Here is a 57671-nt window from a genome sequence, read left to right as displayed (position 1 = left end):
TGCCGTTAATTACCGACTCCAGATGCTCTTTAACCGCCCGGTTCTCTTCCAGCGTCTGACCCAGCCGGTTCGTGTGCTGCAGCAGGTGGGAGGTCATCGCGTTGATCCGGTGGGCCAGCTGTCCGAGCTCATCCCGGCTCTCTACATTTAATGGAGGCTCGAATTTGCCCTTGGCCACATCATTCACCTTAGCCAGTATATCCTGAATCGGCCGCGTGACGAAGCCGGCCATAATATAACTGGCCAGGAAAAAGATAATAAGCAACAGCACGGACGTGGTGATATTATTGAACAGCTGCTCTTTAATTACGGATGAGATCAGCGAGTAATCCATAACCACAGTAATTACATAATCGTCGGCTCCCGGCTGTTTGATTGGAATGAAGCTCTTGAGCACTCTTTTGCCCAGAACCTCTGTATCCAGCGTTACCGGCTCACCCCCGTTGATCGCTTCCCGTATTGCCGCCTTATCCTGTGCAACGTTGCCGTACGTATACGTACCGTAATGAATAGGGCGGTTGCGCAGCTTCACATTAATCGGGTCACTGCCATCGGGCAGCATGCTGGGCGATCCGAACGTTTTGGGATTAAAGCCTGTAATCTCCAGGATGCCGGGGTTCACGGCTTTGGAGTCCTGAATAATTTCGTCAGGTCCCATAATCTTGACGTAATCGCTTACGGCAGTACTGCGGATATAAGGATCTATGATATAGTTGCTGGTGCCATCATAATAGTAACCCCATTTATCAATGTACTCGGGATTTGAGGTTGAATATTCGAAAGGGCCGGACCAGAAATTATCCATCGTCTGCCCCTGGTCAACGGATACCCGCTGGCCTGCAAACAACTCCAAAAAAGCCACATACCAGTACCCCATGCCTTTGGTCGAGAGTCCGATCTCTGTGGGATCTGATGACTTGGCTACAACAATATCATTATCAGTCTTGACCAGAAGCGAGATATTAGACACGCCCAGCTTGATGGCCAAGGCCTGCAGCTCCCTATTGTCCACATTCTTGATATCCGGGTCAAGCTCAAGCGAAGCCAGAATAGAGGTCATCCTCAGGTTCTGGGCAATTTTATGCTGCACATAGTTGGAACTATAACTGCTCTGCTCAACCGAAACAGCGATCTGCATGGCAGTTATCTTCATATTACTCAGACTTTCATTACGCAGATTATTCCGGACGGCATATAGGTTAAGTGTAAGATTCAGCGTCAGGATTAAGAGTACCGAGCCGAAAATAATAGCCGATAATTTCGTTTTTATAGACAAGCGTATTGTTCACCTCTTACCGCTGGTAAATCCTAGCGGAGCATTCATAATTATCATACCTTTTGCCTCTCCATTTGAAAAGACATTTCAAACAGGGATAACCTGGGGAACATATTGAATTATTCAGACACTTTCTCTACAATAAGTAGGAAACCATCCACAGGTTATGCACATATAAACATTTTGCTAAATCGCGATGTGTACAATTTTGTGCATAAGTCGGGCTTTATCCACAGAGTTGTCCACAATTTGTTAAGAACGAATATTTGTTCGTTGTACAAGGGGCTATTTTAGAAGGGAAGATGAACTTGAATACACGACTTGAAGAGTTGCCGCCAGACGAGCGGGCAATTCATGAATATTGGATGAACGAGGCAATAGGCGAAGCCCGCAAAGCAGAAGCACTGGGTGAAGTGCCGATCGGGGCAGTGGTTGTCCGTGAAGGTAAAATTATCGGGCGCGGCTACAATCTGCGTGAGACCACGCTCGATTCCACTGCCCATGCGGAGATGGTTGCCATCCGTGAAGCGAGTACGGCCCTTAATTCCTGGCGTCTGCTCGACTGCCAGCTCTACGTGACCCTGGAGCCCTGTCCCATGTGTGCAGGAGCCATGGTGCAGGCCAGAGTCCCGCTCACCGTGTATGGTACTCCTGATCCCAAAGCCGGCTGTGCAGGGACTCTGATGAACCTGCTGGAGGAATCGCGTTTTAACCACCGTACAGAGGTCATCCAGGGTGTGCTGCAGGAAGAATGCGCAGAGCTGCTGACCTCGTTCTTCCGCCGGCTGCGGCAAAGACCCGCCAAGCTCTAATGAAACGAATCAGCTATACCATTCTATTGTGACCAGGAGGACGATCCATGTCTATTAAGCTGTACAATACGCCGCAGGGAATCTATATCTCTTTGCTGAAGCTCACGGATGCCGAAGCGCTGCTTAACCTCCGTCACCGCAACCGCAAGGAGCATCAGCAGTTCGAACCCCTCCGCGACAATGACTACTTCACCCTGGAGACCCAGCGGCAGCTGATTAACCAGCGCATCCTGGATGCCCGGCAGGATAGTGCTTATATGTTCGGCATCTATCTGCTCAGCGGCGAGCTGATTGGCCAGATTACCATTTCTAACGTGGTACGGGGTGTCGGACAATTTGCCGATATCGGATATTTTATTGATTATGATATGCAGGGTAAAGGGTATACCAGCGCAGCGGTGCATCTGATCCTGGGCTATGCCTTCCGCTCCCTCGGCCTTCACAGGCTGCAGGCGGCTATCCTGCCTCATAATGACGGCTCCCGCAGAGTCCTGGAGAAGAACGGCTTTCAGGCTGAAGGGCTTGCCCGCCGCTTCATCAAAATCAACGGAGAATGGCAGGACCACCGCACTTACGCCATTCTGGCTGAAGATTTTCTTCCACAGGAGCAATAGCCTGATCTGCCGGAGCCGCCGGCAAGCAGCACAAAAATCCCGTATGAGCGGAGGTTCGCTTATACGGGATTTCTGTGTTGCTGCATTATTTATTAATAAGTGCCTGTGGCTCCGAACTGCTGCTGCAGCTCTTCCAGTGTAATCACATCTTCGCCTTGCGGAATTCCGATCTGGAAGGTTTGTTTCTCATTGATCTTGCTGTATTGATTGCTAGCGGTCATAGACAGCGCAACATTCTCACCTTGTTCAGGATCATTCACTTTGATATCCATAAGCATATCCTGATACACCGGGAAGTTATCGTCATTGATCGCCGTGTTAAGATGGAACTGGTTAATCGTCAGATGCGTGTTCAGCTCAGCCAGATCCTTATCGAATTCAGCGCGTGCTTCACTGGACTGCAGCTCTTCCTTCGCTTTAGCCAAGTCGGCAGCATCGATCTTCAGCAATTCCTTGTATTCATCCTTGCCGAGAATATCGATGATCTTAGGCAGCGCATTGTTCACCAGGATGGTGAGCGCCTCTTTGACATTATCATTCGTTACCTGGAACTGGACAACCTGTTTGGCTTCAACCCCTTCAGGCAGGCCGGCTTCCTTAGGTTTGATTTCGTTAAAATACTTCTCTTCGTCATACTCACCCAGTAATGTGTTCATCACTTCATTAGACAGCTTCTGCACTTTCTGCGTGTCCATAGCCGAAGGGTTGAATTCAGCCCCCTCCTGCTCGGCCAGTTCCTTCAGATCCACTTCAACAAATTTACCTACGATTGTCTCGGGAAGCGGCAGGAACGGAATGGACGGCACTTTGACATACAGCTTCTCTGCTGTCATTACCATCGGCACCGTGAAGGACATCGCCATATCCCCCTTCAGATTCAGAACCATTGTAAGCTCTGTCTGCATCGGCTCTGCCTGGTAGACTCCATCAACTGTAAGCTCAGCATTCTTAAGCATGCTGAGAATTTGACCCGTTGTAGCATCAGCTTCGCTTGTACCTGTGTCGATCGTCAGGTCATTAACGGTAAGCTTCGTCTTCATTTCATACGATGTCATCGCCGCAACTTTATTTGCAGCAGCGGACAGTGCCTCTTTCGGTGCCTCTTTCTTTGCACACCCCGGCAGAATTACTGCGGCGGTGAGCAGCAATGCGGCAGCGGATAACCCCCATTTTTTATTCATTATTGTTCTCCTCTCCCATGTGAAAAATTCTTTCCCCTCCCTAATGATAAACCATTTGGCAAATATGAGAAACATTTCTCTCCATTTTCATCTCAGGCTAGGGTTAGCCCTGAGGATTATTATGGTCAACATGGTTTGCCTGTTTTACCTTTTTTGAACCGGACAACGGCTCAGGACCTGATGAATGATGTTCCTTGCGCGGCCCCTGATTATCCTGCTGTACACCGGGTACCGGCATGCTTTTTGGTTTGCTCATCTTGTTCGCCTCCTATGGATTGGTTAAGCCCTGAAGCGCCTGCGCGCACTCATGAATCTGCCTTGTATACTGCTGCGCCAAAAGCTGTACAGCATCCCTACGCTCATCCGCAACGCGCCCGTCCTGCTCCGCGTCGAGCAGGTTCACAGCAACCTCACGGCTATCCACATAAGTGCAGCGGAAATCGAGGGAATACCCTTGACGCCCGGCTGCATTGAAATGAATGAGCAGACTGTTCTGGTCCGCGGCATCCCCCTGCACGCTAAAGCTGTCCCCATCCTCCATCAGTGCAGGCAGACGCTCCTGCCAGGCAGACACCAGACTCTGCTGATCTACTTGTAATTGTCGGTCCATCTTTATGATCATCCTCCTTCTCTAATACATTGCCGAGAAAGAGAGCTTTTTATTCTCTTTGGATCATGTTCCATCCAAAAGAATCCCCTGAGTACAACAAAAAACCGTCCCCCATAAGGAGAACGGCTTCTATCTGCAAATCTTTGAGTGTAAAGGAATGGCGGAGAGGATGGGATTCGAACCCATGTGGGCTTGCACCCTAACGGTTTTCAAGACCGCCCCGTTATGACCGCTTCGGTACCTCTCCAATGCATCAAAATTTCACATGCATTAGGAATTATATCACACCAACCAAATAATATGCAACTATAATTATTGAACAGTTTGTGCGCTTATGGATTTGACATTACGCATATACGGCTGCAGGCATTCCGGAATCAGAACACTGCCGTCTTCCTGCTGGTAATTCTCCAGAATAGCCGCTACCGTACGGCCTACGGCCAGCGCAGAACCATTCAGCGTATGCACGAATTCCGGCTTGGACTTGGGCTCTTTGCGGAAGCGGATATTGGCCCGGCGGGCCTGGAAATCCTCGGTGTTGGAGCAGGAGGAAATTTCGCGGTACATTCCGCTCTCCGGCAGCCACACCTCCAGGTCATACGTCTTCGCCGATGTGAAGCCCATATCTGCCGTACACAGCAGCAGGACGCGGTAAGGCAGTCCCAGGAGCTGTAGGACGCGTTCAGCATCGGCTGTCATCTTCTCCAGCTCCTCATAGGAGGTCTCCGGACTGGCAAGCTTCACAAGCTCCACCTTATTGAACTGATGCTGGCGGATCAGACCGCGGGTATCACGTCCCGCAGAACCGGCCTCCGAACGGAAGCAAGAGCTGTAGGCTACATGGTACTTCGGCAGATCACCAGCCGTCAGAATCTCTTCTCGGTAGTAGTTCGTTACAGGCACTTCTGCTGTAGGGATCAGATAATATTCTGTATCACGCAGCTTGAACAGATCCTCTTCGAACTTCGGCAGCTGTCCTGTTCCATACAGGCTGTCCTTGTTGACAATGTACGGCGGCAGCATCTCTTCATAGTTATGCTCTCCGCTGTGCAGATCCATCATGAAGTTGATTAGAGCGCGCTCCAGTCTTGCTCCCAGCCCTTTGTAGAAGGCGAACCGGGAACCCGTAACCTTGGCTGCCGCTTCAAAATCAATGATATCCAGCTGCTGCGCCAGCTCCCAGTGTGATTTCGGAGTGAATCCGAACTCTCTAGGCTCCGACCAGCGGCGTACTTCAACATTGTCCTCCTCGGACTTGCCAACCGGCACCGATTCATGCGGAATGTTCGGAATGCTCATGGTCAATTCATCAATCTTAACTTCGAGCTCGCGTACTTCATCGTCCAGCTCTTTGATCCGGTCGGAAACCGTACGCATTTCTGCGATCAAATCATCGGCCGGTTCTCCATTTTTCTTCTTCTTCGCTACATCTCCAGATACGGTGTTCCGGCGGTTCTTAAGTCCCTCTGTTTCCTGAAGCAGCTCACGGCGGCGCAGATCAAGCTGCGGGAAGCCGGCAATCAAATCGAGCGACTTTCCTCTTTTGGTAAGGGCCTCTTCTACTCTGGCATAATCACTACGCAACACTTTAACATCTAACACAAAGTTTCCCTCCTGAAAACAGCCCAAACTCTTTCAAAATGCTGATTTGTTTACAGCTTTGAAAGAGTCAGGATGTTTTATATGCAGTTCTATTGATTGGCTGCGATACTGTCCTCTACCATGTCGGCAAAATATTGATGCAGCCTGTAATCATCAGTCAGTTCCGGGTGAAAAGAGGATACCAGCAGGTTGCCCTGACGTGCAGTTACAATCTCATCCTTATAGATGGTAAGCACATCGACATCCGGACCCACCTCGTTAATGAGCGGAGCACGGATAAATACCGCACGTACCGGCTCAGCAATCCCTTTAACCTCCAGATCACATTCAAAGCTTTCCCGCTGGCGGCCAAAGGCATTCCGGGCAACGGTAATATCCATCAGCTCCAGATGACCGGGTTCACCTCCGGCAATGTGCTTGGCCAGGACAATCATGCCGGCGCAGGTACCAAAAATCGGCTTACCTTGACCCGCAAACTCACGTATAGCTTCTATAAAGCCATATTTGCGCATCAGTTTGCCGATGGTCGTGCTCTCGCCGCCGGGAATAATCAGTCCCTCTACCTCTTCCAGCTGCTCTACACGCTTGATAGGCAGACCCTGCGCACCTGTCTTCTCAATACTGACAATATGCTCTGTTACAGCGCCCTGCAGCGCCAACACTCCTATTCTCATCCGGAAGCCTTCTCTCTATTAACGGCCGCGTTCCGACATACGTTCAGCCGGAGTCAAAGTGGCAATATCAATCCCCTTCATCGGGGCGCCAAGGTTCTTCGACACTTCAGCAATCAGCTTGTAGTCTGTAAAGTGGGTGGTCGCTTCTACAATGGCACGGGCGAATTTCTCAGGGTTGTCCGACTTGAAGATACCCGAGCCGACAAACACGCCGTCAGCACCAAGATGCATCATGAGCGCGGCATCGGCAGGCGTAGCTACACCGCCGGCAGCGAAGTTAACGACAGGTAATTTGCCAAGCTGATGAACTTCCAGCAGCAGCTCATAAGAAACGCCAAGTATCTTAGCTTCATTATAAAGCTCATCAAGCGAGAGGTTCGTCACTTTGCGGATTTGACTGTTTATGTAGCGCATGTGGCGGACAGCTTCAACGATGTTGCCTGTCCCCGGCTCACCCTTGGTACGGATCATCGAAGCTCCTTCGTTAATCCGGCGCAGGGCTTCCCCAAGATCCTTGGCTCCGCATACAAAAGGAACGGTGAATTCGTGTTTATTGATATGAAACACTTCATCTGCCGGCGTGAGCACTTCGCTCTCATCCAGATAGTCAACACCGAGGGATTCAAGAACCTTGGCTTCTACATAATGGCCAATACGGGCTTTAGCCATAACAGGAATGCTCACTACCTTGATAACTTCTTCTACAATAGTAGGATCGGCCATACGTGCTACACCACCCGCTGCGCGGATATCGGAAGGTACACGTTCCAGAGCCATAACGGCTACTGCGCCCGCTGCCTCGGCAATTTTTGCCTGCTCTGCATTCATGACGTCCATAATGACGCCACCCTTTTGCATTTCTGCCATGCCTCTTTTAACTCGCGATGTTCCTGTTTCCATGTCTAAGCCTCCCGAATGATCTAACCTAATCTAACTTGTAATTTTACCGCAAGGCGGTGATATATACAACCTATTTACTGGGATTTTGTCGTAATGCTGGCATTAGACTGCCGTGCGGTTAGAACAAGTTCTTAATTCCTGTAAACAGGTCGCCAAAAAATTCTCCGATTGCTCTCATCAGCAGTTTGAACCAGCCAGCCTTCTCTGCTTCCTCAGCAGTAATCAGGTTAACCGTCTTCTCCTGAGCCTGAGACATTCCTTCGATCTGGTAGGTATAAGTGACCTTACCTACTTTGCTGGCTCCGGCAATCGGCGCGATCAAAGTTGCCGGATCGTTCGTCACCACTGTAGTTTTGATCTGTGGAGAAACCGTACCCTTTGGTACCATGAACGTAACTCCCGCATCCGTCACAACAGGTACATCTTTATTCTTCCCTTTGAGTACAGGCACCGTTTCAGTACCGGCGATGACAGCCTTAGGCGCTACAACCTGCTTAATCTCAAAATTGTTGAAGCCGAAATCAAGCACCTTCTTCGTTTCCGTGAAACGGTGTGCTTCTGAGTTGGCCCCCATGACTACGCTGATCAGACGCATGCCATCACGAACGGCCGTACCTGTGAAACAGTTGCCGGCATTGGTGGTATGTCCAGTCTTCAATCCGTCGAGACCCGGATAGGCATAGGCTTTGAAATTAGCAATATCCTTGTTGGCTTCCAGCATCCAGTTATAATTAATCATCGGTTTCGCGTCACGTTCACGGAACTTGTAGGACTGAATTGTCGTGAACTCAGTGAAATCCGGATGGTCGGTAACAATAAACTTAGCGAGCAGGGCAGCATCCATAGCGGACATTAACGTTTCGCCTTCAGCCTCCGGACGGAATTTCTCCGGCATATCAGCCCGGTCAAGCCCTGTGGAGTTAATGAAATGGGCAGTCTTCATCCCCATCTTCTTAGCGGTTTCGTTCATTAGGGTTACGAATTCCTGCTCAGAACCCGACACCAGTTCAGCCAAAGCTACCGTGGCATCATTGGCTGAACCAACGGCCATGGCTATGTAAAGTTCTTTGACGGTATGTTCATCGCCCTCGGCTAAGAAAATACGCGACCCGATCTGCTTCGACGCATTCTCCTGCACAACAACTTTCTCATCCCAGGATATCTGTCCGTTCTTCACCGCATCAGACACGAGATATTCTGTCATCATCTTCGTCATACTTGCCGGCGGCAATGGCTCGTCCGCATTCAAAGACAACAGGATCTCTCCTGTGGTCGGCTCTATTAATACTGCAGATTTCAGATTAAGTCCCAGTGACTCCACGCTTGGAATCTTGGTTACTGCCGTTTTGGCAGGTGTTGCCGCTGTCGATGGAGCCGCTGTCTCTGTTGCAGCCGGTGTGCTTACCGCCTCTGCCATGGCAGACGCTGCCGGGAATGCTAGCATATTTAAAAGCAGACCTACTGTCGCTGTCTTCATCACAAGTTGCTTACTACTTAGTTTCCGCTTGTACTTCAATGATTAACTCTCCTTTAATCCTCAGATCAGTGCTTGTTCTATTCTAACACAGGGGTATCTGCAAAAAAAGACAGGCAGGACGAATTTAGTCCTGCCTGTCCGCAAAAATATGCGATTCTTCCCGGTTTACAGGGAATAGTTCGGCGCTTCTTTGGTAATCTGTACATCATGCGGGTGACTTTCACGAAGTCCCGCACCTGTGATACGGATAAATGAGGTGTCGTTACGCAGTTCCTCTAATGTCTTCGTACCGCAGTAACCCATACCTGAACGCAATCCGCCGATCAGTTGATGAACGGTATCGGACAACGGCCCTTTAAATGCAACCCGGCCTTCAATTCCTTCAGGAACGAGCTTCTTATCATCATCCTGGAAGTAACGGTCTTTACTGCCCTGCTTCATGGCGCTCATGCTGCCCATTCCGCGGTATACCTTGTATTTACGACCCTGATAAATTTCCGATTCCCCAGGGCTCTCTTCCGTACCGGCGAACAAACTGCCCATCATCACTGCAGCGGCTCCGGCAGCAATTGCCTTGGTGATCTCTCCGGAGTACTTAATTCCCCCGTCAGCTATAACTGGAATCCCGTATTCGCGGGCAACCGTTGCACAATCATAGATTGCTGTAACCTGCGGAACGCCGATACCTGCAATTACGCGGGTTGTACAAATCGATCCGGGTCCAATACCGACCTTGACTACGGATGCTCCGGCTTCAATTAATTCACGGGTAGCTTCACCTGTAGCTACATTACCAGCCACAATAGTAAGATCAGGATACAATTCGCGCAGCTGGCGGACCGCGTCGATAATATTAATATGGTGTCCGTGTGCCGAATCCACTGTGATAAGGTCAACACCGGCTTTTACCAATGCCTCTGTGCGTTCTAATGTATCCTTAGAAATACCGATCGCAGCTCCAACAAGCAGACGGCCTTGAGCATCCTTGGCCCCGTTAGGGAACTGGATAGCTTTCTCTATATCTTTAATAGTAATGAGACCTTTAAGAATATTGTGCTCATCCACCAGCGGCAGCTTCTCAATCTTGTGACGTTGAAGGATGCCTTTCGCTTCCTGAAGGGTTGTACCTACAGCAGCGGTAACCAGATTCTCATGAGTCATAACTTCTTTGATCTGAATATTGAAATCGTGGATAAAACGCAAATCACGGTTAGTCAGAATACCAACAAGCTTACCGCCTTCATCTACGATAGGTACACCTGAAATGCGGTATTTCCCCATCAGAACTTCAGCATCGGATACCCAGTGGTCTGGCGTAAGTGAGAATGGATTGGTAATAACGCCGCTCTCGGAGCGCTTCACACGGTCCACCTCTTCCGCCTGCTGCTCCACGGACATATTCTTATGAATGATGCCGATCCCGCCCTCACGGGCAATAGCAATCGCCATAGCTGCTTCCGTGACTGTATCCATACCTGCACTCATCAAAGGGATGTTCAGCTTCACATTCTTGCTAAGTACAGTGGTTAAATCCACTTCCTTAGGCAGTACCTCGGATTTACGCGGAACCAGCAGCACATCATCAAAAGTGAATCCTTCTTTACCAAACTTATCTTCCCACACCTGGGTCATTCCTCCTCGAAATATTCTTTTCTCCACCTGTCTGCCAACTTATGAATAAAAAAACTCCTGCTTCAAGTCCATACCCGATAGACAGCGGTAGAGGCTTGGGAGTTATACATAATAGTGTCTTCAGTTAAGGTTTGAGATGCTTGTCCAAAAATATATTAGAGCTATCTTAGCAAAGGGCTTTTGGCCTGTCAAGAATATTACATCTTCTGATAAGGTATTAAGAAATCTTGCTCCGGGTAAGCGAATTCTTGGACTAAAGTCCGTGTGCAGTGGACAGATTATATAATCATCCATAATTTAACACCCTAACGTCTATGCATTGTCCATGTATAAAAGTATACAAAAAAGCCATTGTCGATTGCTCAACAATGGCTTCATGTGCTTGGCAACGTCCTACTCTCCCAGGACCCTTCGGTCCAAGTACCATCGGCGCTGGAGGGCTTAACGGTCGTGTTCGGGATGGGTACGCGTGGAACCCCTCCGCTATCGCCACCAAACATGCGTCTGTGAAACAGACGCTGCCGCTTGAAATTCGGTTCATCACGGATGTGTGAATGAACTTCATTGCGTACAGGCTTGATCGCCTGAAAACTGAATCCGAAACGAATCTGCGTTGTTCGAAAGTTGGATAAGCCCTCGACCGATTAGTATTGGTCAGCTCCATGCATTGCTGCACTTCCACCTCCAACCTATCTACCTCGTCGTCTTCAAGGGGTCTTACTAATTGGGAAATCTCATCTTGAGGGGGGCTTCACGCTTAGATGCTTTCAGCGCTTATCCCGTCCGTACGTAGCTACTCAGCCATGCTCCTGGCGGAACAACTGATGCACCAGCGGTACGTCCATCCCGGTCCTCTCGTACTAAGGACAGCTCCTCTCAAATTTCCTGCGCCCACGACAGATAGGGACCGAACTGTCTCACGACGTTCTGAACCCAGCTCGCGTACCGCTTTAATGGGCGAACAGCCCAACCCTTGGGACCTACTTCAGCCCCAGGATGCGATGAGCCGACATCGAGGTGCCAAACCTCCCCGTCGATGTGGACTCTTGGGGGAGATAAGCCTGTTATCCCCAGGGTAGCTTTTATCCGTTGAGCGATGGCCCTTCCATGCGGTACCACCGGATCACTAAGTCCGACTTTCGTCCCTGCTCGACTTGTAGGTCTCGCAGTCAAGCTCCCTTATGCCTTTGCACTCTTCGAATGATTTCCAACCATTCTGAGGGAACCTTTGAACGCCTCCGTTACTCTTTAGGAGGCGACCGCCCCAGTCAAACTGCCCGCCTGACACGGTCCCCGTACCCGGTAAGGGCACTAGGTTAGAACCTAGATACGATCAGGGTGGTATCCCAACGGCGCCTCCGCAGAAGCTTGCGCTCCTGCCTCAACGGCTCCCACCTATCCTGTACAGATCGTACCCAAATTCAATATCAAGCTGCAGTAAAGCTCCATGGGGTCTTTCCGTCTTGTCGCGGGTAACCTGCATCTTCACAGGTATTAAAATTTCACCGGATCTCTCGTTGAGACAGCGCCCAAGTCGTTACGCCATTCGTGCGGGTCAGAATTTACCTGACAAGGAATTTCGCTACCTTAGGACCGTTATAGTTACGGCCGCCGTTTACTGGGGCTTCGGTTCACAGCTTCGGATTGCTCCTAACCACTCCCCTTAACCTTCCAGCACCGGGCAGGCGTCAGCCCGTATACTTCGCCTTGCGGCTTCGCACAGACCTGTGTTTTTGCTAAACAGTCGCTTGGGCCTTTTCACTGCGGCCCCCTCGGGCTATTCACCCTACCGAGGCACCTCTTCTCCCGAAGTTACGAGGTCATTTTGCCGAGTTCCTTAACGAGAGTTCTTCCGCGCGCCTTAGAATTCTCTTCTCGCCTACCTGTGTCGGTTTGCGGTACGGGCACCTTCTCCTGGCTAGAGGCTTTTCTTGGCAGTGTGAGATCATGACCTTCGCTACTACAATTTTCGCTCCCCATCACAGCCCAGCCTTAATGATGTGCGGATTTGCCTACACATCAGCCTCACTGCTTAGACGGACACATCCATCAGTCCGCGTCACTACCCTCCTGCGTCACCCCATCGCTCATAGCGGATTACGGTGGTACAGTAATTTCAAACTGTTGTCCTTCGACTACGCCTTTCGGCCTCGCCTTAGGTCCCGACTTACCCTGAGCGGACGAGCCTTCCTCAGGAAACCTTGGGCTTTCGGCGGATCAGATTCTCACTGATCTTTTCGTTACTCATACCGGCATTCTCACTTGTATGCTGTCCAGCGCTCCTTACGGTACACCTTCAACCTACATACAACGCTCCCCTACCCCAGATACAAAGTATCTAGCCATAGCTTCGGTGGTGTGTTTAGCCCCGTTACATTTTCGGCGCAGAGTCACTCGACCAGTGAGCTATTACGCACTCTTTCAATGGTGGCTGCTTCTAAGCCAACATCCTGGTTGTCTGTGCAACTCCACATCCTTTCCCACTTAACACACACTTGGGGACCTTAGCTGATGGTCTGGGCTGTTTCCCTTTTGACAATGGATCTTAGCACTCACTGTCTGACTCCCGGCAAGAAGTTAATGGCATTCGGAGTTTGACTGAGCTTGGTAACCCTTGCGGGCCCCGCACCCAATCAGTGCTCTACCTCCACCACTCCATTCACCGAGGCTAGCCCTAAAGCTATTTCGGGGAGAACCAGCTATCTCCGAGTTCGATTGGAATTTCTCCGCTACCCCCACCTCATCCCCGCATTTTTCAACATGCGTGGGTTCGGGCCTCCAGTGCGTGTTACCGCACCTTCACCCTGGACAGGGGTAGATCACACGGTTTCGGGTCTACGTCCACATACTCAATCGCCCTATTCAGACTCGCTTTCGCTGCGGCTCCGGCTTCTCACCTTAACCTTGCATGTTAAACGTAACTCGCCGGTTCATTCTACAAAAGGCACGCCATCACCCAGTAATAGGGCTCTGACTTTTTGTAAGCACACGGTTTCAGGTTCTATTTCACTCCCCTTCCGGGGTGCTTTTCACCTTTCCCTCACGGTACTGTTTCACTATCGGTCGCCAGGTAGTATTTAGCCTTAGCAGATGGTCCTGCTGGATTCATACGGGGTTTCACGTGCCCCGCACTACTCGGGATCCGTCTCGGAGAGAACACAGTTTAGGCTACAGGGCTTTTACCTCTATCGCGGGCCTTTCCAGACCTCTTCGCCTACCATATTCCTTTGTAACTCCATGTGAGACGTCCCACAACCCCAAGGGGCAAGCCCCTTGGTTTAGGCTGTTCCGCGTTCGCTCGCCGCTACTGACGGAATCACTATTGTTTTCTCTTCCTCAGGGTACTTAGATGTTTCAGTTCCCCTGGTCTGCCTCTACATTTCCTATGTATTCAGAAATGAGTAACTGCGAATTACCACAGCTGGGTTTCCCCATTCGGACACCCCCGGATCAAAGCTTGCTTACAGCTCCCCGAGGCAGTTTCGTTGTTCGCCACGTCCTTCGTCGGCTCCTGGCGCCTAGGCATCCTCCGTGTGCTCTTATTAGCTTAACCACAATTTTCTCCGCAGGAGAAATATTGAACATTGAATTGCTTCAAAGCCCGTTATTTCCTGACGAATGAATTGTATCAACTAATAACTATTTCAACTTGCTTACACAAGTTTCAGCTAAAAGATGTTCTAAAACGCAAATTCGTTTCGGTATCCAGTTTTCAAGGATCAAGTTCTTGCATATAATCTTGTAAAGAAGTATTGGTGGAGCCAAGCGGGATCGAACCGCTGACCTCCTGCTTGCAAGGCAGGCGCTCTCCCAGCTGAGCTATGGCCCCATATAGGTATTCAATTCTAAAATGTTATATGGTGGGCCTTGGTGGACTCGAACCACCGACCTCACCCTTATCAGAGGTGCGCTCTAACCAACTGAGCTAAAAGCCCATATAACAGATAACATTGTGAATCAACCAATAAATTGATTGTTCGCTTGGCGGCGTCCTACTCTCCCAGGACCCTTCGGTCCAAGTACCATCGGCGCTGGAGGGCTTAACGGTCGTGTTCGGGATGGGTACGTGTGGAACCCCTCCGCTATCGCCACCAAACGCATACGAAAGAGACTTGCTCTTTCAAAACTGAACACGAGTGAGTGTCCGAACCCGAAGGTTCTATTGTGGAAGCTTTAGCTTCCGATTTGAATGTCACCGTTGCAGGTGACGATTCTCCATAGAAAGGAGGTGATCCAGCCGCACCTTCCGATACGGCTACCTTGTTACGACTTCACCCCAATCATCTACCCCACCTTCGGCGGCTGGCTCCCTTGCGGGTTACCCCACCGACTTCGGGTGTTGTAAACTCTCGTGGTGTGACGGGCGGTGTGTACAAGACCCGGGAACGTATTCACCGCGGCATGCTGATCCGCGATTACTAGCAATTCCGACTTCATGCAGGCGAGTTGCAGCCTGCAATCCGAACTGAGACCGGCTTTGCTGGGATTGGCTCCACCTCGCGGTTTCGCTTCCCGTTGTACCGGCCATTGTAGTACGTGTGTAGCCCAGGTCATAAGGGGCATGATGATTTGACGTCATCCCCACCTTCCTCCGGTTTGTCACCGGCAGTCACTCTAGAGTGCCCAGCTTCACCTGCTGGCAACTAAAGTCAAGGGTTGCGCTCGTTGCGGGACTTAACCCAACATCTCACGACACGAGCTGACGACAACCATGCACCACCTGTCTCCGATGCTCCGAAGAGGGGCACTATCTCTAATGCTTTCATCGGGATGTCAAGACCTGGTAAGGTTCTTCGCGTTGCTTCGAATTAAACCACATACTCCACTGCTTGTGCGGGTCCCCGTCAATTCCTTTGAGTTTCAGTCTTGCGACCGTACTCCCCAGGCGGAGTGCTTACTGTGTTAACTTCGGCACCAAGGGTATCGAAACCCCTAACACCTAGCACTCATCGTTTACGGCGTGGACTACCAGGGTATCTAATCCTGTTTGCTCCCCACGCTTTCGCGCCTCAGCGTCAGTTACAGCCCAGAAAGTCGCCTTCGCCACTGGTGTTCCTCCACATATCTACGCATTTCACCGCTACACGTGGAATTCCACTTTCCTCTTCTGTACTCAAGTCACCCAGTTTCCAGTGCGACCCCAGGTTGAGCCCAAGGTTTAAACACCAGACTTAAATGACCGCCTGCGCGCGCTTTACGCCCAATAATTCCGGACAACGCTTGCCCCCTACGTATTACCGCGGCTGCTGGCACGTAGTTAGCCGGGGCTTTCTTCTCAGGTACCGTCACTCCGGTAGCAGTTACTCTACCGGACGTTCTTCCCTGGCAACAGAGCTTTACGATCCGAAAACCTTCATCACTCACGCGGCATTGCTCCGTCAGGCTTTCGCCCATTGCGGAAGATTCCCTACTGCTGCCTCCCGTAGGAGTCTGGGCCGTGTCTCAGTCCCAGTGTGGCCGTTCACCCTCTCAGGTCGGCTACGCATCGTCGCCTTGGTGAGCCGTTACCCCACCAACTAGCTAATGCGCCGCAGGCCCATCCCCAAGTGGCAGATTGCTCCGCCTTTCATTCTCTCTTCAGGAGAGGAAAGAAATTATCCGGTATTAGCTACCGTTTCCGGTAGTTATCCCAGTCTTGAGGGCAGGTTGCCTACGTGTTACTCACCCGTCCGCCGCTAAGTAAGAATGGAAGCAAGCTTCCATTCTTACTCCGCTCGACTTGCATGTATTAGGCATGCCGCCAGCGTTCGTCCTGAGCCAGGATCAAACTCTCCAAATTGTATTTAGAAAGAGCGATTGCTCATTTTGAAACATCTGACGAGAATTTTCATTCTCTTTTTCGGAAGTCACTTTCGTGATTTCCCACTCACTCGTTGTTCAGTTTTCAAAGATCAAGCTCGTCGTTAGCGCCGCTCACCGCGTCACCAGCAACTCTTATAATATATCACATCCAGCCGATCAATGCAAGCTCTTTTTTTCAACTTCTTTTCGAGCTCGGCGTTGATGTTTCGCGGCCAGAAATAGAATATATCATGTATAGATTCTGATTGCAAGCATTATTTTCAAATAACCGCTAACCATTGTTCCAAGGAAACCGCTTGTGCAGCTCCCTTGGATATTATGGTTACAGATCAGATAATTATTCATTCTTTGTTGCGCATATGAGGGAACAGCAGTACATCGCGGATAGACGCGGCATTCGTAAGCAGCATGATAAGACGGTCTACGCCGATTCCCAGTCCGCCTGTAGGCGGCATGCCGTATTCCAGTGCACGGATGAAATCATCATCCATCTCATGCGCTTCGTCATTCCCCTGCTCTTTCTCGTGAATCTGCGCCTCGAAGCGCTGACGCTGGTCAATCGGGTCGTTCAGCTCACTGAACGCATTCGCATGCTCACGGGCTACAATAAACAGCTCGAAGCGGTCGGTAAAGCGCGGATCCTGATCATTCTTTTTGGCCAGCGGTGATATTTCTACTGGATGTCCCATTACGAACGTCGGCTGAATCAGCGTTTCCTCTACAAACTGCTCGAAGAATGCGTTAAGAATATGTCCGAAGGTCATATGCTTCTCAACCGGCACACGATGCTCCTTAGCCAGAGCCTGTGCTTCTTCATTCGTCATATGGACCCCGAAGTCTACGCCGGTTACTTCTTTGACAGCGTCCACCATGGTCACACGGCGCCAGCCTGGAGACAGGTCTACCTCTTGCCCCTGGTAGTTAATCACCTGGTTGCCAAGAACCTCCTGGGCGATATGAGCAATCATATTCTCTGTAAGCTGCATGATATCCTTATAGTCCGCATATGCTTCGTACAGCTCAATCATCGTGAATTCCGGATTATGGCGTGTGGAGATCCCTTCGTTACGGTATACACGGCCGATTTCATATACTTTTTCCAAACCGCCTACGATCAGACGTTTCAGGTGAAGCTCGATTGCGATACGCATATACAGCTGCATGTCCAGCGTGTTGTGGTGTGTAATAAACGGACGGGCGGCGGCTCCACCGGCAATGGTATGCAGTGTTGGAGTCTCCACTTCCAGATAGCCCAGCGAGTCCAGATAACGGCGCATCGACTGAATAATCCGTGAACGCGCAATAAATGTCTGCTGTACTTCCGGATTAATAATCAGGTCAACATAACGCTGGCGGTAACGAAGCTCTACATCCTTCAGTCCATGATATTTCTCTGGAAGCGGAAGCAGGGATTTGGACAGCACCTCAAGGTTGTGCACTTTAATAGAGGTTTCGCCGGTCTTGGTCTTGAACAGGGTACCGCGGATTCCGATAATATCGCCCAGGTCCAGAATGGTAAAAGCTGCGTACTGGGATTCAGAAATGCTGTCCTGGCGGACATAAATCTGAATTTTGCCGCTGAGGTCCTGGATGTGCGAGAAGCTCGCTTTACCCATTACCCGCTTAGCCATAATACGTCCTGCCACACTAACCTCAAGCGCAAGCTCGTCCAGTTCCTCATGGGTTAGTCCGTCATACTTGGCCAGAAGATCGCCAGCTGCTGCTGTACGCTCATATTTCTTGCCGAACGGGTCGATTCCCAGCGCGCGGAGCTCGTCCAGCTTACCCCGGCGGATCTGCAGCAACTCACTTAGTTCACTCTCTGTAGTTTCCACGTTGTTGATTTCTTCCGACATGTTCTTCATCCTCTCTTACTCACGGTATACAAAAGAAGAAACGGCTCCGCCCTCATACCAAGGGGACAGTCCGTTCCAGTACAAAATATAAGCTGTATGTGTTCACCCATATTTTTCGGTCGTTATACGTTGCGCGAAGCCTGTAAATTCTTTTCTTTTGAAAAAAGCTCCCCTAAGGAAGCTTTCGGATCCATCTTACTTCATTTTGATATCAAGAATTTTATATTGAATGACGCCTGCAGGGACACTTACATCCACAATGGTACCAATCTTCTTACCGATGATGGCTCTGCCTACCGGGCTCTCATTGGAGATTTTATTATTCAGCGGATCGGATTCGGCGGTTCCGACGATTGTATACTCCATAACGTCTCCGTACTCCATATCCTCAACGTTCACTGTTACTCCGATGCTTACCACATCTGTCACGATCTCATCACTATTAATGATACGCGCGTTGCGCAGCATCTTCTCCAAAGTCAGAACACGTCCTTCGATAAAGGCCTGCTCGTTCTTTGCGTCTTCATATTCCGAGTTTTCACTGATATCTCCGTAGCCGATGGCCACTTTAATACGTTCCGCTACCTCGCGGCGTTTTACGGATTTGAGGGTCTCCAGTTCTTCTTCCAGACGCTTAAGTCCGTCCGGTGTAAGGATGACTTCTTTATCGCTCATCTCAACCGATTCTCCTGTCGTATACATTTATTGAAAACACCATACTATATGCGAATCCGGAGGGAACAGAACCCTCCTTCTCCATTGCTCCTGCTGTAACGGCGATTTTATACTGTGAAATTATATTGGAACCGCTACAAAATGTCAATGACGCCCCATATAATGTTTAGCGATATTCAATAATGCAGGCAGGGACGGGCCTGACAACGCGGCAAATCAGGGAATTAAACGGCCGAAAGAGCGTTATCCGCGCCTTCCTGCGCTTCTTCATCCTTAAGCTGAACGACAAAATCACTCAAAATCCGCACCATCTCGTCACGTTTCGTTTCTTCCATAATAACGTCCTTCACCCGGGCGGCTGACTTAAGCCCCTTCAAATACCAGGCCAGATGCTTGCGCATTTCGCGGACCGCCACCGCTTCACCCTTAAGGGCGATCAGACGGTCCATGTGAAGAATGGCCACCTTGATCTTCTCTTCAGCGTCCGGTTCAGGCATCAGCTCTCCTGTACTCAGGTATTGAATGGTCCGGTACAGCATCCAAGGGTTGCCCAGCGCCCCCCGCCCGATCATTACGCCGTCGCATCCGGTCTGATCCAGCATCGCCCGCGCATCTTCAGGTGTATTCACGTCACCATTGCCGATGACCGGAATGGATACAGCTTCTTTGGCCATCCGGATATACTTCCAGTCGGCCTGCCCTGTATAGAGCTGCTCGCGGGTTCGGCCATGAACACTGACTGCCTTGCCTCCGGCACGCTCAACTGCACGCGCATTCTCTTCAACAAAGATATGCTCGCTGTCCCAGCCGATCCGCATCTTCACCGTCACAGGTTTATCCACGGCATCCACAACGGCAGATACCATCTCATAAATCTTATCCGGATTCAGCAGCCAGCGCGCTCCGGCATCACATTTCGTCACCTTCGGCACCGGACACCCCATATTAATGTCAATGATATCGGCGTTCGTTTCTTTATCCACTATTTTGGCTGCATCAACCAGCGACTCGCGGTCTCCCCCAAAAATCTGCAGACTCAGCGGTTTCTCGCGCTCATCCACAAACAGCATCTCACGGGTACGCGCATTGCCATGCACAATAGCTTTGCCGCTCACCATTTCGGCACAGACTAGACCCGTCCCGAATTCCTTGGCAATCAGACGAAACGCAGGATTACACACGCCGGCCATAGGGGCCAATACCACCTGGTTCTTCATCTCAATATCGCCAATCTTCAACATTCGAATCACTTCCTTATATTGTGGATCAGCTTGAGGAGCTTACGTAGCCGGGTTGGCTAATTCATCGACCGTAACTCCCAGGACATCCGCAATTTTATTTAAAATTTGATCTTCTAAACGTCTATTACCCCGCTCTACCGCACCAAGCACGGCCAAGGATATTCCGACAGAATCCGCCAACTCCTGCTGAGTGTAACCCTTCAGCTTTCGGAACGCTCTAACCCGCCGTCCCATACGTTTGTTGTCCACAAGCGAATTCCTTCCTTTCCGTCTATGTCTTGAAGCGCTGTTGTAATTAAGCCGCGGAATCCGGAAGACTCTTCGTTCTGCGAAACGATATCACTAAGCGGTAAGAGCACAAACGCACGCTCCAGCATCCGGGGATGCGGCAGCGTTAAGTCCGGCGTATCCAGGCTCAATCCCTCTACCCAAAGCAAATCCAAATCCACCGTTCTCGGCCCATAGCGGATATCACGTACACGGCCTAACCGGGTTTCTGTCTCCAGCATGACATGAAGCAGAGCCTCCGGTGCAAGCGTAGTACGCAGAGCCGCAGCCATATTAAGAAACTGGGGCTGATCCAGATAACCCACCGGCTCGGTCTCGTATACCGATGAGGTGCGTAGAACTTCAATCTCTTCATGCCGGTCCAGCTGGTTCAAAGCTTCTCTCAGCGTTCCTTCACGGTCGCCCAAATTAGCCCCTAAAGCAATATAAGCCTCTGATGCCTCAGAGGTAGAATGTATATTCATGACTCTGTCTCACTTTCTCGTCCGGCGCAGTTCTACGGTTACTCCCTGAAAATGAATATCGAATGGCGGATGCGGTTTCGTCACCTTGACGGTTACTGCATTGATAACAGTATAAGTGTCCAGTACTGCGGATGCAATATATTCTGCCAAAGCCTCGATCAGCTTGAAGGACTTTGTTTCGACAATTTTTTTGACCAGGAAATGTACTTCGGCATAGTTCACGGTTTGCTCCAGATCATCAGAGAGACCCGCTCCCTGCAAATCAAGCTCCAGCTCCAAATCCACATAATAGCGCTGGCCCAGCTTGCGCTCCTCTTCAAACACACCGTGATATCCGTAGTATTCCATGCGGTGCAGCTTCATTTTATCCATTAAGGGTACCTGCCTTCTCTTGAAAATAGTCTATTCACGCACCACAGGTGCTCCAGCATACAACATGGCATCGCACATATCCACTGTACGTTTGATTAAAGAGACATCATGCACCCGCACGATCTGGCAGCCCTGGGCAATTCCGAAAGCGACTGTAGCAGCGGTCCCTTCCACAACATCATCCGCCGGCAGATCGAGTGCGGTACGGATGAATTTTTTGCGCGAAGTGGCCAGCAGCAGCGGATACCCAAGCTCCCCCAGTACATCCAGGCCCATCATCGCCTGAAGATTCTCCGTATAATCCTTGGCAAAGCCGATTCCGGGATCGAGAATGATATTCTGCGGCTCTACTCCGGCTGTCAGGGCAAGGTTAATGCTCACGGTTAAATCCTCTGTCATATCGCTGATCAAATCCTGATAATCGCGGTTATGGCGGTTATGCATCAGGATAATCGGACAACCCGCCTGCGCGGCAACTGCCGCCATCTGCGGATCTGCTTTGGCCCCCCAGACATCGTTGATGATATGGGCACCGGCCTGAATCGCACGGCGTGCTACTTCCGCTTTGTAGGTGTCTATAGATAGCGGCAGATGAGGCGCGGCACGGTGGATGCTCTCGATAACTGGCAGCACGCGTTCCAACTCATCCTCTACTCCTACCGGCTGATGACCCGGACGCGTTGACTCTCCGCCTATATCAATAATATCGGCACCCTCGGCTGCCATTCGCAGTGCATGCTCTACCGCTCTATCCGGATCAGTCCATAATCCCCCATCGGAAAAAGAGTCCGGCGTCACATTGAGGATACCCATGATTAGGGTCCGTTCGCCTAGAATCAGCCTGCCGCTTCCGCAGCGGTAGCTCCGCTTATATATTACCGGCTTCATTCCAGCCTCCCCGCCCTTTCTCTGTAAAGCTTCAGGATTGCATCTGTCCGTTCCCCGCAGTGCCCGCTGCCTATCGTTATCCGCCGGTCCCCGTTCCAGAGCGCCGTTACCGGTACAATCTCCTGCACCGAGTTGGTGAGGAAAATTTCGTCAGCAGCCTCAAGCTGCTCCCAGCGGTAAAAACCTTGTTCTGGATAGAGGCCTGCGGATGCTGCCAGCTCCAGCACCATTTCCCGGGTAATTCCCGGGAGAATGCCTGTAGCTATATCGGGGGTATAGAGCCGGTTATCTGCGACGAAAAAGATGTTGCTCACAATTCCCTCGGATATGTCGCCCGCTGCCGTCAGCATCAACCCCTCTGCTCCTCTAGACGCAGACGGGTATCCGGCCAGCTCACGCTTGGCCAGAATGTTGTTCATATAATGCAGCGACTTCAGCCGCACAGGCCCTTCCGGGGTATTCCGCCGGTGATGCAGCAGCTGCAGTTCTTTGCCTTCGCTATACAGGCTGTCCGGCAGTGCCGGCAGCGCTTTGATGTACAGCAGCTGATTAGGCTGCTTGTAATCTCCTGCCGGCAGCCCAAGGATATCCTCACCGGCTGTGACTGTATAGCGGACATAAGCTTCGTTAAGCTCATTCTTGTCCATTACAAGCTGAATCCATTCCCGAAGCTGCTGCACATCCGTTGCAAAGGGAATACCCAGCTGCCGGCAGCCCTCTGCCATCCGGTCAAGATGCCTCTGCAGCAGAAAGGGCTCACCCCCGTAGGTGCGGAAGGTCTCAAACAGACCCATTCCGTACAAAAAGCCGTGATCCAGGGCGGAGACCACGGCGTCTTTGGCGTCGACTGCTTTGTTGTTAAGTCCTATATATTTCATGCCGGTTCTCCGGCTCTCCGTTTCAGGAAATTGCGCAGCATCGTATGTCCATGATCGGTAATGATCGACTCGGGATGGAACTGCACGCCTTCGATCGGGTATTCCTTATGGCGCAAGGCCATAATCTCGCCTTCGGCCGTTTCTGCTGTAATCTCCAGGCAATCCGGCAGACTCTCACGTTCTACGATCAAGGAATGATACCGTGTTGCCGTAAACGGGGACTCCAGTCCTTCGAAGACAGAGGTGCCATTATGGTGAATCGGCGAGGTTTTGCCGTGCATCAGGCGTTCTGCCCGGATCACATTACCGCCGAAGGCTTGTCCGATGGCCTGATGGCCGAGACATACGCCAAAGATCGGGATGACTCCTTTGAAATGCTGCAGCAGCTCAAGGCTGATGCCTGCCTCATTCGGTGTACATGGTCCCGGAGAGATCAAAATATGATCCGGTGCCAGGGCCTCAATCTCCTGAATACTGATCTCATCGTTACGGGATACCTTAACGTCCTCCCCCAGCTCACCCAGATATTGCACCAGGTTATACGTAAAGGAATCATAATTATCGATGACCAAGATCATACTGCGCTTCCTCCTTCGGTGCCGGAGGTAGTCCGCAATTCCTGCTCGCGTTCACTGCAGAGAATCGCCTTCACTACCGCTTTGGCTTTGTTGTGGCATTCCCGGTACTCCCGGTACGGATCCGAATCGATCACAATACCCGCTCCTGTCTGAATGTAGCCGATTCCGTCCTTCACGGCCAGTGTACGTATAATTATATTTAATTCCATATTGCCATTATAGTCAATCCAGCCCATAGATCCAGTATATGGACCCCGGCGGACCGGCTCCAGCTCTTCAATAATTTCCATGGTGCGCACCTTGGGCGCGCCGGTGATCGTGCCGCCGGGGAATAAGGCGGCAATGACATCGTAAGCATCCTTGCCGGGTGCGGCGATGCCCTCCACCTGCGAGACGAGATGCATCACATGCGAGTATCGCTCCACGGTCAGCAGCTCCGGCACGCTGACCGTCCCGTACGCAGCGACACGGCCGATGTCGTTGCGCTCGAGATCGACAAGCATAACATGCTCGGCGATCTCCTTCTCGCTCCCGCGCAGCTCCGCCTCCATGGCGGCATCCTCCGCGGGAGTGTGGCCCCGGCGCCGGGTACCGGCTATGGGGCGGGCGCTGACCTTGTCCCCGTGCAGCTTCACGAGCAGCTCCGGCGAAGCGCTGGAGAGGGCGAAGCCGGGCGTGCGGAGCAGCCCCATGTACGGGGACGGGTTGAGTCTGCGCAGCCACTCGTAGACATCCTCCGGCGAGGACTGCAGCTGCGCCTGCTGGCGCAGCGATAGGTTCACCTGGAAGACATCACCGGCACGGATGTATTCCTGAACATCCAGCACGGCCTGCTGGAATTGCTCCGGCGAGAAATCCGAGCTCATGCCCGGCCATTCTCCGGTGACACTAGCTTCAGTATCAATCAGGCCGGCAATGTCAGCATACTGGGCGGCAGCAGCTGCTTCAGAAGAAGCAGGTGCCATGATATGCTGCCACTCCTCCAGCATTCGCTCCGCACGGCTCACAGCATCAAGATACATGGCATGCAGCTCAGCCCTGTTAGCGGATATCACAGCCGGAACAGGTACATGGACTGCACAATACACAATATCCTCGTGATGGTCATAGATCCACAGCTCTTCCAGCCTCATGAACAGATAATCCGGGAAATCGGGATCCCTCTTGGCACAGGACGGCAGCTTCTCCAGAGAGCGGACTACATCATAGCCGAGAAATCCGATACAACCTCCGGTGAAGGGCGGCTGCCCGTCGAACGGTACGCGGGGTGAGACATAATCCTTCATCCACTCCTGCAGCACTTTCAGCGGTTGCCCTTGAAGCAGCTCCGTAGCTTCAGGTTCAGCTTGTGCCTGTCCCACAGCCGCATCAGACAGACTGTAGAGCTCTGCGGTATCTCCAATACCCTTTATGACTGAAACCGGACGCAAGCCCAGATATGTATAACGTCCGCCCTTACCGCTCTCCAGGACCACGGAATATGGTGAAGCCATCTCCCAGGCTCTCTGCCAGCTGCCCGGCAATCCCCCTTTCTCCTGCCGTGAATGAAGGACCAGCGGAAGAACGCTCCAGGCTTCGTCCGCCCATTGTTCCCACTCCTGCCAAGCCGTTAAGATCTCCACATTTATCCCCCTAAAGTTTTGTGAAGCATAGCCTCATTGATATTATTTCGTACAAAACTCGATTCGAAAGCATACACTGGCTTCTACGATAGTTTATTGCCTGTCAGTATACTGTACATCCGGTTACTTTGAAAAGCCCGTAAACCTGATAAATGCTTATTATTCAGAAAAAAAGCCTGCGATATCCCTATGGAAGCGGATCGCAGGCTCTTCTGAATTGCTCGTTCTCAGCAATTATACTTCAAAGTTATACAGCGGTGTGCTCAGATAACGTTCGCCGTTACTTGGGATAATAACAACGATCTTTTTACCTGCGCCCAGTTCCTTAGCTACTTTGAGGGCAGCGAATACAGCAGCGCCGGAAGAAATACCGGACAGAACGCCTTCCTCTTTGGCTACACGGCGGGCCGTTTCGAAAGCTTCGTCATTCTCTACATGAATGATTTCATCATAGATATCCTGGTTCAGGATTTCAGGAACGAAGTTGGCACCGATCCCCTGGATTTTGTGGGGACCCGGTTTGCCTCCGGCCAGAATTGGAGAAGCTGCAGGTTCTACAGCATAGATCTTCACATCAGGATACTGGCTCTTCAACACTTCACCTGCACCACTAATCGTTCCGCCTGTACCGACACCTGCGATGAACGCATCCAGGGGTCCGCCAATGGATTCGATTGCTTCCACGATCTCCGGTCCAGTGGTCTCGCGGTGAATCTTCACGTTGGCTTTGTTCTTAAACTGCTCTGCAAGGAAGTAATCCGGATTCTCACTGAGGATTTGCTCAGCTTTCTTAACTGCCCCGTTCATCCCTTCAGATCCTGGAGTCAATACCAGCTCAGCACCATAAGCACGCAGCAGGTTGCGGCGCTCAAGGCTCATCGTTTCAGGCATAACAATAATCGCCTTGTAGCCTTTGGCAGCAGCAACAAGCGCCAGGCCAATCCCTGTATTACCGCTGGTCGCTTCTACAATGGTGCCTCCAGGTTTCAGGGAACCGTCTTTCTCAGCTTCTTCCACAATGCTGATAGCGATGCGGTCTTTCACACTCGAACCCGGATTTTGATATTCCAGCTTCAAGTAAATTTCTGCGGAACCTTCCGGAACAATCCGACCCAGACGAACGAGCGGTGTACCACCGATCAAATCTGTTACACTGTTGACGACTTTAGCCATGAGCAAAAACCTCCTTGGGATGATAGATGAATTGGGTGCGGAACCTGTGACAGTTATGATCAGCATATGTTGTGCCGCTTATTATTTCCGACTAAATCAGTAGGTTTTACATTTAATCTCATATTATCAATCTTGCAGGCTGTTGTCAATATATATTGCTGTAGCGTATTTGGCCCGCAAATCGCTTTCCACCTGCTGCAGGGGCGCCGCCTGTTCCAGCGCCAGCTCCTGGCGGATCAGCCCTCGGAGCTCATCCTGATCCGGCTTCCCGGGATCAATAAGCTTCTCCAGCCGGATCACAGCATAGCCGCCTTCGACCTGAAGCGGCCCTGCGATGTCTCCAGCCTCAAGGCCCGCTGCTGTCTTCAGCAGCTCCTCCGGCCAGAACGGATCATTCTCCTCCACTGTTCCGATATTACCGCCATGCTGGCGGCTCTCCTCATCTGTGGATACCTCTCTGGCCAGGCCGGCGAAATCCTCTCCCTGCTCCAGGCGGTCCATAACCTGATTAGCCCCGTTATAGGTTGCCAGCTTAATCATAGAGAGCTGCATTTGCTTCCTGGGAGTGAATCTCTCGGCGTTTTGGGCCAAATAATCATCAATTTCAGTTTCACTGACCGTAATACCGGCGGTGGCTACCGCTTGAAGCGTCAGCCGGTACGCGGTTTCCTCGTGCAGCTCCTGGCGGGAAAGACCAAGCTCAGACTGCATCTGGTCATAATACTGCTCCTCCGAGCCGTAGCCGGACATGCCGCGCTTCAATTCCTGCTCAATCTCCTCATCGGTCACCGTAATACCGAGAGCTTTGGCTTCCTTGCCAACAACGATATGATTAAGCATGCCCAGCAGCACTTCATCTCCATGCTTTTTTTTGAGTTCATCTATCCATTCCCGGTCCGTGACCGGCTGGCCTCCGGCGGCAGCAATATCCGAAGCCTCCCCGTCTGCAGCCTCTCCCTTAAGCAGGGCCATTGCACGCAGGCTCCAGAATAAAAGACCTCCAAGCATTAAGGTCGCGACGGCGAGTAATATAACGGTATTGCGCAGCGCGCGCTCCTGTCTTGTCATCATCTCATAGCCCTACGATTTCGCTTGATCGAGGATTACCTGCAGTTCATCCTTGTTAAACACATAAGCTTCATTACAGTAATGACATATGACTTCAGCCTGATCATCTTCTTCGATCAGCTGCTCCAGTTCGTGCTGGCCCAGACTGACCAGTGTCTCTTCTATCCGCTCACGCGAGCATTGACAGACAAAAGAGATCTCGAGTTCATCAAGGACTACAGCATCCGGCAGCAGCAGGCGAAGCATCTCTTCAGGCTCAAGGCCCTGGTCCAGGATCGCCGTCACTGAAGGCATCGCTCCGACGGCATGCTCAATCTCGGTGATCTCTTCATCTGTCAGGCCGGGCAGCAGTTGAATGATGAATCCTCCGGCAACTCTTACCGAATTATCTGTCTCCACCAATACACCCAGCCCTACAGCAGCAGGCGTTTGTTCCGAAATGGCAAAATAATAAGTGAAATCCTCGCCCAGTTCTCCTGAGACAATAGGCACACTGCCGCGATACGGCTCTTTCATCCCCAGATCCTTGCTAATATCAATGAATCCTTCCGTACCCACAGCACCTGCGACATCCAGCTTGCCAAGGCTATTACTCGGCAGATGAACATGCGGATTACTCACATAACCGCGAACCTCGCCCAGAGCATTGGATTCGGCCGTAATCTGTCCGAGCGGTCCATTCCCTTTGACCATAATCGCCAGCTTCTCCTGCCCCTTGAGCATAGCGCCCATGATGGCTGCGGCGGTTACAGTACGGCCAAGCGCAGCTGTAGCTGTCGGATAGGTATCATGTCTGCGCCGCAATTCGTCGACAAGCTCTGTTGTCCGGACTGCGAACGCTCTGACCTTCCCGTTCATGGCAGTTCCCCGGATAAGCCGATCCTTCTTTTTTTCCATTGGGTGCATACTCCTCCTATCTGTCTCTATAAGGTTTCATTTCATGATTATTTGTTACGGTTGTAAATAATACGTAATCCTTCCAGCGTCAGCATCGGATTAACCTCATCAATGCAATCTGTCTCGCCGGCGATCAGCGGAGCAAGCCCCCCTGTAGCAATAACCTTGAGAACGGGCGCATTCATCTCCAGCTTAATGCGTCTTACAATTCCCTCTACCTGGCCGGCATAGCCAAAAATAATTCCTGCCTGCATCGCGTGGACAGTATTGCGCCCGATAACCTTCTTGGGCTTCTCCAGCTCAATCCGCGGCAGCTTGGATGCCCGCTGATATAAGGCCTCTGTAGAGATCCCCAGACCCGGCACGATTGCCCCGCCAAGATAGTTCGCTCCGGCATCAATACAGTCAAACGTAGTTGCCGTACCAAAGTCAACGACCACGAGCGGGCATTTATACTGCTCAATCGCCGCAACGGCATTTACAATCCGGTCTGCGCCCACTTCGCGCGGATTCTCATAACGCAGATTAAGCCCGGTTTTGATTCCGGGGCCTACGAGCAGCGGGTCTTTGCCGATATATTTCACGCACATTTCCACGATAACCTGAACCAGCGGCGGAACAACCGAGGAGATGATGACACCCTCTACATCTTTAAACGATATATTCGACATGTGGAACAGATTATGAATCAGGACACCATATTCATCCACAGTCGATTGACGCGCTGTGCTAAGCCGGAAATGATGAAGCAGCTCAGGCCCCCGGTAGACTCCAAGCACGATGTTCGTATTCCCGATATCCACGACAAGTATCATTAGAGATTTCCGCCTTTCTTGCCATTCAGATCCAGACTGATATCAAGACTGGCGAAGGAATAGGTAAGCCGGCCTACAGAAATGACATCTACACCCGATTCTGCAATCCCGCGTACCGTTTCCAGAGATACATTGCCTGAAGCCTCGATTTTGACATGCCGCGCTTTGGTTCTGATTCTTCTTACCGCTTCCGTCATCAGCTCAGGTGACATATTATCAAGCATGATAATGTCCGCCCCCGCAGCGAGTGCTTCCTCTACCTGCTCCAGGCTTTCCGTTTCCACTTCGATCGTCATGGTGTGGGGGATATTGGCCCGGGCGCGCCCTACCGCCTGACGAATGCCTCCGGCGCCCTTGATATGATTATCCTTAATCATTACCGCGTCATACAAGCCGAAGCGGTGATTGGCTCCTCCGCCTATGCGGACAGCATACTTCTCCAGCATCCGGTGACCTGGTGTTGTCTTGCGGGTATCCACCAGCCGGGTTGGCAGACCTTGAAGCTCTTGCACGAATGACGCCGTCCGCGAGGCCACACCGGACAACCGTTGCATCAGATTAAGGGCGAGCCGTTCGCCTGTAAGAATGGCATGCGTGCTGCCCTCGACTTCAGCGATGACCGTGCCCTTGGACACCGGCTGGCCTTCTTGTACCAATGCCGTAAATACGAGTGTCGGGTCTACTACCTCAAAAACCAGTTCAGCCACGGGAATTCCACAGATTACTCCGTCCTCTTTGGCATGGATAATCCCCTTGGATTCATGTCCCTGGGGTATAGTGGTACGTGTTGTGATATCCCCTGATCCGACATCCTCCTGCAGCCACCCCTTAATAGACTGGAGCAGTTCTTCATTATAGCCATTAAACATCATCACTTAATTCCTCCACTATTCCCAGTTCGCGAATCTGGAGCAGATGCTTCTGCCACTCTGCATCATTCCGCAGCGGATAATCCTCGCGATAATGAGCGCCGCGGCTCTCCTCCCGTGCCAGCGCTGATTCGGTAATCAGCAGGCAGCACGTAAGCATATTAGCGAACTCGTATTCTTCACGTTTGGTAAGTGCCGCATTAAAAATCGGCAGCTGACGCTTTAATTCATCCAGTCCTTTAATCAGCATTTCCTGGTTCCGCCGCAGTCCGGCGTAGCGTACCATAACCTTTTGCAGCTTCAGACGCCGCTCCACAATAGCCTGGGTAGGCGACTCCACCCGGCCTTGGTCACAGCCTGCCGATACTGTATCTTGCCCAAGCGGCGGGAGCTGACGGATGCGCTCTACGATCCGGCGGCCAAAGACAATCGCTTCCGACAGAGAATTACTGGCCAGCCGGTTGGCTCCCTGTACCCCTGTAGAAGAAACCTCGCCACAGGCAAACAGGCGGGAAACGGTGCTCTCCCCGTTCAGATCGGTCTTGACGCCCCCCATCATATAATGCGCAGCAGGAGCCACTGGAATCCAGTCACTTGTAATATCCAGTCCATAACTCATACAGGTCTCATAGATCGTCGGGAAGCGGTGTTTGACCATATCTGCTGATTCATGTGTAATATCAAGGTAGACAAAGGTGGATTTGGTCAGCTCCATCTCACTCACAATCGCCCGGGCCACAATATCGCGCGGGGCCAGTTCCAGCAACTCATGGTACCGATCCATAAAGCGGTCTCCGTTGATATTGCGCAGCACAGCGCCTTCACCGCGCACTGCTTCCGAGATCAGGAAGCGCGGGGCTCCCGGATAACTGAGCGCTGTCGGGTGGAACTGGATGAATTCCATATCCCGTACATGGGCTCCAGCCCGGTAAGCAATAGCTACACCGTCACCGGTTGCCACTTCGGGATTGGTCGTATAGCGGTATAATTGCCCTGCTCCGCCTGAGCATAGTATGGTTGCATCGGCCTGCAGGAACAAACGTCCGCCGCCCGGACGCTGTACCAGTGCCCCCACGCATTCCCCGTCTACGGTAATCAGATCAATGACATAATGGTCATCCCATACCTCGATATTCTTATGCTGCTCTGCCTGCTCAGCCAAGGCACGGACAATTTCATAGCCTGTAGCATCCCCATTCGCATGCAGAATACGGCGGTGGCTATGTGCTGCCTCTTGCGTTAACGCAAGCTCGCCATTCTCCTTGTCGAACTTCGTCCCGAGCCGGATGAGTTCGCGGACGCCTTCCGGGCCTTCATTCACCAGTACATCAACAGCCGCAGAGGAGTTTAGCCCCGCACCGGCCATCAGGGTATCCTGACGATGATATACCGGAGAATCATCGTCTGAGAACACAGCGGCAATCCCCCCTTGGGCATACCGTGTATTGCTCTCCATCACTGTCTTCTTCGTAATCATAATGACCTTCCGGTCTTCACTGGCTTTGATCGCTGTGAACAAACCGGCAATGCCTGAACCAATCACAATACAGTCTGTCTTAATTACAGGAAGCCCCTGAAGATCGAAATCAACCAAATATTGTGGAATCATGACCGCTTTTCACCTGTTTCAACGAAAGAGTAGCGCATGCTACCGGACTTGTAGCATGCGCTCTAGGGAAGTTCTGGCTTTGTCGGCGACAGCGGGCGGTACATAAATCTGCGGCTTCATCGTCTCCAGGCATTTTACCAGTTTCTTTAAATTGTTAACCTTCATATTGGGACAAACCAGGAATTTGGTGGCAAAATGGAATTCTTTATCCGGACTGTCCAAACGCAGCTGATATCCGGTTCCATCCTCAGTTCCCACGATAAACTGCCGGCGGTCCGATTTCCGGCAATACTCTATAATCGAGGTTGTGCTGCCCACATAATCACCCATGGCCACCACTTCAGGACGGCATTCCGGATGTACCACAAATTCCGCTTCCGGATATTTGGCTCTCATCTCCACTACATCCTTGACGGTAAGCATATCATGAGTATTACAGTAGCCTTCCCATATAATCAGCTTCTTGCCGGTCTTATCCTGAACATATTGGCCCAGGTTCTTATCGGGTACCCAGATAATTTCTTCCGCATCAAGCGATTCAATCACCTTCACCGCATTGGCAGAGGTACAGCAAATATCAGTTTCCGCTTTGATCTCAGCGGAGGAGTTGATATAGGTTACTACTTTGGCATTAGGATGCTGCGCCTTCAGCTTCCGGAGTCCGTCCACATTGACCATATCCGCCATAGGACAGCCGGCGCGTTCATCAGGAATTATAACAGTTTTGTTCGGCGCAAGAATCTTGGCGCTTTCCCCCATAAAGTGAACCCCGCAGAATACAATCACATCTGCCTCTGTCTCCGCAGCCTTCTGAGCCAGTAAAAAAGAGTCGCCACGGAAATCCGCTACTTCCTGAATTTCATCACGCTGATAATAATGAGCCAGAATTATTGCATTCCGTTCTTTCTTAAGCTGTTCGAGGCGCACACGAAGTTCACGATTCTGTTCCTGCTTGCGCTCAAGCGCCAGAGCTTCCACGGTCATTCTCCCCCTTATGTCTTCATGGCATATAGCCAGTACATTCTATTAAGTTAATTTATTTAATATTTAATCACTAATGTACACAACGTTCCACCCCCTGTCAATGCGGGCAAGCCGGGTGTACCTCTATGTCCTGATGTACCTATAGACAGAAAAATCCGGAGAACCTCAGGTTCTCCGGATAAAATTACGATGTTTTATTCAGCGATTAAACCAGACTTCCGCCGCCTTTGTTGCCATCATCCGAACCGTTTCCTTCTTCAGGATCCGGTTTATTCGGAATATCCTTAGACAGATCGCCAAGGAATGGCGGTTCTTCATCGGATTTGCCTTGAATGCGTACACGTACATCACCGATAGAATCAATTACTGGCTCGCCCGCTTCATGCGTTACTGCCTCTGTTTCTTCCGGTTTGCCATCCTCCGTCAGGTAGCCTTGCTCAATCAATTCTGTGATCTGATCAAGTTCCAGCGTTTCCTTCTCCAGAAGGGTGTTCGCAATCAGGTGCATTTCTTTGGAATGCTTGGTCAGCAGCTCTCTGCAGCGCTCATAGCTGCTGCGGATAAGGTTCTGCATTTCCTGGTCAATCTCGTAAGCAATGGAGTCACTGTAGTTCTGCTCATGTCCGATATCACGGCCAAGGAAGACTTGGCCTTGGGATGTACCGAACTGCAATGGCCCAAGCTTATCGCTCATTCCATATTCCATAATCATCGCACGCACAATGCGCGTAGCCTGCTGGAAGTCACTATAAGCGCCTGTGCCGATTTCACCAATGAACAATTCTTCAGCAACACGTCCGCCAAGCAATCCGGTAACCTTATCCAAGAGTTCCTGCTTGGTAACGATCATCCGGTCTTCCTTAGGAAGCATAATGACATATCCGCCTGCGCGGCCGCGCGGGATAATGGTAACCTTATGCACCACATCGGCATGCTCGAGGAAGTAGCCGGCAATGGTATGGCCTGCTTCGTGGTAAGCTACAATCCGTTTCTCGCGGTCACTGATTACGCGGCTGCGTTTCTCTGTGCCGACAATTACACGGTCAATCGCTTCATCCACTTCACGCATGGTAATGTCCTTACGGTTGCGGCGTGCAGCAAGCAGTGCCGCTTCGTTAAGCAGGTTCTCCAGATCCGCACCGGTAAATCCGGTTGTACGCTTGGCAATTACGTCAAGCCGAACATCCTTGGTAAGCGGTTTGTTGCGGGAGTGAACCTTCAGTACAGCTTCACGGCCCTTCACGTCTGGACGGTCAACCGTAATCTGACGGTCAAACCGGCCTGGACGGAGCAATGCCGGATCCAGTATGTCGGCGCGGTTGGTAGCCGCGACAATGATAATGCCTTCGTTGCCGCCAAAGCCGTCCATTTCAACGAGCAATTGGTTAAGGGTTTGTTCGCGTTCGTCATGTCCGCCGCCAAGTCCTGCGCCGCGCTGACGTCCCACAGCATCGATTTCGTCGATAAAGATGATACAAGGAGCATTCTTCTTCGCATTCTCAAACAAATCACGTACCCGGGATGCGCCGACACCGACGAACATTTCCACAAAGTCGGAACCGGAGATGCTGAAGAATGGAACGCCGGCTTCACCTGCTACCGCACGGGCCAGCAAGGTTTTACCTGTTCCCGGAGGTCCCACAAGGAGTACCCCCTTAGGAATACGTGCACCTACAGCTGCGAATTTACGCGGATCCTTGAGGAATTCCACGACCTCCACGAGCTCTTGTTTCTCTTCATCAGCTCCTGCAACATCCTCGAAGCTGATTTTCTTCTTCTCTTCATTATATAACCGGGCTTTGCTCTTACCGAAATTCATGACCTTGCCGCCGCCGCCCTGTGCATTGTTAAACAGGAAGAAGAACAGGATGAACATGATAACTAATGGAATGATGGAAGAAAGGAATGTCAGCCAGATGCTGTCGCCTTCCATTTTCTTCTGAGTCAGCTCCACGCCATTAACTTCGCTGGCAGCTATAAGTTCATCAAGGGCCCGATCTGTAGGAGGAACATAAGTGGAGAAATTCTTCGATTTAGTCTCAGGTGGCAATTCTTTATATTCGCCTGTAACCAGAAATGCGTTACCCTCAAACTGAACCGTCAGGCTCTTCACATTGTTGTCCTTGATCTCCTGTCTTAACTCATCATATCTAGGGAAATCGGCGGATTCATTTCCATTGCTTACAAACTGGACAATGCCCACCACGACTAAAAATAAAATCAAATAAAAACCAGAATTCCGGATGAACCGATTCATCCCCTACCTCCTCTCACAACGCTCAAGTTATTGTACCATAGCCTGACCAGACTCCTCAAATTGTCAGGAAATCCAGAAAAGTGATCCTTGAATCTAAGGCTGTCGATTGGTTCATTTGGAATAAATTTCAGGCTTCAGTACACCTACGTATGGGAGGTTCCGATACAGTTCGGCATAGTCGAGTCCATAGCCTACCAGGAAAGCATCAGGAATCACAAAGCCGGTGTATTCGGCTTCAAGATTAACTGCACGGCCTGAAGGTTTATCGAACAGGGTGACTACGTTGACGGAAGCAGCATTCCGGCCCTGCAGCATCTCAATCAGATAGCTGAGGGTAAGACCACTGTCGATAATGTCCTCGACAATCAGAACATCACGGCCTTCAACCGATGTGTCCAGATCCTTGATGATTTTGACTACACCGGATGATTTGGTCGTACCGCCGTAGCTGGATACTGCCATGAAGTCCATCTCAACGGGTACTGTAATCACTTTAACCAGATCCGCCATAAAGATAAACGCACCTTTGAGTACACAGATGACTAAAGGTGTGCGGCCTGCATATTCCTTGCTCAGCTGGGCGCCAAGCTCCCTGATTCTTTGTTGGATTTCTTCTTCGCTGATCAAGATTTCTTGAATATCATTCTGCAACTTGCGAACCTCCTAAGTTATACTATGAAAGACTTACTTCGACCATTACGTTTCTTCGCCCTGTTCCATGTCTTCCATGGACAGGAGAAGCACCGAGGCCGTGTGCCGCCCTACTGCGGCATGCATCGAGCGCCTTACGCCCGGAATCCAGACGATATTGCCCAAACCATCACAAACGAGGGGAATCGCAGAGCGTTCGGAAGAAGGTATTTTATCATCAATGTAAATATCTTTTACCTTTTTGCTTCCGTTTAATCCCATAACCCTTATGGTATCTCCAGGCAATCGGGAACGGATGGTGAGTGGTAAGACGAGCTCATCGCCGTCAAACCAAGCCGACATCTTCCCAGAGTCCTCCTCCTGTGCAAAAAAATCTTCTCTCTCCAGCACCTTCATCGTCATAACTTTTCCTATCTCCTTCAGGTTGATCCGGGGATGAGGCAAAGACAGAGGGTATGTATAGCTCACCTGCCGAAGCAAGGGCTTGGATGAGAACAAAAGGGTGTCATATTGCCGCATACAGACGAAACCCCCGCCCAAATCCAAAGTCCATACGGTGGGGTACTCCTGCAGCGTTCCCCGGCGCACAGCTTCAATCTTGGGGAAATCCATCGCAGATGAATCCGCTGACAGATAATTTAATATTAGTTTAATCAAACGCCGTTGTAAAGCGGAGGGTAGGGCCGCAAATGAAGCTCTCTTCAAGGTGTATTTTCCATGCTCGATAAAAACAAGCTCTTCGAAGCATTTTGCCGCATTCGCCTCCATATATTCATCTTCCGCACCGGCAATTTCAGACAGCTGCAGCAGTGATTGTCTCACTCTCGGATTATGCTGTTCAAGCAGGGGCAATACTTCCAGCCTGACCGCGTTCCGCTTATACTTCATAAGCAGATTGCTGGCATCCTCCGCGTAAGCAAACCCCTCTTCCCGGCATAAGCCGACAAGAGCTGTTTTGTTAATACGCAAGAAGGGGCGGATGAGTTCCACCTTTTTTTCAGTCCGTTTCCAGCGCATGCCTGCAAGCCCTGAAGGACCACTCCCCCGCAGCAGCCGCATCAGCACGGTCTCGGCCTGATCATCGGCATGATGGGCCAGTGCGACAGAACGTGCATGGTATCGGTGCGCAGTTTCAATAAGAAATTGATAGCGTTTCTCCCTTGCCGCTCCTTCCGGACCCAGTCCTATTTCCTTGACCATGGATGGAATATCAAACTCCGCGAGCTCAAAAGGGATTCCCAGCTCAGCAGCCAATTTTCTGACAAACTCCGCCTCTTCTGCTGATTCGGCTCTGAAGCCATGATTCACATGGGCACAGACCAGAGTTAATGGCATCCGGTTTACGGCTATCTCGTGCAAAATACGCAAAAGAGCCACAGAGTCCGGCCCTCCGGAAACTGCGACTACAATGGTGTCATGGGGCTGCCACAGTTCATGCTCAGCCGCAGCTTCCAGTACGGATTCCACCAGTTCTTTCATTTGTTCCATATGCGGCATCCTTTCTTGCAGATCACTTGCCTGTCTTGCTCCGGAATTCCAGTACCCTGGTATTATGTATAATTTCAAAAACGGAATACCCAGTAAATCGTAAAGGCCAGCAGAAATAAAGACAGCGCAAACGCATTTTTGAGCCAGCGGGGAGTTGCCATTGTATCCTTTCCCGTCTTCCGTGCTCTGTATATCTGACTTCTCCAGATCTCCGCAGCTTGTGCGGAACCGGGAAAACCGCCTTTGAGCGCCAGACACAGCCAGGAGGCCAGCTTCTTGTCAGGCAGATTTCTGGCCAGCTTCAGCAGTTCATCCACACTCCGGGTCTGCGGCAGCTGCTGGGCTGCGGACTTCAGACCTTCTTCATTAAGCAGGCGCAGGCACAGTACGGCAAAAGCAAACAGATCATAGTTCTCGTCTCCCGTCCGGCTGCCGGCGTTCCAGAATCCGCGGTCATGCCATTCGGTAAACTGCTTCACGCTGCGTCCCAGGGGACTCGCGCCACCGTAGTCAATCAGCTCGGCTTCCCCGTAACTGGATACCATGACATTCTCCGGCTTAAGGTCTCCGAACACAAAGCCGCACTCATGCAGGGTCTGCAGCTTCTCCAGAAGCTTCATGCCGACAAGCCCCAGCCAGGACGCCCCGTTCCTGGACAAAAAATGATGCAGCGGTCTGCCCTCCACATAACGCATCACGTAGAAAGGAGTATGGTCCCTATCCTTGAAATCATCCGATTCCAGCAGGTAAGAGGACAACGGTGACTCCTTGCGCGCCCGGTGCTCGCTGCGTTTACGGCAGGATTGCAGAGAGGTCAGTACATTGATCTCTGACTGCAGCTCCAGCGTATCGTATCCGATTTTGAGCGCATACCGCTCCCGCCGGCCTTCCCGCTGCACAAGATATACGGTTCCGTTTGCCCCTTTCCCCAGCATCCGCTCCACAACATAACGGTTCCCCCGCCATTTGCCGGTAATTACAGTGCCTGCCGGAAAGGGTGGATTAGACGACATACCCACCAATCATCCCTTCTCTTGCCTCGTCATCCCCATTCACAAGATAGTCACGAGGTTCATCCAGTTTATCATAACGGTAATGTTCGAGCACCTTGAAAATAGCCGGTCCTGTCGGAGTAGCCCCCCGCATCTTCAGCCTGGAGAACAGTGAGCGGACTTCCGATACATTCCGCGTCCAGTCCATATCCAGCACGGCATCTTCACTGCTGGAGTGTCCGGGGAAATGGAACACGGCAAGCTCGCTCCGCCCTTCCCGTGCCTCCAGACTGAGAGCCAAATCACGGATGGCATCCTCCACGGCACCCAGCTTGGGCTTCATGCTCGCACTTGCATCAATTAATAGGGCAATACGCAGCGGAGAAGTCTCAGTCAACTCATCGACAACCGTAACCACCTGCGACCGCTGCTGCGGAGGCAGTTCTTCAAGGGAACCCTCGCCGAGAATTTTTTTTACCTCTTTATTAACCGCCTGCTGGATCGTCTGAACCACGGTCTTGCGGGTCATCATCTGAATGGTCTGCGCCAGCTGCGACGTTGAGGCAATCCGGCTGAGTCCGCCTCCCGCTTTGGCAATATCAGCGATCTCCCGGCTTCCGAGTTCACCGATCGTTCCATAGTCCACGACACCTACAACATTGACCGTAATGCCTTCCTGCCGGGCATGCGCCGCCGCAAGTACCGGACTTTCCCCCACATTCGAACAACCGTCAGTAATGAGCAGTATCTGCTTCATGACCGTTCACTCCCCTTTGCCTTGTATCTAGTTCTAGCATATCCAAGGTAGAGAGATTTCAAACTCCGCTTAGCGGAGCTTCAGATAAATTATCGTGAGGCCGGGGAACTGCAAGAAATATTTGGACTTTCGATCGCTGTTGTCCCCGGATTTATTAAATTTGTTATAAGGTGCAAATCCGGGGACAAAGGCGAACGCTGCCGCTTCTACAGTTCCAAAATTCCTCTCCGTTCCTTAACCTCACGATAAGACCAACAATCTGAAGCAATCGCCGCTGAGTCAGCGGCGGTTGAAACGGGGCGGGGCAGGGTGGGTGGGTGGATCGATGGAGTGCACCCGCCTATTGAAACAAGATTTCTTAGCCCACAGGCCACAGCCAGAGGAATATTTGGAACCTCCAGTGGTGATCAACGACTTAGCTGTTGCTGGAAATCTGGTATTTGCTGCAGCTGAATTGATACGTTTCCTGCAGATAAACTATTAAGCGCCCGCTATCGCTCCTCCAGTTTGTGTCTTAAAATCCTGCACCAAATACAACATTTCCCTCACAAAATCATCCCTAAGCGGATATTGTTGTACGAAATGCAGGATTTCTCAGCTTCCAAGCCATTTAGCGGAGCAATTGTTGTAATTCATACAACAATCCTTCCAAACAACCGGGTAACGCCGAATCAAAGCTGTACTACGTACAACAATTTCATGCCTGAACCGAGACGGACCAGGGCTGCCAGTGGTTCTTGAATCCCATGGCAGCGTGACGGACAGAAAATAGAGGGAACTTAAGAATCCCACTTACTGCATGAACGAAACCCTTACTCTGCAGGGGGGCGTTTTATCGGCTGGCCACAATTTTAAGTTCTGCCTCTACAGATAATAATGAAAGAACAATGTCAGCTGAATGATAGGTTACCTAACTAACTGTACGCGGTCTCTCCATCCGGCCCACGCCTGGCATATGCAGGCTGGACCACTCCGGATGGAAATGATCGACACGGCTGACGACAATCGTCATGTCGTCATGGATCTCATTGCCCTGGTAACGGATTACTTTATCCAGCAGGCTGTCGGCCATATCCTGAGGATCATCGCCTTCCAGCTCCTGGATCAGGCGTTTCATCCATATCTCTTTATTAACGGCATATCCGGGCGCATCATAAATACCATCGGTCATCATAATGAGAATATCCCCGGGACGCAGCTGCATGGTGACCAGGTCCACTTCGATATCTTTAATAATTCCAATCGGCAGATTGCTGGCTGTCACCGGAATAACCTCGCTGCCCCGCCGGATAAAGCTTGGTGCTGATGCTATCTTCATGAAGATGGTCTGCGCCGAATATTGATCGATCAGCGCCATATCCACGGTCGCATAGAATTCATCCGGGGAACGCAGCAGCAGAATCGAATTGACGGACTTGACCGCCAGCTTCTCATCCATCCCGGATTGCAGCAGCTTCTCCAGCATGGATAGCGCAGCGCTGCTCTCCATCCGGGCCCGCTCGCCGTTGCCCATTCCATCGCTGATCGACACAGCAAAGGTGCCATTTCCGAGCTCCACCGTACTGAAGCTGTCGCCGGACATTATGTCGCCTCCTTTGGCAGCCCCGGCTACGCCGGTATTGATTTCATAAGCTTTGGCCGAACCAAAAGTCACCATGGATAAGCCTTCGCGCGGGTGCACAGCTGTTTCACTTACCACCGCAATATTCTCCTCCAGGATATCGGAGAGCAGCGGGGCAATCATTTTGCGGCATTCGTCAAAGCCCCGGGTATAAGCATGCACTACTTCAATTTCTACCCGCCCGGGATCAAGGCTTAGAATTTCTATAGTGTGAATTGACAGGCCCAGCTTCTCCAGTGCCTCGCGAATCTGTCCCTCCTGGCGGTACATCGCCTGGCCCTCCCGCTTGATCTCCTTCGCCAGATCCTCCATAACCTGAGAGACCCCGGATAATTGCTCGGCAACAAATTGGCGGCTGTCGTATATTTGCCGCTTCCAGCGCATATCATGCTGATAGAGTTCATATTGGCCCTTCATTACTTCCAGCACTTCGCCCGTCTTGCCGCAGATCCGGTTCCATTCCGGAGGCAGCTGGGCCGCTGTAATGTCGGGGCATTCCTCCACAGTAGTCATCATATCGGTCATATATCTGTATGTCTGATAGAACTTGGCATCCCAGCAGTGAGTACGCCGGATGCAGCCGGCGCAGGCTCCTTCCGTTACCGTTTTCATAAAATCCTCCATTTCACGGTCGCTTTTACCTGCTTCCGTGGCACGGGGAATTTGACCAAAGCTGCTGGAGAGCTGACGGAATACCTGAGAGAACTGGGTAACCCGGTCTGCTGTAATATCCCGCACTCTGCGGGCATATTCATGTTGAGAGCGGCTATGATCAGCAGTGCCCGGTACATATTTGGCAATGGCAGAAATAATGCCTTTAGGTGTCAGAAGAAACAACACTACGGCCGCGCAGGTCTCCCAGGTGGAATTCATCACATCGCCCGGTCCCATGAAATATACCGACAATATGGTTGAACCCAGCAGCATCCCGATAGAGACGGCCCCTTTGCGTCCGGACTGCATCATTCCCGCCAGCATGCCGGAGAAGGCCAGCAGACTCATCTGATAAATGGCACTTACATCAGCCAGACTGAGGATCAGACCGGTGACGACACCGACGGCTGCCCCGAGCGGGGCTCCACCGGCAAGGGCAAAGAGCAGAATGAGGAAACGCGATAAAATATGCTCCAGAGAAAGGCCGTTTACCGTCCACCCGACCAGGCCTGTCATCACGGAGGCCAGCAGAATAATCAGGCAGAGGACCTCTTCATTGCGAAGCGCCCTGCTTTTTTGCTTATAAGTGAACACCGGAAGCGCCTGCAGGAATACGAGCGTCAGCACAAACCCAAGCAAGGCATCAATCGTTGCCATCATCAGCGGATACCAGGCCAGCGTCGGCCCGATTACCACCCGGAACAGTCCCACCATAAAAGAAGCCACGAATACCATCAGCGGCGCATAGGACAGATCCACCCGCTGGAAGTTCTCCATTCCTTTGTAAATCAGATAAAAGATAATCAGCTCTGCGGCAACCACTATAGCACCGGGAAACGGGGTAAAGAGACTTCCGAGCAGAATAGCCGCAGCCACAGGCAGCGTAGAGTCCCTGCGCATAAATACAATGACGGCGAAATAAGCGGCAGCAAAAGGAGTCAGCTCGTCCAAAATCATGGCACGGCCCAGTAAAAAGCCCATCAGACTCAGCAGCATTGCCCACTTCTTGACCGCGATGAACTGGAGGACCGGCTGTTTCATACTCCACGCCTTCAGACGTGTACTCCAAGCTTCCTTCTGAATCTTGTCTTTGCTTCCTGCTCTTGTCCACTCCGGCAAATTCACCACATTGCTTTTACTCATTCCCCTGCACCACCCGTATAAGAATTTATGGTTCTCATTATATAGCGGGGGTCTTATGAAAGTTTGTCAGAAACAGAGAGCAGGCTGTAAAAATATTCCGACAAAAAAGCCTCTGCCGACATTTTATGGAAAAACCTTTCTAACCCTTACGGAGCCAAAGGTTAGCCCTTGCCGGGGCTGTCCATGACGGCGGACGTTGCCGGTGCCCGTGCATACATTCGTCAGCGATTGCCCTAGAGTTATGTGAGAATGGCTTGGATGCTGTCGGCAATTTGTTTGTGGCCGACAAAAAACAGCCCGGCTGCGAATCCTACACTGAAGTTGTGCAGAGCTTACTGCCATTGCGGGCAAATTCCAGGAATTGGACTATTACAAGGACACACAAAAAAACCGCGAAGGGCATGAAGCCCCAGCGGTTATTTATGATGTGCAAGACTCAGATTATACGCGCTTGGCTCCACGGCCGCCGCGCTTTCCTTCTGTGTTCTTCTTGATCGAAGATATCCGTTCTTCGCTGTCTTTCAGGAAGCGTGACATTTTATCCTCGAATGAAGGTTTACCGGCTGCAGGCTTGAATGGACGCCCACCCCGTTCACGATTGAATCCACCACCGCCGCCTCCGCCACTGCCGCCACCACCGCCGAAACGGTCTCCACCGCTTGGACGTTCTGGTCTTGGAGCTCTGGGGGGACGTACTTCTGACGCCGGCTTATCAACGGCCTGCTTAATGGAAAGTCCGATCTTGCCGTCCTTGTCAACATTGATCACCTTGACGGTTACTACATCCGCAATCTTCAAATGATCGTTAACATCCTTGACGTAGTTATCGGCGATCTCCGAGATGTGAACGAGACCTGTGACACCTCCTGACAGATCCACAAATGCTCCGAAATGCGTGATGCCTGTCACCTTGCCCTCTAACTTGGTGCCCACTTCAATTGCCATAGAATAAAATGATCCTCCCTTAAAAATATACAGACGAATATTAAGTTCATCCTGTCTGCGGTGATTTGATTATACAGTAAAGAAGAAAGCAAGGCAACAGAGCGAAAGCCCCTTTTAGCCTGCTTTTATTACTCAGATTGCTCTGTGCGGATAGGTGATTCACCTTCTGGATACATATTATACCATTTACGCGCTAATTGTCCGATATACTCATCATCATTCAGCCGCGAGACTTCATATTTCAGTTGGTTGAGCGAAGCTGTGACACTTTCATTGCTCTGCTGCTTCTTCGCAAGCTGTTCAGTCTTGTCGGCAATAGCTGAACTCTGGGCAAAGAAAGTAAACCCGGCCCAGCCGAAGAATACCGCCACTACAAAAATCCATATAAACTTTCTTCTCTTCGCGCCTGCGGCCGAAGCCTTATGGTTATCATTCTTCTCTTCCGCAGAGAATCTGTTCATACAGCGTACCCCCAGTTCAAGATCAGCGTTTCCGCCATCCCGATATCCATTTAGTGATCCTCACCATCCTGGCACTGTGATAGAACCGGGAAAGATACGGAGAGACCCACCTTACAGGAAGTACCCAGATTGGCTTGGTTAGACGCAGCAGCAGCTTCAAAATATAGAGCAGGATCCGGCCGAGCAGCAGCAGCGTTCCCTTCACAAGGCGCCACAGCCAGAGAAGCGGCCATCCGATTACGATCTCAATACATCTCCATAGCATCCTGCACGTATACTGAACCGACTGAATTAACATTAACACAAAACGCCGCACCGTAACACTGAAGATCAAAAAATAGATCCATACACCTAGAAAGAGTCCGAGAAAGACATAAAACCTCAATTGTCCCTGATTTCCGGCATAAAGCATGCGAAAGACGAACAGGGCAGCCGCTATCCAGTACAGCAGATCCAGCAGCGCATTCAGCCATTTGGGAAAGCTCAGCTTCAGCGACAGCACCCGGTAGCTGTCATAGGCCAGTCCCATGGCTGTGCCGGCCAGCACCATGTAGAGCAGGGTGATCCATTGGACCGCGGGATTCATTTGAACAGCTTACGGAGAATCCCTTTATTTTTGCCCTGCGTACCGGGGTCCAGATAAATCAGGGAATGAACATTGCCTTCAAGTGACAACAATCCATTCTCCAGACTTAAATTTTTGATATGTAAATGATTTCCCCGAATGGTGAGATGGCCGAGTTCCGTACGCAGCAGAAACTCCTCGCTGTCAAAGCTCTCTACATTCTGCACGCCCGTAAGTTCGACCTGTTTACGGCTGTGCATGTGCAGATCATGTTGTTTATTGACTTTGGCTGGCTCGATCATAGCATGTACCCCTCCTTCTTGGTTCTAATCTATGACGGAAGGACAGGGTATAGAACATGAAGGCGTGCCATGCATCGTAAAAAAGCGCAACTTCACATAGAGTAAAGTTACGCTTTCGGTTACTGCCTTTGAATATCTGCCTTACCAGTCGAGTCCGGTGCTTTTGGCCACAGGCTCTTCACGGAGCAGGGTATACATTCCGGCGGCCTCGTCCTTGCGGGTGGTCTCCACCAGCTTTTCGACTTTGACCGTCACAAGCTTTTGGCCGAACTGCACGGTAATCTCGTCACCGATCTTCACAGTGCTGCTCGGTTTGGATTCCCGTCCATTGATCAGTACCCGGCCCTGTTCGGACACATCCTTGGCCACGGTGCGGCGCTTGATCAGACGGGAAACTTTCAGGAACTTGTCCAGACGCATTAGTTAACGGCTTCTTTAAGCTTGTTACCTGCCTTGAAGGCCGGTACAGTCGATTCAGGGATTTCAATAGGTGTGCCCGATTGCGGGTTACGGCCTGTGCGGCCGGAACGTTTGCGGGTTTCAAAAGTACCGAATCCGATCAGCTGCACTTTATCTCCGCTTGCCAGAGCTTCTGTAATTTCGCCCAGAACCCCGTTGAGTACTGCTTCTACATCTTTTTTGGCCAATCCGCTTTTTTCGGAAATGTTGTTTACCAGATCTGTCTTGTTCATAATTTGAAGTTCCTCCTAGGATACAAAAAATAAATGAAAATCAGTTTGCTGGCAGAAATTGCCGCAAAACGTCATTTCGTCTTTATGATATTCTTGATTCTACCCTCAATTCCTGCCATGATCCGCCGTTTTTTTTAAAAATGTAACATCTGGCGGGAGAACCGGGGCTTATAGCACTATAACATTATAAACCTCTCTTTGCATTTCAAATCAGAGATTTAAGGTCCTGTTCACAGCATTACCGTTTCCCCGGCACTGTATACACTACTTGCTCCGCTCTTCCGTCTTGGCTTCCTGCCAGAGGGCTTCCATCTCTTCCAGACTACTGTCTTGAACACTAGTACCTCTATCAAGCAGCCGCTGCTCAATGTACTGGAACCGGGAGATAAACTTGCGGTTTGTGCGGGTCAGCGCTTCCTCCGGATCGGCATCGATGAAGCGGGCTACATTGGTTGCCGCGAACAGCAGATCGCCAAGCTCCAGCATCTGCTCCTCGGCAGACAGTCCCGTTTCAATGGCTTCCTGCAGTTCATCGGTCTCTTCACGGATTTTGGCCAATACATCCCCGGTGTTATCCCAGTCGAAACCGACCTTGGACGCCTTCTTCTGCAGCTTGTAGGCTTTCATCAGTGCAGGCAGGTCACGCGGAACCCCGCTGAGCGCGGATTGCGCTTCAGGCTTCACGCCTTTGCGCCGCTTCTCCTCGGCCTTCATGCCGTCCCAGTTCTGCAGCGCCTCCTCGGCATTGCCGGCAACACGGTCGCCGAAGACATGCGGATGGCGGAAGATCAGCTTATCATTCAGCCCCTCTATTACATCATAGACGCTAAATGTGCCGAGCTCCTCTTCCATCTGGGCATGAAGCATAATCTGGAGCAGCAGGTCGCCCAGCTCTTCCTTCATATGGTCCGGGTCATCCTCGTCAATCGTTTCCAGCACCTCATAAGTCTCTTCAATCAGGTTCTTGCGCAAGGATTCATGGGTCTGCTCACGGTCCCAGGGACAGCCTTCCGGGCTCCGCAAAATATCGACAATCTCATGCAGCCGGGCAAACGTACGCTTTCGCGCATCCTCTGCAGGGTTGATTGGAACATACACCAGCGAGAGGTTGCCGTATCCGTCCAGCCGGTCCAGCTCATACAGCGGCACACGGAGAATCTGCTCCTCGCCCTCTACACCGAGAGCATGTCCGACAATTACTTCATACTCCGGCGGATACAGTTCCATCAGGCAGAGCTTGGTTTCTGATGCAGTGAAGCTGTCATAGACCTGTCCGATCAGCGTGTGCAGCTCCGGGTGGAGCTGGGAGCTGCGGATGCCCGAAGCATCCAGCAGCTGAAATCCTTCAATCGGATCAAAGCCCAGACGGACGAATGCCTCATCGAGGAAGCTCTCGCCGCCGAGGATATTCAGCTCAATGTCGGCCTCCGGGCAGCGCTGGCGCAGCAGGGATACAGCGGATTCAGCAACCATGGGATGTCCCGGCACGGCATAGACGATTTCTGTGCCTTGCGGAGCCGCCGCTGCCTTCTCAATCAGGGTGGCCGTAATGGCTTCGTAGACCTCAGGGAAGGAGGATAACGATTCATACAGCCCGTCGAAAGACTCCGAAGAAATCTCAAGCTCAGCCAGTGCAGCCATAGCGGGATGCTCCGCGGTCCGCACGTAAATGGCGGATGCCGCCTTGAGCTTCTTGATAATGCCCAGTGTCAGCCGGTCCGGATTGCCGGAGCCAAGACCGACTACCGTTAGTATTGCGCTCATGCCTGTCTACTCCTTTCAGGGCACCTGCCTGCTGCTCGTGCAGCCGGTGGCCCTATGTAAATTATTAGTAAGCCTTAAGGGAACAGGCGCAGCTTCTTCAGCTTGTCCGCCAGCCGGGGGCCGAAGCCCGGAAGCTGGCGCAGTTCGTTCTCGCTGAGCAGCCGCAGCGCCACTGCGCCGAGTGCGAAGACGGCGCAGCCTGCGAGCACGCCGAGCAGGCTCTGCGCCAGCGCAGCGGTCCGCCCGCCGCCGAAGCCGGCCGCGTCCGCCGCTCTGCCCGCGGCGAGGCTCACGGCCGCGGCAACCAGCCCCAGGCCCGCGAGCAGCGCCGCGGGCTTCAGCAGGGCATCTGCGAAGCGCAGCCGCAGATAGCCCTGGCGGTGCAGCAGCAGCACGTTCAGCGCTGCTGCGAAGAGATGTGCGGCCACGCCGGCGATGGCCGCACCGGTAATGCCCTGCTGCGGGACCAGCAGCAGGTTCAGGGCCGCCTTAAGCGCAGCGGCGGCCAGAAGGTGCAGCGCCGGCGCACGCACGGCGCCAAGGCCCTGCAGCAGCGCGGCAGAGATGATGCTGACCGTACCGCCGGCGGCGGTGAAGGCCAGCCAGGTCATCGCACTGCTGCCGGCAGCGTCCCCGTACAGAGCCGTGTTAACCGGCTCTGCAAGAACGGCCAGGCCTACGGACGCGGCCAGCCCGAGGAGCCAGAACCAGCGCAGCGACAACGTGATGCGCGTGCGGATAAGGTCCTCGTTCCGCTGGAATTTCGCTTCCGCCAGGGCCGGAATGAATACTACCGACAACGAGGTGGCCAGCATGGTTACGATCTGGACGAGCGGCAGTCCGCGGTTATAGATGCCGAACTGGGCCATAGCAGCAGTCTCACTGCTGCCGCTTCCCGTCAGCAGACGGGGAACCGTGAACACATCCACCAGGCCGATCAGCGGCACTGCCAGAGCGCCCAGCATCACCGGCAGTCCATAAGCCAGCAGCTTACGGGCATTCGCGCTGCGTTCCGGGCGGACTTCAGCTGAGGCTGGTTTCCCTCTGGCCGGAACATGAGGCATGACGTCCTGCAGCCCGCGGCGGCGGTAACTGCGCCAGTAGAGGAGCATAACAGCCAGACCTGCCAATCCCCCGCCCGCAGGACCGAGCAATGCGCCGGCGGCAATACCTGCCGCATCGGCACCGGCCGCTGTCAGATAGAGCAGCAGTGCGATCATGACTGCCACACGTACCGACTGCTCTATGACCTGTGACACCGCAGTCGGCATCATATTATGCAGCCCCTGGAAGTAACCGCGCAGAGCAGCCATCATCGGTACTACTGCCAGTCCCCAGGCGCTGCTGCGCAGAGCAGGGGTAATATGGGAGTTGCCGACCCACACAGCAATAACCGGAGCTCCGGTATAGACCAGAACCCCGAGAATCAGTCCGGAGACTGCTGTAATGCCCGCTGACAGGCGCAGCACCCGCCGTCCTTCCTGATCATCCTGCGCAGCAGATGCCTCTGCTACGAACCGGGAGATGGCTGCAGGCAACCCCAGCATGGCCACCGTGACCAGAATCGTATATAGCGGATAGACCGTATTGTAGATACCGAATGCTGCGTCACCGCCCAGGTTCTGCAGCGGAATCTTCTGCAGGGTGCCGATCAGTTTCGAGAAAATAGCTGCCGCGCTAAGAATAAATGCCCCTTGCAGCAGCTTCGAGCCTTGTGTGTCCGATTTCATGATATACCTGCTTCTACAGCGTGACTGCCATTTTATTGAACGTGAACTTAAGCATGTTACCCTAAAGTCCGCATTCTTAAGTTCATCCTATTAGAATGAATTTCTATATTATAGCTTAAGTATGCCTGTAAGTGGAAATGGCTTCGCTGATACAACAAAACCCCGCCATTTCCTGTGGATTCATACCCAGAGGATAAGCGGGGTTCTATAGGCCAATCTCTTACTGCTCCATTTGCTTGCCCAGGAAGGCTGCGGCTGTTTCAGCCATCTTCACTTCCATCTGCGCCATTTTCACCGTGTCATCCTTATTCAGCAGTACTACACAGCCGATTGGATCTCCGCCGGAGATAATGGGTGCTGCCACGTAGCTGGATAGCAGCTCCGTGTGGTCTTTGCTGATGTCGTAGCTGCCCCCATTAGTCTCAAGCACCGTTTTACGGCTTTCCATTACCTTCTCCAGCAGTACGCCAACCTGCTTCTCCAAATAATCCTTCTTGGAGCCGCCGGCGAGTGCGATGAAGGTGTCCCGGTCCGTAATCATGGTAATATGCCCTGTTCCCTCATACAGTGACTCCGCATATTCTTTAGCGAAATCACCCAGCTCGCCGATCGGAGAATACTTTTTCAGTATAACTTCACCGTCACGGTCGACGAAGATTTCCAGAGGGTCTCCTTCCCGAATCCGCAAGGTGCGTCTAATCTCTTTAGGGATAACAACTCGTCCGAGGTCATCAATACGGCGTACAATTCCAGTAGCTTTCATTTCACATGTTGCCCCGCTTTCTTAAGAAGTATGGTCCAACTACTGTCCATTATGGGAATGGTTAATCCCAGTGATTTATCGTAATATCTGACCATAGTATTCATCTCTTCCCAGTTCCTTATACATCCAAGCCGCCTGTTTAAAATAGTTCATGCAAAATCACAGCACTCCAGGCGCATCATTCCAGTTATGTTCTTAAATTCTCCATTCTATACCTGCTCCAGACGGGTCAAAAAAAGCCGCCTGATGCTTGGCGCATCAGACGGCTTGTCCGCCTTTAGAATTATTTGGCTGCTTCTGTAGCGGCCGGAGCGGCTGTGGCATCGGCCGGGGCTGGAGTAGCTGTAGCGGCTGTTCCCGGTTCATCGGCTGCAGCGGTGCTCTTCGGCAGGTTGATCTCAATCTTCAGGCTGTCCAGATCCTTCTCGAGGAACGACTCCAGGCTGGCGGAAGCTGCTGAGCTCTTAACGGTCTCCAGCTGCTCTGCCGTCAGCTTGTCGAAGGTTGTCTCCTTGCGGGCTTCAACTTTAATGACGTGATAGCCGTAGCTGCTCTTCACCGGATCACTGATCGTATTAAGCGGCAGCGTCTGGGCTGCGGCTTTGAACTCTTCTACGTATTTGGACAGAAGCGTGTCCTTATATTCGCCCCCGGTATCCTTCGTACTGGTATCATCCGAGTATTCCTTGGCAACGGCTGCAAAGTCTGCGCCGCCGTCCAGCTTCGCTTTGGCTTCATTGGCACGTTTCAGCGCATCTGCATCCGTACGCTCCTTGCCGTCAGCATCCGTCAAGCCAACCAGCACATGACGCAGTGTAGCTACGGTGAAGTCAGCTTTAATCGCTTCGTACTCTGTCTTTACCTGCTCGTCCGTTACTTTGAGCAGCATGTCCTGATAAACGGTAAGCACCCGCTGCATATAAGAACGCAGATCGGATTCACTTAGATCCTGCTCCTTCAGAGAGCTTTTATAGGAGTCGCCCAGACTGCTCTTGATCGTCTCAATCTGTGTGTCGACTTCTTTCTCTGCTGCCTTCTTCGCCTCATCCGTTGCCTGGCCGGCCAGATACTCAAACGCGACCTCCTGCTTCAGGATAGACTCCTTGAACATATCAATCTCCAGATACTGCGCCTGCTGCGGAGACAGGAATTTCATTACGCGGGTATCCAGATCGAATTCCTTCGCAGTAATCGTTCCGCCATTATAAGTTGCCACGGCTGTATCATCGCCGCTGTTGTTGCTGCAGGCAGCAAGCATTGAGAAGGAAACTGCTGCAACCAGTGAGACCAGCAGCACTTTCCATGGTTTTTTATTTAACGACATTGTGTAATTCTCCCTTCGATTTTAAAGACTGTTTGGCTGCCGCGAGGAATTGCTCCAGCAGATCAAGCAGCTCTTTGTCGTCCAAGTCTTTGGACTTGATGCGGATCGTTGCTTTCGCATCCTTATCAAATTGTACACGTCTTTCGAAGCTATTTCCAACTTTGGCAAGCTTCGCCGTATCAAACGCTCCGATACTTCCTTCATGGAAATTGAGTGAGACCTCATCGCCCCGACGGACCATAGATTCCATACCATACAGCTTGCCGTATACCTTCAGCCGGGCCACAGAGAGCAGATTGATGACCGCCTCCGGCAATTCGCCGAACCGGTCAAGCAGCTCATCCTCAAGCTCCGAAGCATCCTCAAAAGTAGCCACCGCAGCGACTTTTTTATAGATTTCAATTTTTTGGATACTGTCGTAAATATACTCGGATGGAAGGTACGCGTCAATCGACAAATCAATCACGGTATTGCCCTGTTTCAGCGAAGTATCCTCTTCACCAAGCACGCTGACTTTACGCTTGCGGATTTCCTCCGCCAGCATCTGCGAATACAGATCGAACCCAACAGAAGCAATGAACCCGTGCTGCTCCGCACCGAGCAGATTACCTGCTCCGCGGATGGAGAGATCGCGCATGGCAATTTTGAAGCCTGAACCAAGCTCCGTGAATTCCTTAATCGACTGCAGGCGTTTCTCAGCCACTTCTGTCAGTACTTTATCCCGCTGGTATGTGAAGTACGCATAAGCTATCCGGTTAGAACGGCCCACACGGCCGCGCAGCTGATAGAGCTGGGAAAGTCCCATTTTGTCGGCATCATGCACAATCAGCGTATTGACGTTTGGAATATCCACGCCAGTCTCTATAATACTTGTGCTGACGAGCACATCGTATTCTCCATCGAGGAAGTCGAGAATGGTCTTCTCCAGCTCCGACTCCGACATCTGCCCATGGCCGATGCCTACTCTTGCCTCCGGCACCAGCATGGAGATTTGTGCAGCCATTTCCTGAATCCCCTGGACGCGGTTATAGAGGTAATAGACCTGGCCGCCACGGGCAAGCTCCCGCTCTACCGCTTCACGGGTCAGGGTCTGGCTATGCTCAACAACATACGTCTGTACGGGAAAGCGGTTCTCTGGTGGCGTCTCAATAACTGACAAGTCCCGGACACCCAGCATCGACATATGCAGAGTGCGGGGAATCGGCGTTGCCGTCAGGGTCAGCACATCGACATTGGTCTTCAGCTTCTTCAGCTTCTCTTTGTGGGTCACGCCGAAACGCTGCTCTTCATCGACAATCAGAAGACCCAGATCTTTGAACACCAGATCCTGCGACAGCAGACGGTGTGTGCCTATAACCACATCCACGGTACCCTGTCTTACTCCCTTAATGGTGTCATTCTGCTCCTTGCGGCTGCGGAAACGGCTCAGCACCTGAATGTTCAGCGGATAGTTGGCGAAGCGCTCACGGAAGGTTTCATAGTGCTGCTGCGCCAGAATCGTCGTTGGTACGAGTACTGCCACCTGCTTGCCCTCAATCGCTGATTTAAAAGCAGCCCGGATCGCCACTTCAGTCTTGCCGTAGCCCACATCTCCGCAGAGCAGGCGGTCCATCGGACGGTTCTGCTCCATATCCTTCTTGATCTCTTCGATCGCACGAAGCTGGTCACGGGTCTCCTCATACGGGAACATCTCTTCGAATTCACGCTGTTCCTGCGTATCCTTCTCGAAGCCATAACCGAGCGCGCTCTGGCGTTCGGCGTAGAGCTTGATCAGATCATCGGCGATATCCTGGACCGAGCTCCGTACTTTGCTGGTAACCCTCGTCCACTCGTTGCCGCCAAGCTTATATACCTTCGGCTCCTTGTCTTCTGAACCGACATACTTCTGAATGAGATCGATCTGTTCAATCGGAACCGAGAGCTTGTCGCCGCCCGCATAGAGAATATGCATATAGTCGCGGTGAATCCCGCTGACCTCGAGCGTGCCGATGCCCATGTACTTGCCGATCCCGTGGTTCTGGTGAACCACATAATCGCCAATCTTCAGCTCCGTATAACTCTTGATCCGTTCGGCATTGTCAATTCCCTTGGAGACCTTCCGCGCCTTGCGCTGCTTCTGCGAGAACATCTCACCTTCAGTGATGACAGCCAAATGAATGGAAGGAAGCTCAAAACCGGAGCCCAGGTTGCCCTGAAGGATAGTCGGCGCTTCAATCCCGTAGTCGTCCAGCACCCGGCGGACACGCTCCATCCGCTCCTCGCCATTGGCCAGCATAATAACCTTCACGCCGGACTTATGCCAGCGTTCCATCTCGGATTTCAGCACATTCATCTGCCCATGGAAATCCTGCATTCCCCGGCTGATGAAGCCGAGGATATTCTGCGGCTGAATATGCGGAACCTGACGCAGGAAAATCGACATGAACAAGCTCTGGAACGGGCGGTGATACATAATCACATCGCTCTCGACAGAAAGATGCAGGTCAGGCAGCGTTTTACCGTTCTGCAGCAGATGCAGGTTCCATTCCGACTCATCGCGCTCCAGCTGCTTCGCAGTTTCCAGCAATCGGGCCGGTTCATCCAGCACAAGCAACGTATCCTGTGCCATGTAATCATACAGATGAGAGCGTTCAGGATATAAGAGACTGATATATTTATAGATTTCCGGAAAATAAGTGCCTTCGCGCAACATTTCCAGCTCCCGGCCCATTTCCTCACGCAGACGCAGCTTGGCCTGACGGTCGCTCATTTTCTCGAGCTGCCGCTCCAGCAGCGCTGACGCAGCTGTAGAGGCCGCATCCTGGCGCAGCTGATCGGCAATAATCTCCTTGGCCGGAGTAATCTTCACACTGCGGACCTTATCAATAGACCGCTGGTCTATGGGATCAAAGGTACGAATGGAATCTACTTCATCATCAAACAGCTCCACCCGGTAAGCCAGTGGAGAAGTCATAGGATAGAAATCAATAATACCGCCGCGCACGCTGAGTTCACCGCGGTTCTCCACCCGCTCGACACGCTCATAGCCCATTTCAATCATGGACATGAGGAATTCATCCAGCGAAAGGGTACCGTCCTGCGAAACGGTCAGCTGGGCTCCGGCCATCACATGAGGGGCGGGGAGCAGCCGCCGGACGCCGGAGTAAGGAACAACTACAACTCCACGGAAGCCCTTGGCACATTTCGTAAGCACATCAATACGCTGAGCGAGTGTCTCGGGGCTCGAGACTGCAGCTTCAGCAGCTACCAGCTCATTAGCCGGATACAGCAGCACACGGTCCGGAGAAAGCGCTTCCTGCAAATCCTCGGCCATCTTCTGGGCCGAGAACATATTATGAGTGACTACCAGCAGCGGACGCTCCGTCTCTTCATGCAGCGCAGCCAGCATAATTTGTCTGGCCGAGCCGGATAAGCCGGAGATAAGCTGCTCCTTCATACCTGCAGCGATACCGCTGGTGACGGACTGAAAATCGGGATCCTTCGAAAAAGCTTCTATAAGACCTTGTAACAACAGGTGCACCTCTCTTACTAAACAGGCTGACAGCAGCATTGCCGCTGCCACCTATTATAATTAGAATCGAAAACAAGCCTCAGCGGATAAGGCCAAGGCTTGCGGATGACGATAGAGACAGGCGCTTCCACCTACTGAAGCGGACTGGCCAGCAGGCTGAGTTCCGGATTGTTATCCAGGGCCTGCTTGCAGTAACCGCAGGTAACCTTCACCGTAATCTCACCTTCTGAATCATACGCTATTATATCTCTGCGTTCCGCAGGGGTCAAGGAATGTAGGCCCAGCTGCATCTCTGTGATATCACTTCTGCCGATACTTCCTAAGAATGTCCGGCAGTGCCTGCATACATAGTTTATTGCCATCTATATGCCTCCTGAAGGTAGTATATACCTCCAGTATGCCCCGCCCCGGATAGCTTTAGCCTTAATTACTGCACCCTATACCTTGTAATCAGCCATTGAACTTGGCCATGGTCTGCTCAAATGTATGCTGCAGGCCAAATTCCACTGCATCACAAGTATCCATAATCATCGTTTCCAGCTTGGGTCCATCTTTCTTGGAGAACGTAGACAGCACATAATCGACAATTGCAAATCCCGGCTCCGGACGTGAGATCCCCATCCGCACCCGGTTGAAGCTCTGGGTACCTGTGTGCTGGATGATCGACTTGATTCCGTTATGTCCGCCGGCACTGCCTTGATAGCGCAGCCGAATTTTGCCCAGCTCCGTATCCAGATCATCATAGACAACAATCATATCTTCCAGCTGGACCTTGTAATAATCCATATAAGCGCGGACCGCCTCACCGGACAGGTTCATGAAAGTCATCGGTTTAATCAGTACGGTCTTAACTCCGCCAATGACACCTTCGCCGATCACCGCTTTGCATTTATTCTGGTTAAAGGCAATTCCGTGTCTGGACGCAAGCTCATCCAGCGCCATGAAGCCAACATTATGCTTGGTCTTCGCGTATTGCGTTCCGGGATTTCCAAGTCCAACAATCCATTTCATAACTAAGGTCTATCCTTTCCGCCCGGTACTCCCAGCAGAAGAGTTCCGTTTTTGGTACAATAAGTTTATACTCCGAAGACAGGTGATGAACAATGCCACATCAGGGCGATATTTTAACATTACCGCGCCATTTCCAGTACCATATTCAATATGCTGTGCCTGTTGAAGTATTTAGGGGTAGCGCTCATGTAGACATCGGTGTGATTACAGCGGTGGATGAAGGCTTTGTGGAGCTCCAGGGGACGCTATACAACCGCAGCCTGTTCACCTTCATCTCCCGCCCGGGATACTGAAACGTACCAGCCGCTCCGTTTCCCGCATCACGCCGACAAGGGTTACATCTTCCGCTTCACGGAGGTGTAACCCTTTTTCTAATATAAGCAGCTTATTCGATCTCGAACAGTTTGCTGATCGACAGCTCTTCATGCACACGAATAATAGCTTCGCCCATAAGCGGAGCTACGGACAGTACTTTGAGCTTGCTTGTCGGATTACTGCTGCGAATTGGAATGGTATCCGTCACGATAATTTCTTTGATTGGAGAGTTTTCCAGACGTTCATGCGCAGGCCCGGACAATACAGGATGTGTACAGCAGGCGTAGACTTCCTTCACGCCGCCTTCCATCAGAGCATTGGCCCCCAGCACGATCGTTCCTGCCGTATCGATGATATCATCGATCAGAATCGCTGTTTTACCTTCAATGTTACCGATAATGTTCATAACCTCACTAACGTTCGGCTCAGGACGGCGCTTGTCGATGATCGCCAGTGGAGCGTTGAGGAAATCAGCAAGCTTTCTTGCCCGCACAACACCGCCATGGTCCGGAGATACGACAACCGGGTTCTGAATTTGTTTGGAACGGAAGTATTGGGCCAGAATCGGAACACCCAGCAGATGATCCACAGGAATATCGAAGAAGCCTTGAATTTGCATCGCATGAAGGTCCATGGTAATGACGCGATGTGCACCCGCTTTTTCAATCAGGTTCGCTACCAGCTTGGCCGTAATCGGATCGCGTGAACGGGCCTTACGGTCTTGGCGCGCATAACCGTAGTAAGGAATGACGACATTGATGCTCTTCGCAGACGCACGCTTAAGCGCATCTACCATAACCAGAAGCTCCATCAGATTGTCGTTAACCGGTCCACAGGTGGACTGCACAATATATACATGACAGCCCCGGACGCTTTCCGACAGCTTAACCTGAATCTCTCCGTCGCTGAAGCTGGTAGTGTGGGACTCGCCCATCGGAATACCGATATAATCGGCAATCTGACTGGCCAGCTTAGGATTGGAGTTGCAGGTGAAAATCTTTAGTTTGGAATCGCAATAAGTCATAAAATATAAACCCTCCGTGACGGAATTTAACTTCCAAGTAGCACCGGCGCGGATTTGCAGAGTCCGTCCGGCGCTTTGGCCTTGGGCGCTTTACGATGGACTCGACTGGTCTTTCTTCGCTTTGGCACGGGAGCGGATCTTCTCCGCATAACCCGGCTTATTCTCCTGCCTTACTCTGGCAACCGCCAGATCATTCTCCGGAACAGAACGAGTGATGGTTGACCCAGCGACAACGAATGCGCCTTTGCCCACAGTTACCGGAGCTACAAGGTTCACATTGCTGCCGATAAAGGCATCATCCCCGATTTCTGTTCTCGACTTGTTGTAGCCATCATAGTTAACGGTGATGGCACCACAGCCGATATTCACATTCTTACCGACCTCGGCATCACCGACATAGCTTAAATGGGACACTTTGGAGCCGTCACCGATTGTAGCATTCTTGATCTCCACGAAATCGCCGATCTTGACCTCTTCGCCAAGCACGGCACCCGGACGCAAATACGCAAAAGGCCCAACGGATGCCCGTGCGCCGACCTCAGCCTGACTCAGTACGGAATGCTTCACTACAGCACCGTCCATAATCACGCAGTCTTCAATTTCGCTCGCAGGTCCGATCACACAATCTTCGCCGATTACCGTCTTGCCTTTGAGCACAGTGCCCGGATACAGCACAGTGTCTGCTCCAATGACAACATCCGCTCCAATATAGGTAGAGGCAGGATCGATTAAAGTTACGCCGTTCAGCATATGCCCGCGGTTGATACGCTCACGCATATAGCCTTCCGCTTCGGACAATGCCAGGCGGTCATTCACACCAATAGACTCTGCAGCATCATGGGCC

50 protein-coding genes, 3 tRNA genes and 4 rRNA genes (2 of these 57 cut by a window edge) are annotated in these 57671 nt (G+C 51.7%); 3 read left to right on the top strand and 54 right to left on the bottom strand.

The features are described from left to right. Positions 1 to 1276: the 5' portion of an ATP-binding protein gene (locus NSQ73_RS30660; RefSeq protein WP_171717587.1), read on the bottom strand. 1037 nt of this gene lie to the left of the window's left edge; 1276 of the gene's 2313 nt are visible here — the first part of the coding sequence; its start codon is at positions 1274 to 1276; its stop codon lies beyond the left edge, outside the window. A 308-nt stretch (positions 1277 to 1584) separates the two neighbouring features. On the opposite strand from NSQ73_RS30660, the gene tadA reads away from it, so the two are divergent. Continuing rightward, complete coding sequence (gene tadA / locus NSQ73_RS30655; RefSeq protein WP_268794628.1) at positions 1585 to 2088, top strand: tRNA adenosine(34) deaminase TadA; 504 nt, start codon at positions 1585 to 1587, stop codon at positions 2086 to 2088. Positions 2089 to 2135: 47 nt separating this feature from the next. Continuing rightward, positions 2136 to 2702 carry a GNAT family N-acetyltransferase gene (locus NSQ73_RS30650; protein WP_340989944.1) on the top strand — a complete coding sequence of 189 codons (567 nt, stop codon included), beginning with the start codon at positions 2136 to 2138 and terminating at the stop codon, positions 2700 to 2702. A 92-nt stretch (positions 2703 to 2794) separates the two neighbouring features. On the opposite strand, the gene NSQ73_RS30645 is transcribed toward NSQ73_RS30650, so the two are convergent. From NSQ73_RS30645 to pth, 51 genes are all read right to left on the bottom strand, one after another. Next, on the bottom strand, positions 2795 to 3883 hold the full coding sequence (locus NSQ73_RS30645; protein ID WP_042132709.1) for a DUF6612 family protein: 1089 nt from the start codon (positions 3881 to 3883) through the stop codon (positions 2795 to 2797). Between the two features lie 103 nt (positions 3884 to 3986). Next, on the bottom strand, positions 3987 to 4139 hold the full coding sequence (locus NSQ73_RS30640) for a small acid-soluble spore protein P (protein WP_042132708.1): 153 nt from the start codon (positions 4137 to 4139) through the stop codon (positions 3987 to 3989). A gap of 12 nt (positions 4140 to 4151) precedes the next feature. Beyond that, positions 4152 to 4493, bottom strand: coding sequence for a hypothetical protein (locus tag NSQ73_RS30635; RefSeq protein ID WP_042132707.1), 342 nt, complete (start codon positions 4491 to 4493; stop codon positions 4152 to 4154). A gap of 158 nt (positions 4494 to 4651) precedes the next feature. Then, positions 4652 to 4740: transfer RNA gene (locus NSQ73_RS30630), tRNA-Ser, on the bottom strand. Positions 4741 to 4805: 65 nt separating this feature from the next. Beyond that, positions 4806 to 6095, bottom strand: coding sequence for a serine--tRNA ligase (gene serS, locus NSQ73_RS30625; protein WP_340989942.1), 1290 nt, complete (start codon positions 6093 to 6095; stop codon positions 4806 to 4808). 89 nt (positions 6096 to 6184) lie between these two features. Beyond that, positions 6185 to 6769, bottom strand: coding sequence for a pyridoxal 5'-phosphate synthase glutaminase subunit PdxT (pdxT, locus tag NSQ73_RS30620; protein ID WP_171717591.1), 585 nt, complete (start codon positions 6767 to 6769; stop codon positions 6185 to 6187). A gap of 18 nt (positions 6770 to 6787) precedes the next feature. Then, a complete protein-coding gene (gene pdxS, locus NSQ73_RS30615) occupies positions 6788 to 7669 on the bottom strand; it encodes a pyridoxal 5'-phosphate synthase lyase subunit PdxS (protein WP_171717592.1) in 882 nt (293 codons plus the stop codon). 118 nt (positions 7670 to 7787) lie between these two features. Next, complete coding sequence (locus NSQ73_RS30610; RefSeq protein ID WP_171717593.1) at positions 7788 to 9146, bottom strand: D-alanyl-D-alanine carboxypeptidase family protein; 1359 nt, start codon at positions 9144 to 9146, stop codon at positions 7788 to 7790. 165 nt (positions 9147 to 9311) lie between these two features. After that, complete coding sequence (guaB, locus tag NSQ73_RS30605) at positions 9312 to 10769, bottom strand: IMP dehydrogenase (RefSeq protein WP_042241251.1); 1458 nt, start codon at positions 10767 to 10769, stop codon at positions 9312 to 9314. A 389-nt stretch (positions 10770 to 11158) separates the two neighbouring features. Continuing rightward, positions 11159 to 11275 (bottom strand): 5S ribosomal RNA (gene rrf / locus NSQ73_RS30600). 127 nt (positions 11276 to 11402) lie between these two features. Next, positions 11403 to 14331, bottom strand: a 23S ribosomal RNA gene (locus NSQ73_RS30595). A 200-nt stretch (positions 14332 to 14531) separates the two neighbouring features. Further along, positions 14532 to 14607, bottom strand: a tRNA-Ala gene (locus NSQ73_RS30590). A 29-nt stretch (positions 14608 to 14636) separates the two neighbouring features. Further along, a tRNA-Ile gene (locus tag NSQ73_RS30585) sits at positions 14637 to 14713 on the bottom strand. Positions 14714 to 14757: 44 nt separating this feature from the next. Further along, a 5S ribosomal RNA gene (rrf, locus tag NSQ73_RS30580) occupies positions 14758 to 14874 on the bottom strand. 125 nt (positions 14875 to 14999) lie between these two features. Then, positions 15000 to 16557: ribosomal RNA gene (locus NSQ73_RS30575) — 16S ribosomal RNA — on the bottom strand. The 16S, 23S and 5S rRNA genes sit together here with 2 tRNA genes alongside, the layout of an rRNA operon. A gap of 364 nt (positions 16558 to 16921) precedes the next feature. Beyond that, positions 16922 to 18436: a lysine--tRNA ligase gene (lysS, locus tag NSQ73_RS30570; RefSeq protein ID WP_340989938.1), complete on the bottom strand. Its 1515-nt coding sequence runs from the start codon at positions 18434 to 18436 to the stop codon at positions 16922 to 16924. A 195-nt stretch (positions 18437 to 18631) separates the two neighbouring features. Next, positions 18632 to 19111 (bottom strand): transcription elongation factor GreA, encoded by a 480-nt coding sequence (greA, locus tag NSQ73_RS30565; protein WP_039309541.1) that lies wholly within the window; start codon positions 19109 to 19111, stop codon positions 18632 to 18634. A 224-nt stretch (positions 19112 to 19335) separates the two neighbouring features. After that, a complete protein-coding gene (gene dusB / locus NSQ73_RS30560) occupies positions 19336 to 20352 on the bottom strand; it encodes a tRNA dihydrouridine synthase DusB (RefSeq protein ID WP_340989937.1) in 1017 nt (338 codons plus the stop codon). A gap of 39 nt (positions 20353 to 20391) precedes the next feature. After that, positions 20392 to 20601 carry a helix-turn-helix domain-containing protein gene (locus NSQ73_RS30555; protein ID WP_039309539.1) on the bottom strand — a complete coding sequence of 70 codons (210 nt, stop codon included), beginning with the start codon at positions 20599 to 20601 and terminating at the stop codon, positions 20392 to 20394. After that, the gene (gene folK, locus NSQ73_RS30550) at positions 20553 to 21104 is read right to left on the bottom strand and encodes a 2-amino-4-hydroxy-6-hydroxymethyldihydropteridine diphosphokinase (protein ID WP_039309538.1); all 552 of its coding nucleotides are present in this window, start codon (positions 21102 to 21104) and stop codon (positions 20553 to 20555) included. Before folK ends, NSQ73_RS30555 begins: the two co-directional genes overlap by 49 nt. 9 nt (positions 21105 to 21113) lie before the next feature. Next, positions 21114 to 21476: a dihydroneopterin aldolase gene (gene folB, locus NSQ73_RS30545; RefSeq protein ID WP_039309536.1), complete on the bottom strand. Its 363-nt coding sequence runs from the start codon at positions 21474 to 21476 to the stop codon at positions 21114 to 21116. Between the two features lie 30 nt (positions 21477 to 21506). Next, positions 21507 to 22364, bottom strand: coding sequence for a dihydropteroate synthase (gene folP / locus NSQ73_RS30540; protein ID WP_340989935.1), 858 nt, complete (start codon positions 22362 to 22364; stop codon positions 21507 to 21509). After that, entirely contained in the window at positions 22361 to 23242 is an 882-nt protein-coding gene (locus NSQ73_RS30535) for an aminotransferase class IV (protein ID WP_340989933.1), read from the bottom strand. The genes folP and NSQ73_RS30535 overlap by 4 nt, the downstream gene beginning before the upstream one ends. Continuing rightward, entirely contained in the window at positions 23239 to 23820 is a 582-nt protein-coding gene (pabA, locus tag NSQ73_RS30530; protein WP_039309532.1) for an aminodeoxychorismate/anthranilate synthase component II, read from the bottom strand. Before pabA ends, NSQ73_RS30535 begins: the two co-directional genes overlap by 4 nt. Continuing rightward, on the bottom strand, positions 23817 to 25442 hold the full coding sequence (locus NSQ73_RS30525; protein WP_340989931.1) for an anthranilate synthase component I family protein: 1626 nt from the start codon (positions 25440 to 25442) through the stop codon (positions 23817 to 23819). The genes pabA and NSQ73_RS30525 overlap by 4 nt, the downstream gene beginning before the upstream one ends. A gap of 234 nt (positions 25443 to 25676) precedes the next feature. Then, positions 25677 to 26615, bottom strand: coding sequence for a cysteine synthase A (gene cysK / locus NSQ73_RS30520; protein WP_042132698.1), 939 nt, complete (start codon positions 26613 to 26615; stop codon positions 25677 to 25679). A 126-nt stretch (positions 26616 to 26741) separates the two neighbouring features. Then, positions 26742 to 27686 carry a peptidylprolyl isomerase gene (locus NSQ73_RS30515; RefSeq protein ID WP_340989930.1) on the bottom strand — a complete coding sequence of 315 codons (945 nt, stop codon included), beginning with the start codon at positions 27684 to 27686 and terminating at the stop codon, positions 26742 to 26744. A gap of 9 nt (positions 27687 to 27695) precedes the next feature. After that, positions 27696 to 28580 carry an Hsp33 family molecular chaperone HslO gene (gene hslO / locus NSQ73_RS30510; RefSeq protein WP_171715649.1) on the bottom strand — a complete coding sequence of 295 codons (885 nt, stop codon included), beginning with the start codon at positions 28578 to 28580 and terminating at the stop codon, positions 27696 to 27698. 47 nt (positions 28581 to 28627) lie between these two features. Then, entirely contained in the window at positions 28628 to 29395 is a 768-nt protein-coding gene (locus NSQ73_RS30505) for a type III pantothenate kinase (protein WP_039309527.1), read from the bottom strand. Further along, positions 29395 to 30267, bottom strand: a complete 873-nt coding sequence (gene nadC, locus NSQ73_RS30500; RefSeq protein ID WP_042231443.1) for a carboxylating nicotinate-nucleotide diphosphorylase — start codon at positions 30265 to 30267, stop codon at positions 29395 to 29397. The genes NSQ73_RS30505 and nadC overlap by 1 nt, the downstream gene beginning before the upstream one ends. Continuing rightward, entirely contained in the window at positions 30257 to 31873 is a 1617-nt protein-coding gene (nadB, locus tag NSQ73_RS30495) for an L-aspartate oxidase (protein WP_171715650.1), read from the bottom strand. The genes nadC and nadB overlap by 11 nt, the downstream gene beginning before the upstream one ends. Before the next feature lie 39 nt (positions 31874 to 31912). Then, positions 31913 to 32851 (bottom strand): quinolinate synthase NadA, encoded by a 939-nt coding sequence (gene nadA, locus NSQ73_RS30490; RefSeq protein WP_039309543.1) that lies wholly within the window; start codon positions 32849 to 32851, stop codon positions 31913 to 31915. Between the two features lie 211 nt (positions 32852 to 33062). Continuing rightward, positions 33063 to 35114, bottom strand: a complete 2052-nt coding sequence (gene ftsH / locus NSQ73_RS30485; protein ID WP_076248555.1) for an ATP-dependent zinc metalloprotease FtsH — start codon at positions 35112 to 35114, stop codon at positions 33063 to 33065. 111 nt (positions 35115 to 35225) lie between these two features. Further along, on the bottom strand, positions 35226 to 35765 hold the full coding sequence (gene hpt / locus NSQ73_RS30480) for a hypoxanthine phosphoribosyltransferase (protein ID WP_039309523.1): 540 nt from the start codon (positions 35763 to 35765) through the stop codon (positions 35226 to 35228). Between the two features lie 45 nt (positions 35766 to 35810). After that, positions 35811 to 37253 carry a tRNA lysidine(34) synthetase TilS gene (gene tilS, locus NSQ73_RS30475; protein ID WP_076248553.1) on the bottom strand — a complete coding sequence of 481 codons (1443 nt, stop codon included), beginning with the start codon at positions 37251 to 37253 and terminating at the stop codon, positions 35811 to 35813. Positions 37254 to 37327: 74 nt separating this feature from the next. Next, a complete protein-coding gene (locus tag NSQ73_RS30470; protein ID WP_042132693.1) occupies positions 37328 to 38266 on the bottom strand; it encodes a serine/threonine protein kinase in 939 nt (312 codons plus the stop codon). Beyond that, positions 38256 to 39002, bottom strand: a complete 747-nt coding sequence (locus NSQ73_RS30465) for a hypothetical protein (RefSeq protein ID WP_042132692.1) — start codon at positions 39000 to 39002, stop codon at positions 38256 to 38258. Before NSQ73_RS30465 ends, NSQ73_RS30470 begins: the two co-directional genes overlap by 11 nt. Positions 39003 to 39912: 910 nt before the next feature. Next, positions 39913 to 42420 carry a stage II sporulation protein E gene (gene spoIIE, locus NSQ73_RS30460; RefSeq protein WP_042132691.1) on the bottom strand — a complete coding sequence of 836 codons (2508 nt, stop codon included), beginning with the start codon at positions 42418 to 42420 and terminating at the stop codon, positions 39913 to 39915. A gap of 441 nt (positions 42421 to 42861) precedes the next feature. Beyond that, positions 42862 to 43365, bottom strand: coding sequence for a S1 domain-containing RNA-binding protein (locus tag NSQ73_RS30455; protein ID WP_042132690.1), 504 nt, complete (start codon positions 43363 to 43365; stop codon positions 42862 to 42864). A gap of 128 nt (positions 43366 to 43493) precedes the next feature. Further along, positions 43494 to 43826: an FtsB family cell division protein gene (locus NSQ73_RS30450; protein WP_171715654.1), complete on the bottom strand. Its 333-nt coding sequence runs from the start codon at positions 43824 to 43826 to the stop codon at positions 43494 to 43496. Between the two features lie 22 nt (positions 43827 to 43848). Then, the gene (gene yabQ / locus NSQ73_RS30445) at positions 43849 to 44412 is read right to left on the bottom strand and encodes a spore cortex biosynthesis protein YabQ (RefSeq protein WP_171715655.1); all 564 of its coding nucleotides are present in this window, start codon (positions 44410 to 44412) and stop codon (positions 43849 to 43851) included. Continuing rightward, a complete protein-coding gene (yabP, locus tag NSQ73_RS30440) occupies positions 44409 to 44693 on the bottom strand; it encodes a sporulation protein YabP (RefSeq protein WP_171715656.1) in 285 nt (94 codons plus the stop codon). Before yabP ends, yabQ begins: the two co-directional genes overlap by 4 nt. 141 nt (positions 44694 to 44834) lie before the next feature. Continuing rightward, the gene (locus NSQ73_RS30435; RefSeq protein WP_036723951.1) at positions 44835 to 45113 is read right to left on the bottom strand and encodes an RNA-binding S4 domain-containing protein; all 279 of its coding nucleotides are present in this window, start codon (positions 45111 to 45113) and stop codon (positions 44835 to 44837) included. After that, positions 45113 to 45385, bottom strand: a complete 273-nt coding sequence (locus tag NSQ73_RS30430; protein WP_039309509.1) for an HU family DNA-binding protein — start codon at positions 45383 to 45385, stop codon at positions 45113 to 45115. Before NSQ73_RS30430 ends, NSQ73_RS30435 begins: the two co-directional genes overlap by 1 nt. A 264-nt stretch (positions 45386 to 45649) precedes the next feature. Continuing rightward, complete coding sequence (mazG, locus tag NSQ73_RS30425) at positions 45650 to 47149, bottom strand: nucleoside triphosphate pyrophosphohydrolase (protein WP_340989926.1); 1500 nt, start codon at positions 47147 to 47149, stop codon at positions 45650 to 45652. A 74-nt stretch (positions 47150 to 47223) separates the two neighbouring features. Further along, on the bottom strand, positions 47224 to 48879 hold the full coding sequence (locus NSQ73_RS30420) for a putative polysaccharide biosynthesis protein (RefSeq protein ID WP_340989925.1): 1656 nt from the start codon (positions 48877 to 48879) through the stop codon (positions 47224 to 47226). Positions 48880 to 49099: 220 nt separating this feature from the next. Further along, a complete protein-coding gene (spoVT, locus tag NSQ73_RS30415; RefSeq protein ID WP_171715659.1) occupies positions 49100 to 49642 on the bottom strand; it encodes a stage V sporulation protein T in 543 nt (180 codons plus the stop codon). Positions 49643 to 49925: 283 nt separating this feature from the next. After that, the gene (locus tag NSQ73_RS30410) at positions 49926 to 50966 is read right to left on the bottom strand and encodes a peptidylprolyl isomerase (RefSeq protein ID WP_340989923.1); all 1041 of its coding nucleotides are present in this window, start codon (positions 50964 to 50966) and stop codon (positions 49926 to 49928) included. Continuing rightward, positions 50953 to 54477, bottom strand: a complete 3525-nt coding sequence (gene mfd / locus NSQ73_RS30405; RefSeq protein WP_039305792.1) for a transcription-repair coupling factor — start codon at positions 54475 to 54477, stop codon at positions 50953 to 50955. Before mfd ends, NSQ73_RS30410 begins: the two co-directional genes overlap by 14 nt. A 131-nt stretch (positions 54478 to 54608) precedes the next feature. Then, on the bottom strand, positions 54609 to 54839 hold the full coding sequence (locus NSQ73_RS30400) for an anti-sigma-F factor Fin family protein (protein WP_039305780.1): 231 nt from the start codon (positions 54837 to 54839) through the stop codon (positions 54609 to 54611). An 88-nt stretch (positions 54840 to 54927) separates the two neighbouring features. Further along, on the bottom strand, positions 54928 to 55488 hold the full coding sequence (gene pth, locus NSQ73_RS30395; RefSeq protein ID WP_042132685.1) for an aminoacyl-tRNA hydrolase: 561 nt from the start codon (positions 55486 to 55488) through the stop codon (positions 54928 to 54930). A 92-nt stretch (positions 55489 to 55580) separates the two neighbouring features. On the opposite strand from pth, the gene NSQ73_RS30390 reads away from it, so the two are divergent. Beyond that, entirely contained in the window at positions 55581 to 55781 is a 201-nt protein-coding gene (locus NSQ73_RS30390; protein ID WP_039305774.1) for a hypothetical protein, read from the top strand. A 92-nt stretch (positions 55782 to 55873) separates the two neighbouring features. Here the strand turns inward: NSQ73_RS30390 and NSQ73_RS30385 are convergent, their stop codons facing one another. Both NSQ73_RS30385 and glmU read right to left on the bottom strand, forming a co-directional pair. After that, the gene (locus tag NSQ73_RS30385; RefSeq protein WP_019914487.1) at positions 55874 to 56827 is read right to left on the bottom strand and encodes a ribose-phosphate diphosphokinase; all 954 of its coding nucleotides are present in this window, start codon (positions 56825 to 56827) and stop codon (positions 55874 to 55876) included. 90 nt (positions 56828 to 56917) lie between these two features. Next, positions 56918 to 57671 carry the 3' portion of a bifunctional UDP-N-acetylglucosamine diphosphorylase/glucosamine-1-phosphate N-acetyltransferase GlmU gene (gene glmU, locus NSQ73_RS30380; protein ID WP_340989922.1) on the bottom strand. The gene runs 647 nt beyond the window's last position, so the window shows 754 of its 1401 coding nt (coding positions 648-1401); the start codon falls outside the window, past its right edge; its stop codon occupies positions 56918 to 56920.

Origin of the sequence: Paenibacillus sp. FSL R10-2736 (assembly GCF_038000245.1) — a bacterium.
Taxonomy (GTDB): Bacteria; Bacillota; Bacilli; order Paenibacillales; family Paenibacillaceae; genus Paenibacillus_AQ; species Paenibacillus_AQ phytohabitans.
This window is presented reverse-complemented; position numbering and strand designations above follow the sequence as displayed.

Bases quoted from the DNA above. Each gene is read 5' to 3' on its own strand.
- dusB (WP_340989937.1), bottom strand. From the start codon at position 20,352: ATGTTGAAGATTGGCGATATTGAGATGAAGAACCAGGTGGTATTGGCC.
- yabQ (WP_171715655.1), bottom strand. From the start codon at position 44,412: ATGAATCCCGCGGTCCAATGGATCACCCTGCTCTACATGGTGCTGGCC.
- pabA (WP_039309532.1), bottom strand. From the start codon at position 23,820: ATGATCTTGGTCATCGATAATTATGATTCCTTTACGTATAACCTGGTG.
- yabP (WP_171715656.1), bottom strand. From the start codon at position 44,693: ATGATCGAGCCAGCCAAAGTCAATAAACAACATGATCTGCACATGCAC.
- NSQ73_RS30430 (WP_039309509.1), bottom strand. From the start codon at position 45,385: ATGAACAAGACAGATCTGGTAAACAACATTTCCGAAAAAAGCGGATTG.
- NSQ73_RS30650 (WP_340989944.1), top strand. From the start codon at position 2,136: ATGTCTATTAAGCTGTACAATACGCCGCAGGGAATCTATATCTCTTTG.
- hslO (WP_171715649.1), bottom strand. From the start codon at position 28,580: ATGGAAAAAAAGAAGGATCGGCTTATCCGGGGAACTGCCATGAACGGG.
- folP (WP_340989935.1), bottom strand. From the start codon at position 22,364: ATGAAGCCGGTAATATATAAGCGGAGCTACCGCTGCGGAAGCGGCAGG.
- lysS (WP_340989938.1), bottom strand. From the start codon at position 18,436: ATGTCGGAAGAAATCAACAACGTGGAAACTACAGAGAGTGAACTAAGT.
- NSQ73_RS30515 (WP_340989930.1), bottom strand. From the start codon at position 27,686: ATGATGACAAGACAGGAGCGCGCGCTGCGCAATACCGTTATATTACTC.
- NSQ73_RS30390 (WP_039305774.1), top strand. From the start codon at position 55,581: ATGCCACATCAGGGCGATATTTTAACATTACCGCGCCATTTCCAGTAC.
- NSQ73_RS30400 (WP_039305780.1), bottom strand. From the start codon at position 54,839: ATGGCAATAAACTATGTATGCAGGCACTGCCGGACATTCTTAGGAAGT.
- pdxS (WP_171717592.1), bottom strand. From the start codon at position 7,669: ATGGAAACAGGAACATCGCGAGTTAAAAGAGGCATGGCAGAAATGCAA.
- pdxT (WP_171717591.1), bottom strand. From the start codon at position 6,769: ATGAGAATAGGAGTGTTGGCGCTGCAGGGCGCTGTAACAGAGCATATT.
- spoVT (WP_171715659.1), bottom strand. From the start codon at position 49,642: ATGAAAGCTACTGGAATTGTACGCCGTATTGATGACCTCGGACGAGTT.
- NSQ73_RS30455 (WP_042132690.1), bottom strand. From the start codon at position 43,365: ATGGCAATTGAAGTGGGCACCAAGTTAGAGGGCAAGGTGACAGGCATC.
- NSQ73_RS30635 (WP_042132707.1), bottom strand. From the start codon at position 4,493: ATGGACCGACAATTACAAGTAGATCAGCAGAGTCTGGTGTCTGCCTGG.
- ftsH (WP_076248555.1), bottom strand. From the start codon at position 35,114: ATGAATCGGTTCATCCGGAATTCTGGTTTTTATTTGATTTTATTTTTA.
- NSQ73_RS30505 (WP_039309527.1), bottom strand. From the start codon at position 29,395: ATGATACTTGTCGTGGATATCGGGAATACGAACATCGTGCTTGGAGTC.
- folB (WP_039309536.1), bottom strand. From the start codon at position 21,476: ATGGATAAAATGAAGCTGCACCGCATGGAATACTACGGATATCACGGT.
- NSQ73_RS30385 (WP_019914487.1), bottom strand. From the start codon at position 56,827: ATGACTTATTGCGATTCCAAACTAAAGATTTTCACCTGCAACTCCAAT.
- folK (WP_039309538.1), bottom strand. From the start codon at position 21,104: ATGAATATACATTCTACCTCTGAGGCATCAGAGGCTTATATTGCTTTA.
- NSQ73_RS30535 (WP_340989933.1), bottom strand. From the start codon at position 23,242: ATGAAATATATAGGACTTAACAACAAAGCAGTCGACGCCAAAGACGCC.
- greA (WP_039309541.1), bottom strand. From the start codon at position 19,111: ATGAGCGATAAAGAAGTCATCCTTACACCGGACGGACTTAAGCGTCTG.
- NSQ73_RS30470 (WP_042132693.1), bottom strand. From the start codon at position 38,266: ATGTCGTCTAATCCACCCTTTCCGGCAGGCACTGTAATTACCGGCAAA.
- NSQ73_RS30435 (WP_036723951.1), bottom strand. From the start codon at position 45,113: ATGCGTCTGGACAAGTTCCTGAAAGTTTCCCGTCTGATCAAGCGCCGC.
- pth (WP_042132685.1), bottom strand. From the start codon at position 55,488: ATGAAATGGATTGTTGGACTTGGAAATCCCGGAACGCAATACGCGAAG.
- tilS (WP_076248553.1), bottom strand. From the start codon at position 37,253: ATGGAACAAATGAAAGAACTGGTGGAATCCGTACTGGAAGCTGCGGCT.
- cysK (WP_042132698.1), bottom strand. From the start codon at position 26,615: ATGGCTAAAGTCGTCAACAGTGTAACAGATTTGATCGGTGGTACACCG.
- NSQ73_RS30640 (WP_042132708.1), bottom strand. From the start codon at position 4,139: ATGAGCAAACCAAAAAGCATGCCGGTACCCGGTGTACAGCAGGATAAT.
- NSQ73_RS30410 (WP_340989923.1), bottom strand. From the start codon at position 50,966: ATGTCGTTAAATAAAAAACCATGGAAAGTGCTGCTGGTCTCACTGGTT.
- spoIIE (WP_042132691.1), bottom strand. From the start codon at position 42,420: ATGAGTAAAAGCAATGTGGTGAATTTGCCGGAGTGGACAAGAGCAGGA.
- NSQ73_RS30450 (WP_171715654.1), bottom strand. From the start codon at position 43,826: ATGAACAGATTCTCTGCGGAAGAGAAGAATGATAACCATAAGGCTTCG.
- NSQ73_RS30465 (WP_042132692.1), bottom strand. From the start codon at position 39,002: ATGAAGCAGATACTGCTCATTACTGACGGTTGTTCGAATGTGGGGGAA.
- NSQ73_RS30420 (WP_340989925.1), bottom strand. From the start codon at position 48,879: ATGAAATCGGACACACAAGGCTCGAAGCTGCTGCAAGGGGCATTTATT.
- nadC (WP_042231443.1), bottom strand. From the start codon at position 30,267: ATGATGTTTAATGGCTATAATGAAGAACTGCTCCAGTCTATTAAGGGG.
- NSQ73_RS30645 (WP_042132709.1), bottom strand. From the start codon at position 3,883: ATGAATAAAAAATGGGGGTTATCCGCTGCCGCATTGCTGCTCACCGCC.
- nadB (WP_171715650.1), bottom strand. From the start codon at position 31,873: ATGATTCCACAATATTTGGTTGATTTCGATCTTCAGGGGCTTCCTGTA.
- mazG (WP_340989926.1), bottom strand. From the start codon at position 47,149: ATGAGCGCAATACTAACGGTAGTCGGTCTTGGCTCCGGCAATCCGGAC.
- NSQ73_RS30610 (WP_171717593.1), bottom strand. From the start codon at position 9,146: ATGAAGACAGCGACAGTAGGTCTGCTTTTAAATATGCTAGCATTCCCG.